The following is a 46,963-nucleotide window of genomic DNA, read 5'->3' as shown; positions in this document are numbered from 1 at the left end:
CGCCGCCGCCGAACCTGCGCTACAGCCAGAGGTCGCGCCGGGCGCCGGGATCACCGGGGCCGAGGTCGCATTCGCGGTGCTCGCGGAGGGGGCACGCTCGGTCGAAGACGTGCTCGCGCGGCGCAGCCGACTCGCGCTCGACCCAGCGCTCGCTGCCGCGGCCGAACCCGCGGTGCGAGCAGTACTCGATCGGGTACTGACGGGCTAGCGGCTCGCGTCGTCGGAGCGCTCAGCGGGGCGCCAGAGGAACGTCACCAGCAGCGCTGCCGCGAACACCGCGATGCCGGTGATTCCAAACGGGGTGCGGAACACCCCGGCGAGATAGCCGACCCACGGGATCGTCGCGACGATCTTACCCGCCGTGCGCACCGTGTATGGGAACGGATCATCTGCGGCGTTCGCGTCGCCGCGCATGGTGATCTCCCAGTTCGTGTGCTGTTGTTCCACCGATGTGACGCGGTGCGTCACGAGACCACCGTTGTTCGGCCGGTCAAGCGTAACAACGTCGCCGACCTCGATCTCGGCCGCCGACACCTCCTTCGCCATGAGCAGTGAGCCGGTCGAGATCGTCGGCTCCATTGAACCCGAGACGACAATCTGCGGCTTCAGCCCGAATACAAGCGAGACGCCGAAGACGACAATGCAGAACGCGCCAATGATCGCCGCGAGTGTGAGGATGAGTGAGCGGAGTCGAGCCACCGTGTGTTCCTTTCGACGCGTTACTTCGACTGCGCGTCGAACAGCACGCGGATCGCGGTCTGGCCGCCGTTGTAGTCCGCGGTTTCGGGCACATCCGCGTAGTGCATGAGGAGTTCGATGGTGCGCTCGGAGCCGTCGGCTCCAGGCGCATATTGGGCGCCCTCGTCGAGCGAGGCTTGGCCGCGCGCCGCGAGATCACCGACGAGTGCAGCGGCCTCCGCAAGCGGGACCCCGCCCGTCGGATCCTCTGGCGCGCCAAAGATGACCTCACCGGACGCCTGATCTTTCGCGCTGAACCGCATGAACTTCATGATGTTGGGTGAGTCACCGACCGAGCCGTCGCCGATCGCTTCGACGGTGAGGCTGAGCTCGCCGTCGTAGGCCAGCGAGTTGTTAAACACCGGGATCTCCGTGGTCAGCGTGCGGCCCGGAACGAAGCTTGCGGCGTGCGCGATCTCCCAGGTGAGCCCGGCGCTCGGGTCGGCCTGCTGCACGGTGCCGTCGGGGTCGACGATCGCGATATCGAACTTCGATGCCGAGCCGACGCCCTCCCCATTCGCCCCGAGGTTCAGCAGCGCGGCGTCGCTGAAGGTTGCCCAGGTCACGAGGGCACCCGCGCTGAGGAGCGCGCCGCTTGCGAGCGCGATGCGCCAGCCCCCGCTCCTGCGTGGACGGACTGCCAGGTGCGCGCCCTGCTTCTCGGCGCGACGATACGACTTCATGTTGTGTGTCCTTGCTAGTAAATCTCTGAGACGCGAATGCCGGGCAGCTCAAGCGGCGTAAAGCTCGCGCGACCGCCCGAGGCCCCCGCGATCGCGCCGCTATCGGTAGACCCCCACCCGATGAGCACAGAGTCGGCCCGTGTCGCGTAGCTGGTGTTTCGGGACCCACCGACCGCGACGATGTCGCGCAGCGGCAGCAGGAACGGCACGGTGGCATCTTTGGTGCCCTGGCCGGTGGAGCCGTCCTGTCGGATGTTGCCGGTCGCTTGCCAGTCAGCGTTATCGCCCCACCCCCAGACGCTTCCACTCGTGGTGAGCGCGGTGAAGTGGTAGTTCCCCGCGGAGACGCGGGCGACAGGCTCGCCGATGGTGATCGGGTGAATCTCGCGCTGCTGCGTCGTGTTCCCGGCGGGCCTACCAATCTGTCCCTGATCGGTGGTGCCAAACGTGTACACCGTGCCGTCCGCGGTAAGCATGGCCCCGGCCTGCCGGCTCGACGTGATCGCCTGAATATTGCAGGTGTCTGAGGGGTCGAATCGGGTCACCGCTGGGCCAGTGCATCCGTGCGTGTGGATCGCCATCGGACGCACCCGTTCCGGGTTCGGGTTGTTCACCACGGTTCCGACGCCGTTCTCGCCCTTATAGCTGCGCCCCCACCAGAACACGTCGTTGGTGCGCGTCACCACCCAGGTAATGCGCTGGCCAACATGCATCGTGTGCGCGTTCTCCATCACGAGATACGGAGAGTGGGGGCCCTTGTTTTCGGAGGTGCTCCCGTTGCCGGCCTGTCCGTATTGACCGGATCCCCACGTATAGACCTTGCCGCTCTCGGTCATTGCCGCCATGGTGGCGCGCATCGAGCCAAGCTCAATCACGCGCTCGTTGCCCGGGAACTGGACGCGCTGCGGGGTCGAACGGTAGTCCTTGTTGCCAGTCGTGGACCCGATGCCGAGGCGGCCGAGCTTGTTCGACCCCCAGGTAAAGACTTCGCCTGATTCGGTGAGGGCACCGAAGGTGCCGTATTTTTCGTCGAGGTCCGATGCCCCGACAACGTTGACGACCTTGTTCAGGCCGAAGACGGGTTTCGGGGAGCTGTCCCGGTCATTCTCGACCCCGTTGCCGCTCATGCCGTAGGCCTTGTAGCCCCAGATCCAGACGTAGCCGCCCGAGAGGGCAACCGAGGTTTCGCTGAACTGCGTTGAGACGGCCGTGTATGACGACGGAGCCGTGTAGGTGTCTGCGGCCGCGGTCGCGGTGTCTCGATAGGCTGCCGCAGTCGGGTCAGCGAGCACGAGGCCGCCGGCGGCGAGCGCGGTCACCGCGACCACGGCGATGCCACCGAGGGTACGCGCGAGCCTGCGCGTTCGGGGGTACTGGTGGGTCATGGGATGTCCTCCGTCCGTCTGGTCTGGGTTCGTCGTACCGCGAGGGCGAGACCCGCCACAATTGCTGCGGCGGCGCCGGTACCGAGCAGCCACCAGCTGCGGGCTCCGGTAGCAGCGATGCCGGTGTCCGTGCCTTCGTCGTGGTCGCCGCGCGTCGCGGCGAGCTCGAGGGTGAGCGTGCCGGAGGCTCCCTGGTATTCGTTGCCAGCGGCGCGTGGCAGCGTGAGGTGCCCGGCGATCTCGATGGGTGACCCGTGTGTGATCGAGGCAAACTTGATGTGGCTGTCGCTCACGACTTCGCGCCCCGGTCCCTGCAAGACGGGCTCGCCGCCCAGCTCGCTCACCGCAATCTCCGCCGGGTGCTCGCCGGCGAACAGCGGCCCCTCGGCTGCGCTCATTCGGACGTAGATGTCGTGCACGTCGTCTTCGGCACTGGCGACGGTGACCGACCAGTGTCGGGTCTCCCCTGGCGCCGGCGCATCCACCTGCACGACCCGGGTATCGATGATGTAGAGGTCGTCTGGGTGCGCCGCCGGGTGAGGCTCGGGGGCGGCCGCCGTGCCGAGCGTCAGCGTGAGGGCACCGAGCACTGCCCAAGTTCCGATGTTCGTCATGCTGATACTCCCTGCGCGATGAAGCCGATCCTGACGTCTTTCCCGAAGTAGTACGGGGTGCCGAGGTCGGCCTTGTAGGCGAACTGCAGCCTGACCGAGCGGTCCTCTCCGCCGACCCAGCTGTCGAGTTCGATCGTGAGCGATGCGGCATCCACGGTGTCTGCGACGAGGTTGCCGTCGGGATCCCACGCCGACACGAGGAGCACGTCGAAGGGATCGCGCACCACGCCGTCGTCGTCGGCCGGCTGCCCGGTGAGCAGCGACTGGAGCGTGAACGTGACGACGCCGGTATCGGTGTCGCCCACGTTGCGCAGCGTCAGGTCGATGGGTTCCGCCTGCCCCGTGCCGATCTCCGCGATCGGTGGGGCGTCGGTCATGTCGATCTCGTATGGGGTCGGGTTGCCCTGCTGGAGGGCACCCTCGGGGTCAACGTACGCGATGTCGTAGCTGCCCCCAACGGGGGCGAATTCGACGGCGGCCTGGTCAAGGTAGGCCGCTACGGTCACGGCCGCGCCCGCCCCGAGAAGGACACCGCCTGCGATGAGCACGCGCAGCCGGTCCCACCCCGTTGCGCGCGTGCCGGGCCCGCGTGTCCGGTCAGGGTGCCGCATGACTGTTCACCGCCTCGAATCCAAATTGAATCTGTGTGCTTGCCTGCTGCCACCGGTCGTCGGTCTCAGCAGGGAGGGTGATGGCGACGATGATCTCGCGCACCCGGTCTGGTTCGAGTGGCTCACGCCAGCTGAACTGCCGTTCGTCCGCCGGGGCCCCGCCTGAGACCGCAAGCAAGGGTTCGCCCTGCTCTGAGAGTTCGAACTCGAGCTTGTCGAAGAGTTCAAGAAACCTCCCGGTCTCCGGGTTGACGGCATCGCCCTGCGGGTCTGGGTCCGCAAGCCGGAGCGTGAGATCCGCACTCAGGTCCGGGCTCACGTTCTTCACCGCGATCTTGACGTGCTTCGTCGCTCCGGGAGGAAGCTCGGTCGATTCGCCGAGATCGATGATGAATGCTTCTTCGTCGGCCTGTACCCAGTCGTCCGCGGTCGGCTGCCAGTGCGGATCCGTGGCGCCGGCGACGACGATGTCGAAGGTGTTGCGCGTACCGTCGACCTGCGCCTCGAGATCGACAAAGTCAGTAAAAAACGCGGTCGTGGTGAGTGCCGCGATGCTCAGCAGCCCTCCGGCCGCCAGCGCCAGCCGGGATCGGCCGCGTCGACTGCAGTTCTGTGTCATGGTGTTCTCCCCGCGCTTGCCGCGCTGCGGGTTTGCCCGGGCGCGCGGCCCGGGCAAACGTCGCACTTAGCTCACTGAGTCTGCGGTGAACTGAGCCTGCACGTGGGCAGTCTTGCCCTGCAGCGCGTTGTTCGCCTCCGTGCTGCCCTGGTCGAGCAGCGTGATGGCTACACCGACTGTGCTGTCAGCGCCGGCCGCGAGCTCGACAAGGTCAAGGTTGGAGACGGCGGCCTGCTGGGCGTTTGAGACCACTGCGGTGCCATCGACGGTGATTGTGTAGCGCAGCTGTGCCGCGTAGTCGCTGTCGGAGACGCGGCCCGGGACCTCACCGAGGGTGAGGTTGACGTCTGCAGCGAGCTTCGGGCTGTCGTTGAGCACCGGGATGTCGACCGAGATCGTGTCGCCGGGGGTGATGGTGTCTGCGCCGAGCAGCGCGATGTCGACGCCCTCGACAACGTCTGCCTCCTGCCAGGTGCCTGGTACGGGGACGCCGTTTTCGTCGGTCCCGACGACCTGGATGTTGAAGGTGTTGTCTCCGCCGCCGATGCCGCCGTCGGTGCCGTTGCCAAGGTTGAGGTTGGCGAAGTCGGTGAATGCGGCAGCGACCGCGAGTGCACCGATGCCGAGGAGCGATCCTGCGGCGATGAGGACGCGCTTACGCCCGGTCTTCTGCGTGTTCTGGGTCATTGGTTCTCCCTGTTTTTTATCTGGGCGACGGCAATTCATCGCTCGGTGAGTCCGCAGACGAAACAGGGAAGCACAACAGCTACTGCTGCCAAAGCGCTCCAGAGAGCACATGGAAGTGGCCCAGGGCGCGCCCAGGCCAGACCAAGCATGTTCGCTTCCCCGCGTCCACTTCAATCGACCATAGGAGGCGCCCAGACAGCTCTGAGTGGTCCGCGCAGCGGCCTGAGTGGTCAGACCGCAACCTTGAGTAGTGCGCCCAGCAGGTCCTCCCAAATTCGCTCCAGGGGCTGAGGGTTGCACCCCTTGGCTCTGTACGCAGCTCCCGATAGCCTGACGGAGGGGACCCCATCGCGGCCCCGTCGTTCGCCACCGTTGCCGACTGATCTGGAGTGCAGTGTTCGAGACCATCATCCATCCGCGCGTCTCAGAGACCGATGCGGTCGGCCACATCAATAACACCGTCGTTCCGATCTGGTTCGAAGCCGCCAGGCGCGACCTGTTCGCAGTGTTTGGCCCGCCCGACGACTTCTCCCAGTGGCGCATGATCGTGGCGAGCTTCACCGTGAACTTCGAGCACGAGCTCACCTACCCCGCGCCCGTGACCGCGCGCGTGTGGGTCGAACGGATCGGCAACAGTTCGCTCACGCTGCACGAGGAGCTGCACCAGCACGGCAGGCGCTGCGCGGTGAGCAGCACGAACTATGTGAATGTCAGCCCGGACACGAAGCGACCCGAGCGCGTCTCAGATGAGATCCGGCACGCACTCGAACCACACATGCTCCCCGCGACCGAACACTCCGAAAGGACCTCCTAGCTCCATGCCAGCAGCATCCCCGAACCTCGTCACCCCCTGGTCAGTCACCCGCAGCGCGGCAGCTGCCGACGAACGCGTCGAGCGCTGGGACGGCCGAACATCGCCAACGCCGTGGCCCTCGACTTACGGCGGCGACCTGTGTGTCGGCGCACTGGGGGCGCTGCTCCGCACGACCGCAGCTGGCCAGGAGGTGCATTCGCTGCAGGTGTCGTTCCTCCGGCCGGGCGACAAGGATCGCGCCGTCAGCTACGAGGTGGATCGGGTGCGCGACGGCTTCCGGTACGCGCACCGGTCCGTGCGAATGTCACAGGGCGACACCGAGATCGCGGTTGCGACGGCCTCGCTGCGCGCCCCGCGCGACGGCGAGGAGCCCGTTTCGCCAGGCGGATCCTTCGCGCTGCCCACCGGCGCCGCGCTGCGGCCGCCGCACCCGGAGCTTCCCGATCCCGAACAGTTGCCCACCGCGGCCGAAGCCATCGAGCGGCGCGGCCCCCTCGACGGGCCGTCGGCCGAGCGCGATCCCTACGACGCGTACTGGGCGACGGGACGCGACCTCGACACGAGGCATATCGATCCCCCGCTGTACGGTGAGACCGTGCCGCAGCGCACCTGGAGCCGACTGTGGGTGCGGTTCGCGCCGTCCACCGCCGCGCAGCGCGAGCTCGTGGCGACGCCCGCCGGCCGCACCGCCCTCATCGCGTATATCGCCGACGACACGATCCTCGAGCCCGCCGGCGCTGCCCTCGGCTTCGGCTGGCTCGCGCCCGGCATGTTCAGTACGACCGTGCAGCAGACGATCTGGTTCCACGCCGACTTCGACGCCGCAGACTGGCTCCTGTTCTCCCAGCGGCTCGTGCACACCACCGGCGATCACGTCGTCTGCCAGGGCGAGCTCTTCACCCCCGCTGGCACGCTCGTCGCGACGGTAGTGCAGGAGGGCATCGTGCGGGTGCGGCCGCCCGAGACGGTGTAGCGGTGCCTCACCACTCCACGAGCGTCGGCGTGAACTCGAGCTGTAGGCCGTCAATCATCGCCTGAAACTCACTGAGTGGGTGCCGCGTAGAGGCGGTGGCGATGCACCTCAGCTGCCCTGACCCTGCCGTCGCGTGCGGTGCGAACGCTGCGACAACGCCATCGGCCGGGTCGAACAGCCGCAGATCGGGGGCCGCACTGCGCACGGCGTCGGCGAGCCATGGCAGGTGCGTGCTCGACAGTGTCACCGCTGTCACTCGCGGATACGCTGTTCGCAGGGCAGCCACATACGTGCGGATCGGCGACGCGATTGCAGCTGGCGTGAGAAACGCACCTGACTCGACCAGGCCAATGAGTTCATCGGCGCGCACCGGGTGCACGCGGCCAGCATCATCTCCGGCAGTGACGGCAATGTACCTGGCAAGCGCGGCGCTGTCCACCATGACCTGCGCGCCGGCGACAGCGATCTCGTCCTCAGGTCCAACGGCATCGAGCGCCGCCCGGATCGGGGGTGTGATTCCAAACACCGGCACTGCAGCAATCGGTCGGAGCGCGTCGAGCACCGTCACGCTCGGGGCGTTCGAAGCGAGAATCACGCTCGCTGCACCCAGGCGCGCGAGCCCCGCCGTCGCACGTGTCACAGACTCGAGCAGCTGCGCTTCCGTGAGCTCCCCGTATGGAAAGCTCGCCCGGTCGGCGAGGTAGATGATGTCCTGCAGCGGAAACGCGGCGCGGATCCGGCGCACCATGTCGAAGCTTCCGATTCCGCCGTCGAAGATGCCGACCGGTGCGTGCAGGTCCCTCGCAGTCGGTGCGTTGTCCATCCGCCTCCCCCTTCGCTGCTAGCCCATAGCCCAGTCTAGGAACTCCTCGGCCGAGAGCACCGGTTTCTCCCACAGCGCCGCCTTCTTCGCTTTGCCAGACTGCGAGCCCCGCTCGGCGACGACGAGCACATCGGTCTTCGTTTTCGTCATGTTCTCCGATATCGCGAGCCCGCGCGAAACCGCGAGGTCACGCATGTCGTCGCGCTCAAACGTCCCGTGCACCGGCGAGGAGACCTCGCCGGTGAAGCAGACGCGCGCCCCGGGCACGAGCACGGCGTCGAGCGCGGTCGGCGCCGCAAGTTCGAATCCCTCGGGCAACACCCGCACCCCGAAATGCCGTTCGGCGGCCCGCAAGCGCTCGAGCATCGGCGCGTCACGGTCGACGACGCGCTCCCACGCGGCAACCAGGTGCCCGGCGAGCAGGGCGGCCGGATCGTCTTCAGGCGAAAGGTGCCCACCGACGGTGAAGGCGTCCGCTCCGGCGTGGCCGTGCGGACCCGTCGTGCGCCCGAGGAGATACCCGTGCCCAGCACTGTGCGCGGGGAACGGCGTGCCCGCCACCTGTTGCAGCGTGCCCGAAGATGCTGCATCGATGCGCTCTGCGATCGCGTGGGCCGCGTGTGCCCGCTCGAGGGCGGTGCCGCTGGTGAGCTCACGTCGATCCCCCGCCGTGAGGTGTGCCGCGGGCAGTTCCGCGCCGAGCGGCATCTGGACGACGATGCCGTTGCGTTTAAGCTCGAAGTCGATGAGCCCGAGCGCCGCATCGATGCCGACCCCGGCGGGGACGCGGCCGGCGAGCAGCGGCGCCAGGGCAGCCCACGCCTCAGCGAGCAGCGGCGCGAGCGCGACGTCGCGAGTGGTGATCCCGAACTCCTGCGCCGCCGAGAACAGGTCGCTCGTCGGGTTCACCACGGTGGTCGCCTCGTCGCCGTCGTCGGTGACCACCGCAATCTCGATGGGGCGCGGGCGATAGCGGTCGCCCTCGTTGCCGACCTGCAGGATCGCGAGATGTGCCCGCCCGAGCGCGGCAGCGCACGGCTCGCCGCGCTCCAGGAAGCGGCGCACCAGCACGTCAGTCTTCAGGTCGCGCGGCAACACGTCGCGCTTGAGCACGAGCCCCTCGAGGCTCGTGCAACGGCTCAGCGCGACATACAGCTGCCCGTTCGCGAACGTTCCGCCGGTGAGGTCGACCACGACACGGTCCAGGGTCTGGCCCTGGCTCTTGTGGATCGTGATCGCCCACGCAAGCTTCATCGGGAGCTGCGCGAAGGTGCCGATGACGTCGTGTTCGAGGGACCCCGCGCGCACGACCGGCCGCGTGATCTCCCACGTGTGCTGCCGCACCTCGACGCGAGTGCCGTCGCGCAACCGCACGTCGACGACGGGGCCGTCCGCGTCGCTGCCGATGCGTTCCACCTTGCCGATGCTGCCGTTCACCCAGCGGTCCGCGAAGTCGTTGTTCAGCAGCATCACCTGCGCGCCGACGGCGAGCTGCAGCCGCTCCTCAGCTGGCAACTCGAAGCCGTCGGTGTCGCCGCTGATCTCCGCGGCGAACGTGAGCGGTTCGGTGGTGAGCCGCTCGAGCAGCTGCCGGTTGCGGGCGCCGACGATGCGGTTCGTCGTCGCGAGCGTGAGCCCGAACTCGTCGAGATCGGGATCAAAGTCGGGGTTCGTGCGCTGGTTGAGCTCGGCGCGTGCGTCTTCAAGCAGCGCACCCTCGCGCACCGCATTCAGCAGATCGACGAGCTTCGAGTCGCCGAGCTGCCGGAACACGGTTGTGAGCTCAGTGACCGGGAACCGCTCCCGACTGAAGGCGCGCGCCGAGAAGAAGTACGGGGTCTCATAGCGCTCCGCCATAAACGCGGCCTCGCGCTCGGTGACGACGGGTGGGAGCTGGTACAGGTCTCCCACGAGCACCAGCTGCACCCCACCGAGCGGCTCCCCCGGCTTCGGGCCGAACCGTTCGAGCGCTGCGGCGAGCGCGTCGAACAGGTCGGCCCGAACCATCGAGACCTCGTCAATGATGAGGATGTCGAGTTCTCGCAGTGCGTTCGCGAAGCGGCCGGGGTAGTACCGTTCGCTGCGCACCAGTTCCTCGCTCACTCCGGTGGGGAACGAGAACAGCCGGTGGATCGTGTAACCGTCAACGTTGAGTGCCGCGATGCCCGTGGGGGCGACCGTGATCGCGTTGCGGTCGGTGTCGGTGAGGAAACGGCGGATCAGCGTCGACTTACCCGTTCCTGCCTTGCCCGTCAGGAAGACGTGTGAGCCACTGTGCAGCAGATCCAGTCCACGCTGAAACTCGTCCGTGATGGTGAGACCGCGACTGTCCGCGGGAAGTTCGTGCGCCAATGGAGGTCCTGTTGCTCGCGGCCGATGTGTCGCACTAGCTTATCGACGGGTCGGCACCACCTGAACCTGCCCGGTGAGTGCACGCTCGCTCGCCTCCGCGCTGCGGGCAAAATCGGACGGCCGCAACATGAGGAGGCCGATGATCGAGATGAGGGCGGTGCCGACGAAGAACACCACCGGTGAGCTGATGTTGTCGGTGGCGGCGATGAGGGCCGTCGAGATCATCGGGGCGCTGCCGCCGAAGATCGCCACGGGCAGATTGTAGGAGACCGCGATCCCTGTCGAGCGGATGTGGGTGGGGAGGAGCTCCGTCATCACCGCGTATGGCGTTGACGAGTACAGCCCAAACGTCAGCGCGACCGCGAGGAGTGGCGCGAGAAACGACTCGGGGGTCGCGTTCTGGGCCGCAGCGAAGAACCAGAGCAGCGCGCCGGTGGCGAGGACCGCGAGCACGAGTAGGAACGGCTTTCGCCCGTACTTGTCCGTGAACATCCCTCCGAACGGCATCACAACCGCGCCCAGCGCGCTCGCCGCGAACACGTACACGAGAGTTGTGCCCGAGTCGAAGCCGAGCGTGCCTGACATGTAGGTCGACGCGAAGGTGAGCAGCAAGTAGAACATCGAGGCGAGAAGCGTGATGATCGCTGCGACCAGCGCGAGCGCGCGCTTCCATTTGAAGACCTCACGCAGCGGCGCCTTCGAGGTTGTCCCGTGGCTCACGAGCTGCCTGAACTCGGGGCTGTCCTCGAGCTTCATCCTGATGTATAGGGCGATGAGGCCGAGCGGGCCGGCGACGAGGAATGGGATACGCCAGCCGCCGTTTTGCATGGTGTCCGAGCCCAACAGAAAGATCATGCTGTTGGCGACGAGGCCGCCCAGGAGCAGCCCGAGAACCGCAGTGGTCATCAGCCAGCTCGTCGAGTAGCCGCGCCTGCCTGGCCCGGCGTACTCAGCGATGAAGCTCGTCACCGTTCCCACCTCCCCGCCCACGGAGAAGCCCTGCACACACCGCACGAGCACGAGCAGCACCGGTGCGACCCAGCCGACCTGGTCGCTCGTGGGGAGCAGCCCGATGGCGAACGTTGAGCCCGCCATGAGGATCAGCACGATCAGGAGGGTGCGCTTGCGACCGAGACGGTCAGCGAGCGGCCCGAAGAACAGTCCGCCGAGCGGCCGAACAAAGAAGCTCAGCGCAAAGACCGCGAAGCTGCTGATGAGGCTCACCACGGGGTTATCACTCGCAAAGAATGCCTGCCCGATGTAGATGGCGAGAAACCCGTACACGCCGTAGTCATACCATTCGAGCAGGTGGCCGACTATGGCACCGAAGAAGGCTCTGCGGCGGCCTGAGTTCGGTCTGTCCGCCGTCGCGGAGTGGGTTGCGTCGGTTGCGTGGTCGGGCATCGTTGCCATGGGCCTTCGCCTACTTTCTCTGATGATGCATGGTGGATCGGGACGCAGCGCAATGGATTCGTGGCAGCGCCCCTGGAACGGTCTGCGGAGTGCTCGACGCTGAGCTCCCCGACCGCGCGCACCCGCTGGCTGCGGGACACCACCCTCGCGGGGCGCGGCTGTTCAGACCGGGTCAGACGGTTCGCGGGGCACCGGATGGAATTCACCCCTGCGCACACGTCGACTTCTATTGAGTTGTTTCACTATAAGCAGATTTCAGTTACACAGCAATAACAACGATGAAACGCAACGAGTGTCTTGACGGTGGTACCCAACCATGCCAACATGCATGACTAGAAGTACTGGATTCTGGGCACACTTCACATGCGCCCACCTCCGAAAGGAACCTCAATGACGAGTCACGCCGACGTGCTGTACGAAGTCCGCGACCGCAAGGCGTATCTCACCCTGAACCGCCCCGAGCGACTCAATGCGATCACGCAGTCAATGGGCGAGCAGCTCGCAGCGTTGGTCGCACGAGCAAACGCCGATAGCGATGTGCGCGTCATCATCTTGCAAGGCGCCGGTCGCGCTTTCAGCTCCGGATACGACCTGAAGATCTACGCCGAGGAGGGTGTCGATAACCAGGGGCCGGAATGGGATCCGATCCAGGACTACGCGCAGATGAGCGCGAACACGAACCACTTCTTCAGCCTGTGGCGCTCGCTCAAACCGACCATCGCGAAAGTACGGGGTCACGCGGTCGCCGGAGGCAGTGACATCGCGCTGAGCTGCGACCTCGTCGTCATGGCCGAGGACGCGAAGATCGGCTACATGCCTGCGCGAGTGTGGGGCGGCCCAACCACCGCGATGTGGGTGTACCGGCTCGGCGCGGAGAAGGCGAAGCGGATGCTCCTCACCGGGGACACGATCACCGGAACGAAGGCCGCCGAATGGGGGCTCGTGCTCGAGGCTGTGCCCGAGGCCGAACTCGACGGCGCGGTCGAGGCGCTCGCGGACCGCATGTCAACCGTGCCAACGAATCAGCTCGCGATGCAGAAGCTCATGATCAACCAGGCATACGACAACATGGGGCTGCAGAGCACCCAGACCATCGCAACACTGTTCGATGGGATCACCCGGCACTCACCTGAAGGGCAGTGGTTTATGCGATTCGCGCAGACACACGGCTTCCACGCGGCAACACAGTGGCGCGACGAGGGCGGCCTGATCCCGAACGGCGGAGGCCCCCTGCCTAGCGACGAGGAGATCGCTAGGTTTTCACCGGACGAAGGAGTTCACCCATGACCCTGACCACCTCATATCACCCTGCCGACACGAGCCGACCGATCCTCGATTGCACGCTCGGCGACCTGCTCCACGACGCGGCCGCAGACAGCCCGAACGAGCAGGCCCTCATCGGCATCGCCCCGGTCAGCCCACCGCGCTCCTGGACGTACCGCGAGCTCCTCGAGGATGCCGAGCGCGGTGCCACCTGGCTCCTGCAGCGATTCCCGGTCGGCAGCCACATCGCGGTGTGGGCGGCGAACGAACCCGAGTGGCTCATCCTGCAGTGTGCGACCGCGCTCGCGGGCATGACCCTCGTCACCGCAAACCCCGCGCTCCGAGCGACCGAGCTCGCGCATATCCTCGATGCATCCGACGCGAGCGCAGTCGCATTCTCCGCCGAGGTGCGGGGCACTGCAATGATTGACATCCTCCTAGACGCGCTCGATCAGCTCCGCGTGCGGCGCGCGGGCACGGCGGGGCCGATCCCCTCACTCATCCCGTTCACCGGCTGGCTCGACGCGATCAGAGCGGTCGAGCCAGACCCGAGCCGTTTCCCCTCGGTGCTTCCCAGCGACGCGATCCAGCTGCAGTTCACCTCGGGCACCACCGGCCTGCCGAAGCCCGCCCAGCTCACGCACCGCGCAATGATCACGAACGCAGACTACGTGAACACTCGCGGCGGCTATCCGGAGGGCGGAGTCTCGGTCTCCCCGATCCCGCTATTCCACGCCTCGGGCTCTGGCACCGCGGCGTTCGGAGCGATGTTGCTACGCGGCACACTGGTGCTCTGCCGAGTGTTCGACCCGGCACTCGTGGTCGACGCCATCGACCGGTTCGGCGCGACCGATGTGCGCATGGTGCCCGCGATGTTCCGCGCCGCCTTCCCCGAGGTGCGCGCGCAGCGCCCCACATTCGCGACGCTCCGGCTCTGCGGCTCTGGCGGGGACACCATCCCGGTGGAGCTCAGCCGCGAGATCGAGGAGACGTTTGGCGCACCGCTCACGACCGTGTACGGGCAGACCGAGGTCAGCCCGGTGCTCGCACAGACCGCCCCAGAAGACTCAGAGCAGACACGCTGGGAGTCAGCCGGGGCGGTGCTTCCGCAGGCGGAGGTCAAGATCGTCGATACGGCTACGGGTGAGGTCACGCCGATCGGGGCACCCGGCGAGATCTGCGCGCGCGGCTACCAGCTCGTCGACGGCTACTACGAGATGCCAGGCGCCACCGAGCAACTCATCGATGCCGACGGCTGGCTCCACACGGGCGATCTCGGCACCCTGTCAGCGGACGGCATTCTCACCGTCACCGGCAGGCTCAAGGACCTCATCATTCGGGGCGGCGAAAACCTCTACCCCTCGGAGATCGAGGCAGCCCTACTCGAGCACCCGCGGGTCGCACTCGCCGCTGTTGTCGGGCTCCCCGATGAGCAGTGGGGCGAGGTCGTTGCTGCCGTCATCGAGCACGTCGACCCGCAGTCACCGGTATCTGCCGCGGAGCTCACCGCGTTCACCACCGAGCGACTCTCGCCGCAGAAGCGGCCAGCGACGTGGCTGCAAGGCGGCGCCCTCCCCGCGAACGCGATGGGCAAGCTGCAGAAGTTCCGGCTGCGCGAGCAGATCCTCGCCGGGGCGTTCCAGGAGCTGTAGCGGGGCACCCGCTGCCAGTATCACCGAGAAAGGATCCCGAGCATGGAACTCTCCCCAGCCCAGGCTCTCGCAGCTCGTGCTCGCTTTGCGCCCGGGGACGATGCCTTCATCGACGGCGACCTCCGTTTGAGCTTTGCCGAGGCCGACGCGCGGGCGACCGCCTTCGCCTCGCACCTTACGGGCCGCGGCGTGATGCGCGGCGACCGGGTGCTCGTGCTCATGAAGAACAGCGAGTTCCTGGCGACGTCGATATATGCGCTGTCGCGGCTCGGCGCGATCCCCGTCGTCGGTAACTGGCGTCTCACCGCGAGCGAGCTCGAGTACGTGCTGCACGATAGCGGCGCGGTCGGGATCCTCGCGGGGAGCGACTTCGGTGACACCGCCGCCGCGCTGAGTGAGGCGGTCCCGCGGGCGCGCTTTCTCGTGACCGACGGCCCCAGCGCGCGCTTCGCCGAAGCGGTGGGGTTCACCGACGCGCTCGACAGCGCGCCGGCCGGGCACCACGCCGAAGCGGGCCGTCCCGGCGACGACGCCATCATCATGTACACCTCAGGCACGACCGGCCGGCCGAAAGGCGCGGTGTTCACGAATGCGAACCTGTTCTGGTCAGCGCAGAGCATGAGCTCAACAATCGGTTGGGAGGCGCGGCAGCGCTTTTTGCTCGTCGCCCCGGTCTTCCACATCGGCGGGCTCTCACCCCTCATCTGTAACGTCCTCCGGGGCACGGCCACCATTTTCCAGGCCGAGTTCCATCCGGCTCGGGTGTGGGAGACGGTCGCCGCCGAGCAGATTACGAACATGATGACGGTGCCCGTCATGCTGCGCGCGCTGATCGCTGAGGCCCGGGGCCGGGCCGTTGATCCGAGCAGCCTCGTGAACGTGTCGTGTGGCGGGGCGATGGTCCCGCCCGACCTGATCGCGGAGTTCACTGAGCTCGCGGCGCCCGTGCAGGTCGTCTACGGGATCACCGAGTTTGCCGGCGCGGTGAGCTACTGGCTGCCGTCGATGGGCGCTGAACGGATGCAGACGCAGGGCCGCGCAGTGTTCGGGGCCAGCATGCGCGTCGTCACCGAGGACGGGCTGCCAGCGCAGCCCGGAGAGCTCGGTGAACTGCAGCTGTTCGGCCCCCAACAGTTCGACCGATACTGGGGCAAGCCTGCCGCGACGGCAACGTCGGTGACTCCAGATGGCTGGTACCGGTCTGGCGACGTCGCGTCGCTTGACGAGGACGGCTTCGTGACCGTGCTCGATCGGGTGAACGACATCATCATCAGCGGTGGCGAGAACATCTACCCCGCCGAGGTCGAGGCGATCGTGGCAACACACGAAGCCGTCGCGGACGTTGCCGTCGTTGGACAGGCCGACGAGCGGTGGGGCGAAACCCCTGTCGCCCACATCGTGCTGCGGGAGGACGCGACACTCACCCCCGCAGAGCTCATCGAACACTGCCGCCAGCGGCTCGCCAGCTATAAGCTACCGAGCCGCGTCGAGTTTGTTGCGGAGATCCCGAAGAACACGCTCGGGAAGGTACTCCGGCGTCAGCTGCGCAGCGTGGGCTCCGGCCAATAGCGTTCAACCCCGCCACAGAGTTCATGCGTCGTTCACGCAGGGTTTGGTGTGCGAACCCCCAGTCTCGTAATTCCCCGTCACTTTCGAGGGTTTGAATACAGGTGTTCTCGCAATTCGCCGAGAGCCACCCTACCTCGAAAGGTCACCATGCGTCGCAACGTTTTCACCGCGATTGGCGTGTTCGGTATCGCGGCAGTCGCGCTCACCGGTTGCCAGGCCGCAGCCCCCGCCGCAGATGCGGCGGACGCACCGATCACGATCGCCACCATTCCCATGTCCGACGATCCGACGGCGGAGAACCCCGTCGAGGTACTCGTCGAGCTCCTCGAAGCCGAAACGGGTCGCGAGGTCGAGGTCACCAACGTGCCCGACTACCTCTCGGTGGTCGAGGCGATCCGCTCAGATCACGTCGACATCGGTCTCATGAGCGGCTTCCCGTCGGCGCTCGCTGTGAACACGGGCGAGGTCGACGCGCTGCTCGCGTGGCCGGGCGACGACAAGCCGGTGTCCACCTGTGTGGTGCTCGACGACTCCCCCGTCCAGACCCCAGCGGATCTCAAGGGCAAGACGGTTGCGTTCGCGGATCAGGCGTCGAGCTCGGGCTACTTCATGCCCGTCTCCATGCTGCACGAGGCGGGCCTCACACAGGGCACCGATTACGAGGCCATCTTTGCTGGCGGCCACGAGGGCAGCTTCGCCGCGCTCGAGCAGGGCCAGGTCGATGCGGCCTGCACCGCGTTCATGCTCACCGAGATGGGTGCCCCGATGTTCCCGTTCGCCGATGGTGAGTGGCGCGCGGTGGGCGAGAGCGCGCCGATGGCGGTCGCAGGTTCGGTGCTCGCTCGGCAGTCGCTCGATGCTGAGACGCGCACACTCCTGGAGGAGGCGCTGCCGAAGGTGTTCTCGGCAGAGAACAAGGAGCGGCTCGCGGGCTACGGCGGCTTCGCCGGCCTCGAACCGGTGATCGCGCCGGATCCCGAGTTCTTCTCCTCCTTCGCCGAGATCGCGGCAGTCGCGGGCGTCGACCTCGAGGATCTCAAGTGAGCCGTCTCACGCGGGCAGCCCGGCAGCGGGATGCTGCGGCGGCGGTCGATCCGTCGCTGCTCAGCACCGCCGAGCTCAGGCAGGCGCTCCCCCTCGTCACGGTGCGCGACCTCACCGTCGCCTACGAGGACGGCCCGAACGTGCTCGACGGCGTCGACCTCGATCTGTTTCCCGGCGAGATGGTCGCCCTGCTCGGTTCTTCGGGCTCGGGGAAGTCGACGCTCATGCGCTCGCTCACCGGTTTCGCCCCGGTCACCGGCGGGCAGGTGCGGGTCGCCGGGCACGACGTCACGAATCTGCGGCGCGGCGAGCTGCGCACGCTGCGTTCGGAGGTCGGGCAGGTCTTCCAGCAGTTCAACCTCATCCCCCGGATGAGCGTGCTCACGAACGTGCTCACCGGCGCGCTGCACAGCGCCGGCCCCATCAACCTCGTCGGCGGCTTCACCTCAGCGCACCGCAAGCGCGCGCTCGACCTGCTTGACCGCGTCGGCATCGCGCACAAGGCGAAGGATCCCGCTCGCTCCCTCAGCGGCGGCCAGCAGCAGCGGGTCGCGATCGCGCGCGCCCTCATGCAACAGCCGAAGCTCATCCTCGCGGACGAGCCTGTCGCGTCGCTCGACCCGAAGCTCGCGGACTCCGTGCTCGAACTGCTGCGCGAGATCGCCGTCGAGGACGGGATCCCCGTGCTCGTGAGCCTCCACGTGCTCCCGCTTGCGCTCGCGCACACCGACAGGATCGTGGGTCTCAGGCACGGCGAGATGATCGTCAGTGGCCGCACGGCAGACCTCGACGCCGCCCGGCTTGCGCCGCTGTACGACGAGACTCCCGCGCTGGAGGTGACGCCCAGTGGCTACGCAAGCGCCTGAGCGCCAGCGGGGCACCCAGCCCGGACTGCCGGCTGCGGATCGCGCACGCCTCGAGCGCGCGGTGCCGCTGCCGCGGGCCCGGTTCATCATGGGGCTTCCCGTCGCAGCGATCGTGCTGCTGTGGTCGTTCAACGGCGCCGAATTCAACTTCGCGAAGCTCGGAGACGGCGCCGTGAACATGGGCGAGTTTCTGTCGCGGCTGTTCCCGCCAGACTTCTCGAAGATCGGCACGATCGTCGAGCTGCTCATCGAGACGTTTCAGATGGCCGTTGTCGGCACGGTGCTCGGCGCGGTGCTGTCGATGTTCGTCGCGTTCGCGGCGGCATCGAACATCGCTCCGAAGTGGCTGTACTACCCGGCCCGGTGGACGATGAACGTGATTCGTTCGGTGCCCGACCTCGTGTTCGCGCTCATGTTCGTGTCCGCGGTGGGGCTCGGCCCGTTCGCCGGCATCCTCGCGATGACGCTCGGCTCGCTCGGCTCCATCGGCAAGGTCTTCGCCGAGGCCATGGAGTCGGTCGATCGCGGCCCCATCGTCGCCATGCAGGCCGTCGGGGCGTCGAAGCGCCAGGTGATCCAGTACGGCGTGCTGCCGCAGGCCGCCCCACTGCTCGTCTCCTACACCCTGCTGCTGTTCGAGGGGAATGTGCGCGGGGCCACGATCCTCGGGCTCGTCGGCGCCGGCGGCATCGGCCTCGAGCTCACCACCGCCATGCGCATGTACGACTACGGCCACCTCAGCGCCATCATCATCTGCATCATCGTGCTCGTCACGGCCATCGACCAGGGCAGCGCCCTCATCAGAAAGAAGATCACATGACCTCCACCCTCGAGCTTCCGCTCAGCACGCCCGTGAACCTCCGCGACCTCGGCGGGATCCCCATCGCCGGGGGCGTGCTCCGCGAGGGCCTCGCGATCCGCACCGACCACCTCGCGACAGTCACCCCCGAGTACGCTGCCCAGCTCGTGGCCGGCGGCCTCACGGCCATCATCGATCTGCGCTCACCCGACGAGGTGCGGGTCACCGGCCGCGGCCCGCTTGGCGACCATGCGGTCGCGTACCATCACCTGCCGTTCATGGGCTCGATCCAGGCGCCGACCGGCGACACCCCGGCCCTCACGCACGAGGTCATGGGCGAGATGTACGGCGGCATGCTCGAGCAGGCCGCCCCGCTCATCGTCACCGCGCTCACCGTCATCGCGCACTCGCCGGGCGCAACCGCGTTCCACTGCGCGGCCGGCCGCGACCGCACCGGCGTGCTCGCCGCCTCGCTGCTGCTCGTGCTCGGAGCCGACGACGACGCGATCGTCGCCGACTACGCACAGACCGGCCCGAACATGCCGGCGATCATGGCCCGCACGCGCACCGCCATGAGCGCGGTCTTCGCAAAGCTCGGCCTCGACCCTGACGTGTTCGACGGCAAGGGCCTCGAGGACGACGGCATGGAGGTCTCGATGCGGATGCTCCTCGCCCGCCTTCGCGAGCAGCACGGTGACCCGCTCGCGCCGCTGCGCGCGGCGGGCCTCGACGACGACACCGTCGCGAGGCTCCGGGCCAGGGCCCTCGTTCGATGACACTCGCAGCAGCACCTGCCGGGGTCGCGATTCGCCGCGGCCCCGGCAGGCCGCGTGACACAGACCTCGATCCGCAGATCATCCAGGCCGTGCTCGACCTCATCGATGACGAGCAGGAGGTCACCGTGTCCCGCGTCGTCGAACGCGCGGGCGTGAGCCGCGCGGCCCTCTACCGGCGGTGGCCGTCACTCACGACCCTCATCGCCGCGGCGCTCGACGTCGGGCGCACCGTGCCACCCGAGATCCGCGTCGACGGTGACCTCCGCGAGACCCTCTTCTCGTCGCTCATCGGGTCGCCCGCCTCGCTCGAGGCGACCGGCTACTCGGAGGCGAGGTTTCGGCAGCGGATCCGCCTCGTCATGGCCGACCGCGACCTGCAGCGCGCCTACTGGGAGTCGCACGTCAGCCGTCGCCGCGAACCCGTCGAGCGCGCGCTGCGAGCGGGGATCGCGCAGGGCCTGCTGCGCGCAGACCTCGACGTCGCGGCCGCATTCGACGTGATAGCCGGGGCGGCGTACTACCAGTCGATCGTGCGCGGCGAGACGCCAACAAACCCGGCCACGATCGCGCGCATGACCGCGACGTTCGATATCGCCTGGCGCGGGATGGTTCGGTAGCAAACTCTCAGGGGATCCTGCGATTCCTGCATTATTATTGAATGCAGGAATTGGAGGACCACATGGTTACCGTTCACACACAGCGACACACCCCGACCAGGCCCGATATCAACTCAATGCGCGAGGTTCTGGAGCAGGAAACCGGACGACAGTTCACCGAGCACGAAGCCAACGTTGCGCTGCGCGCCGCGCTCGGAGCCGCGCTCACCGAGCAATCTCGCGCGCAACTCGCCGCCGACCTCACCCGCATCCCACACCCCATTCCGCCCGCCATAGCCCGAGCGACCCAGGCCACCGAAAACGCGTGGAAGTCGATCGAGGCGGAGTCCGGGCTCTTGCCCGGAAGCGAAGTTGCCGCGATACTCGGCTCCCGTCCAACCCCCGGCGCGGTGCGATCACTCGCAAACGACATGCGCAAGCGCGGAGCACTGCTCGCCGTGCAGCGCCTCAACCGCTTCCTGTATCCGGGGTGTCAATTCGACGCCGTCACAGGACAGGTCAAGCCTTGGGTAGCGCCATGCGCGGAGCTCGCTACCGAACACGGTTGGAGCCACGAAAGCGCCTTATTGTGGCTGCATCGTCCAACGACCTACCTTCCAGAAGGCCGCCGCCCAATAGATGTCATCGACGGCAACCCGCAGCTCGTGCTCGACGTTGCACGCGAGGCCTGGGAAGTGGCGTGGTAGCTCCGGCTCCGCCGCGGCCCTTCCGCCCGCATGCGGAGCATTTCGCTCCCGGCAGCGAACTGTACCGAGTGCACTCCGCTAGCCGGGCTGCGAGCGAGTTCAACCCCGGCAACGGGTCGCGAACACGGTTCGCGTTCTTCGGCACGCCGGTCGTCCCCATCATGTACGCGGCCCAGACCGAGCAGGCTGCAGTTGCAGAAACGCTCCTCCACGATATTCCTTTCACGGGCGGCCAACTGCTGCCCGAAGACTACGAGGGCAGACGGGCAAGCCGGCTGCACACGTCGAGAGAGCTACGTCTTGCGTCGTTCCTGGGGCTGGGGCTGCGTGCTCTCGGCGTACGCGCCGAGCAGCTCACCGCCACCGCAGCGTCTGCGTACGGCGAGACTGTTCGCTGGGCGGCAGCGGCCTACGAAGCGGGCTTCGATGGAATCGTCTATATGAGCCGACAGTGCAACAGTGACCGCTCGTACGTGTTCTTTGGAGATCGCTGTGCCGCTGCGTTCGAGGTAGACCCTGGATATCGCTGGGATTTCGGCGACCGTTCGAGCGGGCAGAACACACTCATTACGCTGTGCGCCCCACTCGGTGTCGAGGTATTCCTGCCCCCCGGCAGCCTGAGGCGGGCGGTAACGGCAGCGGATCGCGCCCGCCGCCATCACCCCCTTGGCTTACCCGAGCCCAAGCGAACGAGCGATGAGCATGAGCTGTACCTCGTTCGTGCCCTCGCCGATCTCGAGGATCTTCGAGTCGCGGTAGTGACGGGCAACCGAGAACTCGTTCATGAAGCCGTTACCGCCGAAGATCTGGGTCGCGTCGCGCGCGTTGTCCATCGCCGCGTCGGAGCCGGTGAGCTTCGCGATTGCCGCCTCGGTCTTGAACGGCTTGCCCGCGGCGCACAGGCGCGCGGCGTGATGCCACGCGAGACGCGCGTTGTGGACGCGCAGTCGCATGCGTGCGAGCGTGAACTGGATGTGTTGGCGGGTCGCGAGCTGCTCACCGAAGACGATGCGCTGCTTCGAGTACTCGACGGCGTCATTCAGGCAGCCCTCGGCAGCGCCGGTCGCGAGCGCGCCGACGGCGATTCGACCCTCGTCGAGGGTGCGCAGGAAGTTCGCGAAGCCGCGGCCGCGCTCGCCGAGCAGGTTTGCCTCGGGCACGCGCACGTCGTTGAAGCTCAGCGGGTGCGTGTCCGACGCGTTCCAGCCGACCTTGTCGTAGGCGGGCTCGACGGTGAAGCCGGGGGTGCCGTTCGGCACGATGATTGTCGACAGCTCCTTGCGGCCGTCTTTCTCCCCCGTGACGGCGATGACGGTCACGAACTTCGTGATGTCGGTGCCCGAGTTCGTGATGAACTGCTTCGAGCCGTTGATGACCCACTCACCGTTCTCAAGGCGGGCGGTGGTGCGGGTGGCCCCCGCGTCTGAACCCGCCTCGGGCTCGGTGAGGCCGAAGCCGGCGAGCGTGCGACCCGCGAGCAGGTCGGGCAGCAGCTCGGCCTTCTGCTCGTCGGTGCCGAAGTTGAAGAGCGGCATCGCGCCGAGGCCGACGCCGGCTTCGAGGGTGATCGCGACCGACTGATCCACGCGGGCGAGCGCCTCAATCGCGAGGCACAGCGCGAAGTAGTCGCCGCCCTGGCCGCCGACCTCTTCGGGGAACGGCAGGCCGAACAGCCCCATGTCACCCATCTGCCTGACGATGTCGAGTGGCAGCGTGTGGGTGCGATCCGCCTCGTAGGAGATCGGCGCGACAACCTCGTCGGCGAACTCCTTCACCATCGTGGCGAGCTGCAGCTCTTCCTCGTTCAGGTTGTAGTTTTCCATGAACCGCTCCTTAGCGTTCTTCGTTGGGTGTGGGTGTGGTGTTCGTTATCTCCCGAACAATCGTTCGTTCGGAAAAGGTCATGAGAAAAGGGAGGTCGGCCGCCCGGCTCGTCAGCCGGTCACGGCAGCTGGCCGTAACGGCGGGCGAGCGCGACGGATTCGACGCGGTTGTGGGCCCCGAGCTTGCGCATAGCGGCCCGCAGGTAGCTCTTCACGGTCTCGAGCTCGAGGTGCAGCCGCTCCCCGATCTCGCGGTTGCTCAGCCCGAGTGCGACGAGCGCGAGCACATCGATTTCCCGGGCCGACAGCGCGGGCCCCGCCTCGGTCGCGCCGGGGGCGAGCTTGGTGAGGATGCCGTGCAGTTCGGCCTGCGCGGTGGGGTCTTCGACGCCGCGCGCGAACTCACGCAGCTCCGCGAACGCGGCGCGCACCTGCTCCCACTCCCGATCCGACGGCGCGGATCGCACCGAGCGCAGATACTCTGCGGTCTCGACGGCCGTCGTCTGCTTCGTGACGGCGTCGTCGACCGCGAGCCGGAACGCGATGGTTCCTGCGGCCTCAGCGACGCTCTTCACTTCCGCCGCTGTGAACGGGCCTGCGTGACGCCGCGCGCCGTAGACGATCCCGCGGGAGACTCCCTCGATAACGATCGGCAGCGCGGCGACCGAGCGCAGGTCTTCCGCCGACACCGCGCGGTCGTAGTCCCGCGAGATGGTCTCGTCATGGAGATAGTCCGCCGCGACTGCGGGCGCGGCGTGCGCGAACGCGAGGCCGCCCAGACCAGCACCCTTGCGGATCACCAGGCCGTTCAACGCCGCGGTGCGCACACCGACGGAGTGCGTGATCGTGAAGCGATCCACCTCGGGGGTCGTGTAGCCGCCGAAGAGCACGTCAAGGTGAGTGGTCTGCCGTGCGCCGCTGAGCGCGCCGGCGATGCCTGACCCCTTCATGGGGTGCTCCCAGGCAGCGATGCCACGCGGAAACACGCTGTGCGTTGTTCCTCAAACATGGGACCTCCTTGTAGCGGGCGGCTACACCGAGGGTTCAACCCGGCGCCGTCGCCGTGCGAGCCAGCCTATGGGTATCGCGCAGTCAAGTCCAACGTAACGTCGGCGAGCTGCGCGGACACTCACCTGGCGTCCAACATTGACAGTGAAAGTTCGCGCATCTCGACCTTGCGGACCTTCCCGGTGACAGTCATCGGGAACTCGTCGACGACGTGCACGTACTTCGGGATCTTGAAGTGGGCGAGGCGCCCGTTCGCGAACTCTCGCAGGGCCTCGGCCGTCACCGAATCCGCCCCGGGGCGCAGCACGACCCACGCCATGAGTTCCTCGCCGAAACGCTGGTCGGGTACCCCGATGACCTGCACGTCTGCGATGTCGGGGTGGCGGTAGTAGAACTCTTCGATCTCTCGGGGGTAGATGTTCTCGCCGCCGCGGATCACCACGTCTTTGAGTCGGCCCACGACCGAGAGACGGCCGTCTGCGTCCATCGTCGCGATGTCGCCGGTGTGGATCCACTTGCCCGGGTCGATTGCCTCTGCGGTCTGCTCCGCGTTGCCCCAGTAGCCGAGCATCACCGAGTAGCCGCGCGTGCACAGCTCACCGGGTTCGCCGACGGGCACGACCTGGCCCTGCTCGTCGATGATCTTCACCTCGAGGTGCGGCATGACCTTGCCGATGGTCTGCGTGCGCGCCACCAGGTCGTCGGTGATCGACGTCATCGTCGACACGGGCGCGGTCTCGGTCATGCCGTAGCAAATCGCGACCTCGCGCATATTCATCTCGGCCATGACCTCTTCCATCACCTCCGCGGGGCACGAGGACCCCGCCATGATGCCTGTGCGCAGCGACTGCAGGTTGAAGTTCGTGAAGCCCTCAAGCCCGAGCTCGGCGATGAACATCGTGGGGACGCCGTACAGCGAGGTGCAGCGCTCCTGTTCGACCGCGCCGAGCGTCTTCTCGGCGTCGAACACCGGTGCCGGGAGCACGATGCAGGATCCGTGGCTGTGCGCGCCGAGGATGCCCATCACCATGCCGAAGCAGTGGTACAGCGGCACCGGCAGGCACACCCGGTCCGCCGAGGTATAGCCGATCCCCTCGCCCACAAAGAAGCCGTTGTTCAGGATGTTGTGGTGGGTAAGCGTCGCGCCCTTCGGGAAGCCCGTGGTGCCCGACGTGTACTGGATGTTGAGGGCCTCATCGAAGGCGAGCGACGGCCGCTCCTCCTCCGGCGGGTTCGCGGCCGCGTCTGCCATCGTCTCGTCCCACTCTTTCGTGCCGATGAACAGCACGTCGGTGAACCCGATCTCGGCGAGCATGCCCGCGTAGTCGCTCGTGCGATACTCGACCGCGCTCACCATGAGCGAGATGCCCGACTGCTCGACGACGTACTGCAGCTCGTGGGTGCGGTACGCGGGATTCACGTTCACGAGGATCGCCCCGATCAGTGCGGTCGCGTACTGCGTGAACACCCACTCGGCACAGTTCGGCGACCAAATACCGACCCGGTCGCCCTTCTTGATGCCGCGCTTCGTGAGTGCGTCAGCGAGGGTCTCGCTCTCGCTCAGTAGCTCGCTGAACGTCCAGCGTCTGCCAGTGAACGACTCGACCAGCGCTTCGTTGTCAGGAAACTGCTCGGTGATTCTGCCAAGCATTCCACCAAGGGTTTCACCCAGTAGCGGCGTCATGCTCGGACCCGATGCGTAAGAAATCTGTGCTCCATTGCCCATGACTTCATGATCCCTGGGGCCGCGTTTGGCGGATACCCCCTTTCGCGGGTGAGTTGGGCGCCCCAGGCAAGCGCAAGAGGGCCAGAACCTCCACATAGGCTCTGACCCTCTCCCGATTGCTTTGAAAATACCTACAACCGGTCGGCGCGTTCGCTCCCTGGGTGGAGGTTACGCGACGTAGTCGCCGATAAGCGCCCTGTCGTGGGTGTACGGGGCGTCAAGCGCGTGAGCATCGATGCCCAGGCCCTCGGCAGCGGCGCGTATCTCTGCACCGTGCTCCTCAGCAATTCGAACGGCTTCTATGTTTTCAAGCAGTCGCTCCGGTCGAGTAGCACCGAACAGCAACGAGGCGACCTGCGGGTTCGTGAGGCACCATGCGAGCGAGAACTGCGCCGGAGTAATGTCGAGGCTCTTCGCGGCCTCGATGACCTTTGGAACCGTGTTCTTGATCTGCTCGCGGATCTCTCCCACGTCAATTCCAATATGACGTTCAGGGTTGAGCACGCCTGCGAGGATTCCGCCTTCCATGGTGTCGGACGCGTGGATACTCATCCCCGTTTCCTCAACGACTTGACGGTACTGCTCCTCGACGACGTTGCGTCGTACGATCGAATACTTGAGCTGCGCAAGCGCAGGCCCTTGAACCCCATTCGCCTTGGCGTGCGCGTGAGCCTTCATCAGATCCTCGGGTACCCAGTTGAGCGCTCCCCAACTCTTGGCGCGTCCGTCAGCGACCACCTCAGTGATTTCGTCGACGAGCTTCTCCACGCTCATGCCAGGGCGCGGGTGCTCAATGATGAGTGTGTCCACCCAGTCCTCATCAACGCGGCGAAGCATCCGGTCCGTCTGCACGCTCAGCGATTCCTCCGGGTAGCTGAAGTACCAGAGCTTTTCAGCAATCTGGTAGTCCTCCCGCTTCGCACCCGCTTCACGGATCAGCCGGCTGAAGATGAGTTCGGTGTGCGGCGAGTTCCGGTAGTAGGCGACGTCGAAGAACGTCACCCCGTTATCAAGAGCCGTGCGCACAAGCTCGACGCCGGCCTCAAAGCTTAGCCGCGAATACGTGTACCAGGATCCGAGCGAAAGGCGTGAGACCTCGACGTCTGTCGTTCCAAGTCGTGCGGTGTTCATAGATTCTCCTTGTCTGTTTTCTGTTGAGCTGCGATAAGTTTTGCGACGAACCGACGCGTACGTTCGGAGCGCGGGGCGCGGAACACCTGACCAGGTGGGCCCGTCTCCACAACCTGACCGCGGTCCATAACGACCACGGTGTCTGATATTTCTTGAGCGAGACTCATTTCGTGGGTTACGATCGCCATCGTCATTCCCTCAGCTGCGAGGCTGCGAATGACGTCCAATACCTCGTCAACTAGCTCAGGATCGAGCGCACTGGTCGGCTCGTCAAAGAGCATGATCTCGGGTCGCATCGCCAGCGCCCGCGCGATCGCGACTCTTTGCTGCTGCCCGCCAGACAACTCCGCCGGGTAATGGTTCGCGTGCCCAGCAAGCCCCACGCGTGCGAGTTCTTCAGCAGCGAGCGCCGAGGCTTTCGTTTTTGAAACTTTGCGGACCTGTGTGGGCCCCTCCATCACATTCTCAATGGCAGTCATGTGCGGGAAGAGGTTGAAGTGCTGGAACACCATTCCAAAGGCTCGTCGCTGACGGACAATATCCTTTTCGCGCGACCGCATGAGCTTGCCTCGGACAGTCTCGATCCCGAGGAGTTCACCATTGTGGCGGATCTCCCCGCCGTCAATCTCCTCCAGTTGGTTCAAACACCTCAGCAGTGTGGACTTGCCAGAGCCGGAAGGGCCGATGATGCTCAGGACCTCGCCCCGGTGGAGCGTGAGATCGACGCCTTGCAACACCGCCACATCGTGGAACTTCTTGATGAGCCCGTCGACGACAACAACAACTTCACTCATGCGGGAACCTCCACAGTCCTGAGTTTGCTCCGCCGAACAAACCCACGAGAGTAGTGCTTCTCGAGTGCACCCTGCGCGAGCATGGCGATACTCGTGAGGAGCAAGTACCAAAGGCACGCGACGAGAAGCATTGGAATGGTCTGATAGGTGCGGCCATAAACGAGCTGCACTGAGGTGAGCAGCTCGGTGAACCCAATCACGGACACGAGCGATGTGCTCTTGAAGAGCGTGATGAGCTCGTTGCTCAGGGGCGGGATGATGACCCGAATTGCCTGCGGCATAATAATCCGCCGCATTGCCTGTGCGCGGGTCATTCCGATGGCCCCTGCAGCCTCGTACTGCCCCTTCGACACCGAGAGGATACCGGCACGGTAAATTTCCCCGACATAGGCGGCTTGGATAAGCGTCAGCCCAATGAGTGCAGCCGTGAACTTGTTGATGACGTCATTCGTTCTTACGGAGAATAGCGTGATGTCGGTAAACGGAATGCCGACAGTGAGTTCCGGCACGAGTGCCCCGAAAAAGAAGATAAACAGGAGCACGACGAGGGCTGGTATCGCGCGCATCAGCCAGATGAATGCAGTTCCCGCGATGCGAAGCGCCGGGTTCTGCGACATCCGCAAGATTGCAACGAGGCCACCGGCCACGAGACCTGTCAACGCAGATAGGACTGTAAGCCAAATTGTATTCATCACGCCGCGGAGTATCTCCGGCTTGAAGAGGTACTCCGCCACCACGTTCCACTGCCACCCGGGGGTCACGATCATGAATCGAGTGACACCTATCAGCACGAAAGCTCCGACAGCACCCCAAACCCACCAGGACAAACGCCTGCGCCCAATCCGGGGCGTAGTCAGGTCTATGTCGATCGGCCCCGTGAGGGCCGCCTTTTCAGGAGAGGACATTAGAATTCGGACCCGTTGATCTCGATCTCATCGAGCGCAAGACTCTCGCTGCCCCACCGCTCAAGAATCTCTTGATAGGTGCCGTCGTCGTGCATGCTTTGGAGTGCAGCTTGCACGGCTTCAGTCATTCCTGTGCGCTCAACAGCGATTGCAACGCCGTACGGGGCATACCACATGAGGTCCCCTACAAGCTCGAATTGCCCGGGGGTCTCTGCGAGCACGACGTTGATCGGCGAGATGTCCGACCAGGCCACCTCTGCCTGCTGCGACTGTACTGCGAGGATCGCGGCTTGCACGGTATCGTAAGGCTGCACATCGATTGGTTCTTCACCTGCGTCGATGCAGGTCGCGTTTTCTTCCTCGGCGCGAGTCTGCTGAATGGAGCTAATCGTAACGGCCAACGAATGTCCGCACAGATCGTCAACCCCAGTAATGTCTGCAGGAGCCTGGGTGTTCCCCAGGAGGGCTGTCCCGCCCTTCAGAATATCGACGAACGACGCCGTGCCGCGCCGCTCAATGAAGTCACCGGAGGCGAGAGCCGCGTCATAGCGTCCAGATTCCACCCCGGGCATCACACCGCCACCGGACACCTGCTCAATCTGCAGTTCGAGCCCCAGGCGGTGTGCGTACTCCGCGGTGAGGTCGGCAACCAGCCCAATAATTTCGCTGCTCCCCTCGGGGACATATTGGAGCGGCGCGACCTGACCGGATCCGGCTGCGATCCAGATGCCGTCCTCATCATCAGGCACGAGATTCTTGAGCGCACCAAACTCGCCGGTAGGCTCGCGAAGATCGCTGGGAAGCGTGAAGCCAGCCTCATCTTTTGGTTCATCCCCTGCTCCCTGCGAGCCGGACTCTGCAGCAGTGCAGCCAGCAAGCATTAGTGCGGCGGCAGCCGCGAGCGACGAGATCTTCAGTGATCGTGAAATAGTCATGGGTTCCTCCTTTGCAGCCCAAGTCAGGCACTTCAAAGTATTCAATCTTTTGACTAATTAGTCAAGACTTTGTTTGATATATTTATCCGGTGGGCACCTCGCGGCACAACCGCAACGGGCCCCACCTCTTATACGATCGGTGAAACCCAGAAAGGTGACGCGATGTGGATTGACGATGCGGGCACTGAACGCGCTGATGCAGTACTTCCCGACTGGTGGTTTACGCACTTCGCGTACGCACACCTCCCCGAGCACTTCCCCGGAGTCGACGCTGACGCCTCCCGCCTCGTCATGCGCATGCGGCGCGCCACGGGAACGATGGGCGAGTTCGCCCGCGCCGAGCACGGCTCTCGCAGCACCGAACTATCAACCGCTGGTCAGCGCATCATGCTCACGTTAACCCTCTGTGGCCCCCTCACACAGTCGGAGATCGCAGACCTCACCGGGATGAGTCGTGCCGCGGTTTCATCGGCGGTGCGTACGCTCCTCGCTGACGGGATGGTGAACAGAGAGACTTCACCGCACGACGGACGGGCAGTCGTCCACACGGCAACAGAGGAGGGAAAGACGACCTATCAGCGAGTATTCCTTGAGCGCAACCGCCGCGAATCGAAGCTCCTCCAAGCACTCACCACCGAAGACCAAACGCATCTCATGGACATCCTCGAGAAACTCATGCGGATCGCCGCAGAGGAAACCGGTCGCGGCATCACGCGAGCTCCAACAGAGCCGGCGCGTTAGCTTGCATGCGGAAGCCCCAAGCCGCCACCGCAACCCACCAAGCCTCCGCTGATACCTTAGAGCCATGCACCAAGAGAGCATCCAAGACACACTTCGGAAGTTTGCCGCAGAACGCGAGTGGGAACAATTCCACAGCCCTGCGAACCTTGCAAAGAGCGTCAGCATTGAAGCCGCTGAGCTGCTTGAATGCTTCCAATGGTCCGATGATGGAGACGTCGAGCACGTGAAGGAAGAACTCGCTGACGTGCTCACGTATGCATTCTTCCTAGCAGACAAGCTCGGCGCCGAGCCCGAATCTCTCATCAGGGAGAAGCTCAGAAAGACTGCTGCGAAGTATCCGGTCGAGCTCGCCCGCGGGAGAAGCACCAAGTATGACCAGCTCTGAACCGAGCCGCTTTCAAGACCTCGCGTTTGATCGGGATGACGTCGAGACATGGCGGGACCCTCGCGGTCGCCACCAGAACTGGCCGGTAGTGTATTTGCTTCACGACAAGGCACGGATCTACGTCGGGGAAACCACACGTGCCCGGGCTCGCTTTCGGCAGCACCTGGAGGACCCTGAGAAAACAGGTCTGACAGAAATCCGCGTGGTCATCAACGAGGAGTTCAATAAGTCGGCTTGCCTGGATCTCGAAGCAAGACTGATCTCGTGGTTTCACGCCGACGGCATCCGACGACCGATAAATCGCAATGATGGGCAGCAGCGCTCAAACTACTTCGAACAGAGTAGTCGGTATCAGGCGATATTCGATCAAGTCTTCAACCAGCTCCACACGGCCGGATATTTCACCCGGACTGTGGCCGAAATCGAGAGCCTAAATCTCTACAGACTCTCTCCGTTCAAAACCCTCAACGATGAGCAGCTCGTGGCCGTGAGCTTGATAGTCGAGGGCCTTTTCGCAGACCTGGCCACAGGCGCACCCTCGACGAGCGTTGTACAAGGAGGCCCAGGCACCGGGAAGACGATAGTCGCGATCTACCTCCTCAAGCTACTCCGCGACATTCAACTCGCTACCCATGATCCCGGACCTGAGGACGATGGCCGTTTCAACGAGTACTTCGCGTCTGGCTATCGCGAGATCCTCGCCGGCGCCCAAATTGGATTCGTAGTTCCGCAGCAGTCGCTCCGCACAACCATTCAGAGGGTTTTCCGGCAGACTCCCGGACTGACGGGTATCAAGGTACTCAGCCCTTATACCGTCGCGGCATCCGACGAACACTGGGATCTTCTCGTCGTCGATGAAGCGCACCGGCTCACCCATCGAGGATCCGGCTCCACTCGAGGAATGTTCAACAAGCGCCACGAGAAGCTGTTTGGTGACGATTCGATAGGCAAAACGACCATCGACTGGATCCTGGCCAAGAGCAACCATCAGGTGTTCCTCTTCGATGGGGAACAGACCGTCAGGCCAGCCGACGTTCCGATCGAAGCCACCCAAAAGCTGGTCTCTACCGCGAAGGATTCACACCGGCTCTATTCACTCGAGTCACAAATGCGCGTAACCGCAGGAGAAGCGTACCTCGAGTTCGCCCAGCGCCTACTTTCAGACCACCCCACAAACGCTTCTCTTTCGAATTCTTATGACCTCAGATTCTTTGACAACCTCTCAGAAATGAAGGATGCGATCACCGAAAAGGAAGCCGAACACGGGCTCTCTCGCCTCGTCGCTGGCTACGCCTGGAAATGGGCAAGTTCCGGAGACCTGACGAATGAAGCCCCCTACGACATCAAGATCGACGGCATCAACCTGCGCTGGAACAGGACCGCTACGGATTGGATCGCGTCTCCAACGTCTCACGTAGAAGTTGGACGCGTGCACACTGTGCAAGGCTACGATCTCAACTACGCAGGCGTTATCATCGGCCCGGACATAGTGTGGGACGCCGAACAGCGACGAATTCGGGCAGTGGGAAGTAGTCATTTCGACAGCGAGGTCCGCGCGGTCCGCGACGAGGCAGCGCTTCTCGGCTACATTAGCAATGCATATTACGTGTTGATGACGCGAGGCATGCGCGGAACTTTTGTCTACGTGTGTGACGCTCCGTTGCGCGAACGGCTTAGGGACTACTTTGAAACGCGCCAAGCTGGGTAGCAGCCAGCGATAGAAGCTCGGTGCTAGTGCCAGCCGACTCGAGAAGCAGAAGTTCCCGCCCGCTCCCCCACACTCAAGTCAGAGGAATTCCTTACGATGACCGGATACGCAGTTATCGATTTTGAAACCACGGGGCTAGCCCCAGAGCTCAACGACCGTGTCCTTGAAGTGGGAGTCGTCCTTGTAGACGCGCGCGGAAACCGCGAGAGCTCATGGACAACGTTGGTGAACCCAGAAAGGGATGTAGGAGCAAGCCACATCCACGGGATCACTGCAGGTGAGCTACTCGATGCTCCAAACTTCAAACAGGTCAGCAATCATTTGCTGGGAATCATCTCTGGGCGAACGCTGGTTGCCCATAATGCAAGCTTTGACATGCGGTTCCTCCACTGTGAACTGGAACGGGCTGGGCTTGGGGTACCAGAACGTCCCGTCGCGCTCTGCTCGATGAAATGGTCAGGCCGGTTGCTCGGGTCGGCAAAGCTTACTCACTGTTGCGAGGCATTGGGTATCGAACTTACCGAGGCTCACACTGCGCTGGGCGATGCCGAGGCAACCGCCCAACTACTCACGTTCCTTATGCAAAGAGGCAGCTCGCTAGCGGAATGGCATGAAGACGCTGCACAGTCAGCAGCTTTCCCCTGGCCCCGAACAACGCAGCAGGCCCCGCCAAGCCAGGCGCTGCGGCACCGACTCGATGAGCTACGTCCTTCCTCATGGATGGAAGATGTACTCGCAAACACCTGGATACCAGGAGCCATGCACGACGAGGCCACCTACCTCGTTGCGTTGGATCGCGCATTGCTCGACGCGAATATCTCCAGAACAGAGGGCAGAGAGCTCATTGGCATAGCTGCCGACGCTGGAATCTCTGCAGACCGCATGATTGAGATTCACCGGGAATACCTCGCGAGTCTCGCAGCAGAAGCTTGGTCTGACGGAGAGCTCACCGATGCCGAGTTGGCCGATCTCACCAGTGCGACAGCCTCGATGGGGTTGACGCTCGAGGACCTCACTTCAGCCTTGCACAGTGCCAAAACATCACACACCCAACCTCGCGAAAGCCTTCTTCAGCTCGGAGACCGAGTCGTTTTCACCGGCACACTCAACAAGCCCCGGGACGAATGGATATCTGAAATCGTTGCCAAAGGCCTGGCTTCAGGTGGAATTTCCAAGTCAACTAAGGTGGTAGTTGCCGCCGATCCCGACTCGCTGAGCGGTAAGGCCGCAAAAGCCCGATCCTACGGCATACCCGTCATCTCTGAAGCGGCTTTCGAAAAGCATCTGGCTAGCTACAGTGCTACACACTCGGCTCGTTTACTCTGAGCATCGGACATTTTGGGCGGGCTTCGCAACGACAGCCGCCAGATGCACAGCCGAAGCAACCTCGACGGACATGGTTGTTAAAAGAATAATCGGTGCAACGCCGATACCGAGCGCCAGCCGGCTTCGCATGCCCCGCAACAACTGCAGGGGCTCCTCATCGAATTACTTCACTCCGAGATCCCTTGGTAGCGCTTCGTTAGCGTAGTAAACGCGCTCAGTAGCAGGTTCAAGAAACAAGTCTTCGCCGGCGCCGAAAGCACAGTCAACCTCAATCACTTCTTACTGCGAGCGACTCGGCGCGGTCGAGCTCTGGCGCCAGGTCGACAACGAACTCAGCTGCCTCAATCCCTTAGGGGCACCGTGCCACGGAGATCGTCGTACCGATACCGCTCTCCCGCAACTGCCGTTGAAAAATGTCCGCATCTACTGCACCTATTATGAGGCCGTCAACCCCGTTCAGGGCTTCGCCCAGGCGTATGAGGTCACGGTGAGCACCGAGCGCGGCTACGCCAACGACAGGAACAGCTTCTCGAGTTCCTCGGGCTTCGTGGCGTTCTCATTGTCTGGGTCGGCGATGCACTCCTGCAGCGCGGTCGAGATGACCAGGAAGCCTGCGCGGTCCAGCGCCTTCGTCACTGCAGAGAGCTGCTGCACCACGTCGCGGCAGTGGGCCTCCCCCTCGACCGCATCGATCACGGCGGCGAGCTGCCCGTGCGCGCGGCGCAGGCGGTTCACGATCTTGCGTTTTGCCTCGGGGGTTGCGCCAAGCTGTGGCTCGGTGACGGTGCTCTGATCAGACATTGCAGGCCTTCCTTCGCGTTGGGGCTTGACCACCAGGATACCCCATGGGGTATAGTTATGCGCAGACCACAAGATACCCCCGGGGGTATTGAGCTATCGAGGCCTAGCGGCGCGCGAAGGAGAACCAGATGTGCCGACCGACCAAGTGCCGCACGTGCAGCAAGACCACCTGGGCTGGCTGCGGCCAGCACGTCGAGATGGTGAAGATGAGCGTCCCCTCATCTGAATGGTGCAACGGCAAGCACTCCGCGGCGCAGGTCGAGGCCGCCAAGGCTGCACGCGGCCCCGGCTTCTTCGCGAAGCTATTCGGCCGCGCGTAAGCGCCGCTCCCCCGCAGACGAACAGAAAGGCCACACCATGGCAACCAAAGACCTCACCGTAGACACCTTCGTTCCGACGGTCGACGCCGAAGGCATCGTGCTCGTCGACTTCTGGGCAGAGTGGTGCGGACCGTGCCGCTCATTCGCCCCGGTCTTCGAGAAGGCGTCGGAGGCCCACCCCGACATTACGTTCGGCAAGGTCGACACCGAGGCCGAGCAGGCGCTCGCCACGGAGTTCCAGATCACGTCGATTCCGACGCTCATGGTCTTCCGCGACGGCATCCTCGTCTTCTCGCAGGCGGGCGCCCTCCCGGCGCAGCAGCTCGAGCACCTGGTGCAGGGCGCGCGCGACCTCGACATGGAGGACGTGCGCAAGCAGCTCGCAGCGCAGGCCGCGAACGCTCCCGCCGCGGACTAACCAACGCCGAGCCATCGCCGCAGAGCAACACCGCTCACAGCACCACCGAACACCAGAACACCAGAACACCAGAACACCAGAACACACGTAAGGATCCCCCATGTGCGCACGAATCACCTGTAGCAACTGCAACAAGCCGACCTGGGCAGGCTGCGGCGAACACATCGAAGAGGCACTCGAGGGCGTCGCGGCCGCAGACCGCTGCAGCTGCGCCTAAGGCGCAAGCGCGAGCCAAGCCCGCGCGATCCACCGCCCACCCCACAAACACCACCGGCCGCCACGCCCATCCCAGAAGGAGCCACCCATGCTGCTCGAACGCATCTATGACGAAGACCTCGCCCAGGCGAGCTACTTTATTGGCTGCCAGGCGAAGGGCGAGGCGATTGTCGTCGATCCGCGCCGCGACCTCGACGTCTACCTCGACATCGCCGAGAAGAACGGCATGACGATCATCGGCGTCACCGAGACCCACATTCACGCCGACTACCTCTCGGGCACGCGCGAGCTCGCGGCCCACACCGGCGCAGAGATGTACGTCTCCGACGAGGGCGGACCCGACTGGACGTACGGCGACGGCTTCGACGACGCCGTACGCATGCAGCACGGCCACCAGATCACGCTCGGCAACATCACGGTCGAGGCACAGCACACGCCGGGGCACACCCCCGAGCACCTGTCGTTCCTCATCACGGACGGCGCGCAGTCCTCGGAGCCGGGCTTCGTGCTCACGGGTGATTTCGTGTTTGTGGGGGATCTCGGCCGCCCCGACCTCCTCGATGAGGCAGCCGGCGGCGTCGACACCCGCTTCGAGGGCGCGAAGCAGCTCTTCGCGAGCCTGCGCGACCGCTTCCTCACCCTCCCCGACTATGTGCAGGTGCTTCCCGCGCACGGTGCCGGGTCGGCATGCGGCAAGGCGCTCGGCTCGGTTCCGTCTTCGACGGTCGGCTACGAGCGCAATTTCTCGTGGTGGAGCCGCTACCTGAAGAACAACGACGAGCAGGGCTTCATCGCTGAGCTGCTCGAGGGTCAGCCGGATGCACACGCCTACTTCGGCCGCATGAAGATCGAGAACCGCGAGGGGCCGGCCGTGATCGGCGAGGCCCCGGAGCTCACCGAGTACACGGCGGAGGATCTCACCGCCGCGCTCGCCGACGACAGCGTCATCTTCGTCGACACCCGCCACAATACCGAGGTACACACGGGCACCGTGCCCCGCTCGCTGAACATCCCGGGCGTCGAGAAGGCCGCGAGCTACGGCGCGTGGGTTTACAACCCCGAGACGGAGTCACGCCCGCTCGTGTTGCTCGCGGACTCGCGGGAGGAGGCCGAGGAGCTGCGGGATCACCTCGTGCGCGTCGGCATCGACTCGGTGCGGGGCTTCGTGACGTCGCTCGACGGGCTCGAGCTCGTGGAGCCGCAGATCGTGCTGCCGAAGGATCTCGACAGCGTCGACCGCGCCCTCCTCCTCGACGTGCGCAACAAGACCGAGTACGCAGACGGCCACCTGCCCGGGGCCGCGCAGCTCTCGGGCGGCCGCGTACTTTGGAACCTCGGCGAGCTCCCAGCGAAGGACGCCGGCACGATCATCACCTACTGCCAGAGTGGCGTGCGCAACTCGGTTGCGGCGAGCGCCCTGCGCCGCGAGGGCTACGACGTGGCCGAACTCAAGGGAAGCTACCTCGCGTGGATCGCGGAGCCGGGCAACGAGCCCGTTGTTTCGGAGCCGGTCTCGGCCCCGGCCGCCGTCTAACGGCCCCGTTCTGCCACACTGAGTTCATTCCGCTTTTCGAAAGGTCACCCCTGATGCGTCGCTCCCGTCTTCCCCTCCGTTCCGCCTTCACCTCGCTGTCGGCTGCCGCCGTGCTGTTCGGCCTCACCGCCTGCGCTGGCGGGCCGAGCTCTGCCGGCTCGGCTGGCACCGCACCGGAGGGGAATTCGGGTTCGACCGTTGAGGTGAGCGAGGACACGATCCTGCTCGATGTGCGTACCCCGGAGGAGTTCGCGGCGGGCCACCTCGACGGCGCGCAGCTCATCGACTTCAACGGCGGCGAGATTCCGGGCGCGATCCCGACCCTCGACCCTGAGGCCGAGTACCTCGTGTACTGCCGGTCGGGCAACCGCTCCGGCCAGGCGATCGAACTCATGGCCGCGGCTGGGTTCACGAACCTCACAAACCTCGGCTCGCTCGAGCAGGCTGCTGGGGCGACGGGGATCCGGGTCGTTCAGTAGCTCTCAGCGGGCCTCTTGCCGGGCACACCTTTCTGATGACGCCCATAAGCAAAGCTTGACAGGGCCTCGCGCATGAATGCGACGGCTTTGTCACGTTGCTGCGGCTCCCAAACCTCGGCCCGCTCAATCATCAATAGCACGACCCCGCTGGCCCACACCCGGACAAAATCGATCGCATTTTCCATGTTACGAGTTGGGACTATTCCTCTGAGCCCTGCAGCGACGACAGCACGCATCTTCGGGTCTAAGCGTCGGAAGAAACTGTGCACTTCCGGATCGGACGCCGAGTACGTACTAATACCCACCCGGGCACGTTCAACGGACATTCGCTCGGGAGTCTCCGGTACGAAATAGGTGATCATAGTCGCGAGTCGAGATTCGGCGTCATCCAGCTTGTTGATTTTCTCGACGGCCGCAACGCTCTCTTGGAGGATGTGTTCCATCATCGCTCCAAAGAGCTCAGTCCGGCTGGAAAAATAATGGGTGACGAGGGTCACGGATCCGCCGAGTCGAGCACCGACATTCTTCAGCGAGAACTTCGAGAAGCCCACCTCGCCAAGCTCGTCGATCGCAGCCCGAATCACTTGGTCGCGCCGTTCCTCACGATCAACCCACACTGGCACTGAAGCTACTCCAGACATCTCACTGAATCTTTCGCTCAGTTCGGATGCCTGCACGCGTGTCCACAACTCCGGAATGCATAGCGGGCTCCGCCTTGAGCGTTGCCTTTGCTACCTTACCGCTTTCCGTTCGAGGGAGCTCAGAACGGAACTCGAAAAAGCGAGGGACTTTAAATGGCGCTAAGCCTGTTTTGGCCCAGTCCACCAGGTCCGCCACCTCGATACTCAGGGCAGAGCGCACGACAATAGCTTTCGCCTCTTCGCCTCGTTCTTCATCCTGCACGGGAATGACGGCTACCTCGTTCACCCCATCCATACCGAGCAAATGCATCTCGACCTCAACTGCTGAAATGTTCTCACCGCTACGGCGGATCATGTCTTTGGCCCGGCCCACAAAGTAATGCAACCCATCCTCAGTTTTCGTGACGATGTCGCCCGTTCTAAACCAGCCGCCTGGTAAAAACAGGTCAGCATTCGCCTCAGGTCGGTTGTGATAGCCCAGCATCATGCCGCGACCCCGGATGCACAGTTCCCCTGGCGTATTCGGCGGCACCTCCCGCAAGTCTGCCCCGACTACTTTTGATTGACGATTCGGCAGACAAGCCCCCATGGTGCCGGTTCCCGCGAGTTCGAGGCGCTCTCGCGGCACACCAATAGCCGAGCCGACTTCGGTGCTCGCATACGATTCTCTGGCCTCAATCCCAAAACGTTCTCTCAGTTTCCCGTACGCGCTCGCGGGCATTCCCGCAACGGGCGCGTACCGCAGAGCGAGCCGCGAGTCAGCTTCAGAAATCTCGAACTGCAGCATCTCTTCACTGACCCACGCGAAATCAATCTCACAGTCAAGCAGCCACCCCATCATCTTCCGCCGGCTCAGTCCCGGAGCGATATAGAGAGCTCCGCCTGAAGCCAATGCCATTGCGAAATAGGCCTGGTTTTGCATGTAGTAGAACGGAAAGTCCGCTAGATAGCGTTGCGGATCCCCGTAAGCTGCCGCAGAGTGAACTCCAAGCTCAATCCAGTACTCGTGAGTGAGTAAACAACCTTTCGGTAGCCCAGTCGTGCCCGAGGTGAACTGAATGTTTACTACGTCAAGAGGGCTTCCTATATGCAGGGCTTTGGTGAGTGGCGCTTCGGAGATATCCGCAAAGGCCCATCCAGGAGAAAATTGCTCCGACGATTCTGTCGCCCGGGGAGTGCCGACCGCGATGACCTGCGCGAGGTCGACGCCCCCGACCGATTGGGTTGCAAAATGGGGCAAGAGAAGGTCTGTCGCACCGATGAGCCATGCCGCATCAGCATCACGCAGTAACGCTTCGACCTCCCGAGTGGTGTACTTCGGGTTGAGCGGCACTATGGCTGCGCCCGCGCTCATGACTGCGAGCCAAACGACAGGGAACTCAATCTGGTTCCTCAGGAGCACTCCGACTCTCTCCCCAGCCCGAAGCCCAGCCCGTTCCAAGCCGGAGCGCACCCGTTCAACAAGTTCGTGTAGCTCGCCCCACGTCAGCGATCGCTGGAGCCCTTCGATCTCTTGGAGCGCGAGTGAATCTCTTCGGTGCTTCGCTAATCGCAGTAAAGCGTCAGGCATGGTCCGTGAACGCAAGACTTCGTGATGAGGTGCTAATTGCACGAGTGGGGGTATCTGCGTAGCGCTATTCATTGGTCGACTCCCCTCGAGCTCCTTGCTGCGGCGCGGTTCGTTCGCCCTGACGAGAGTTGTCCGTCCAAAGCGAATGGAAGGTGGCGGTGAATCCAGGGCGTTCCCGGTTATCAACCTCTGCCGAGGTCTCAAAGCTCACGAGAGTGCCGCTTGGCCTAATTTGGACACCGGACAGCATCACGCGGAGACGGAATACATCGGAGAGCCGCAGCACAGAGACAAAGCGAACGTGATCGAGACCGTAGTTCCAGGGAGTGACGTTCAACCCATCGTCGACTTCAATGATGCTCGTGAGCAGAAAATCGATCATGCCGAGAAGATGGAATCCTTCGAGTAGCCCTTCTCCATAGCCAAGCCCTTCTGGCTCCCCATATGCAGCATGCTTGACGTCGAGATAGGTCGCCCGCTCAAAGTACTGGACTCGTTCAGCCTCCATCTGAAACGCCGGCGTAGTGAATTCCTGCCCGATCGATGCTGCTAAGCCTTCCAATGACCGGACTGTCAGTTTCTTTCGTTCTGAGGAATCTGCGACTTGGACAAACATTTTCCTTCTCCTTTAGTTCGGTGTTTCTGTGACGCTGAAAGCCGAGCATTACTCGGCACGGCGACGAGGCTTCCAGCCGGGGCGCGGTACTGCGGCAATGAGTGCTCGCGTATATTCGTGCTGCGGATGTGCGAGCATCTCCCCCGTCGGCCCCTGCTCCACGATTTCGCCCCGGAGCAGCACGAGGCAAGTGTCAGTGATTTGGCGGATGACTCCGAGATCGTGAGACACCACAAGAAAGCTAATGTCTTGTCTTGCCCGGATCTCTTGGAGCACTCGCAGAATCTGCGCCTGAACTATCACGTCGAGCGCGGAGACTGCTTCGTCGAGAACGAGCACTGCCGGTTCCAGCGCCAAGGCACGCGCGATCGCTACCCGTTGCCGTTGGCCTCCCGACAGTTCACGTGGGTACGCACCCATTGTTCGTCGGTCTAATCCCACGGTCTCGAGGAGTTCCAGAGCCCGGACCGTGCGATCACGGCGCTGCACTCTCCCACGTATCCCGAGCACTTCCACGAGTCCGATTCCGATTCGCTGCCGGGGGCTCAGCGAGCCGTATGGATCTTGAAAAACCATTTGCACAAGCCCGTGACCGGGCCCTTTAAGCTGGTGCTTGCTGCCTCGTCTCGGGGCGCCACCCAGGGTGATGTCGCCTCCGCTTGCCCGTTCGAGGCCGGCAACAATTCGAACGACCGTTGATTTTCCGGAGCCCGACTCGCCGACGATCCCTAAAGAACTTCCCGTAGGCAGGTCAAAGGAGACATGACTCAGAACAGTGATGGTGTCACCGTGGTTGCCCTCGTAACGCTTATCTAGCTTCCTCACCGAGAGCGCAGCCGATTCAACCGGCCTCGTCGCTGCGGCCGATTGCCCGTTCATCAGTTAGTCCCCTTCGTGGCATCACTGTTGCTGGCTGGCTCGGAGTTCCCTGGCAAGGCTGTTCCGTGCCGCGCTTCAAGCAACCGCCGAGTGTAACCATGCTGTGGGTGCGACGTGATGACTCCCGCCGGACCTGACTCGACGATCTGGCCGGCATGCATGACAGCAATCTGGTCGCACGAAGCAGTCGCAAGGTCCAGGTCGTGGGTGATGAGGAGTAGCGCCATTCCTCGGTCGCGAACTTGCTCAAGGAGTATTGCCATCACGTCAGACTGAGCGATCACGTCAAGCGCTGAGGTGGGCTCGTCCGCATAAATCAATTTCGGATTGTGCAGCAGCGCCGCGACAATCATCATGCGCTGCAATGTTCCCCCAGACAGTTCGTTGGGGAACTGCCTCATTCGGGCCTCCGGGTTACTGATTCCTACGTCTCGGAGCAGCGCACACGCTGAGTGGAACGCCTCGTCGAATGAAAGCATGCGGGAATGCAGCACGCTTTCGAGGATGAAATCCCCAACGGTTCGTCGGGGGTTCATGCTCGAACGTGCGTCCTGGTGGACGAGGCCAAAGTCGCGAGCCCGATAGTCAGCCATGTGCTTGCCACCCAGAGTTTGGAGCTCGGTTCCGCGGAACTTGACGCTCCCTTCGGCTCGAAGCTCCTCAGGAAGGAGATTCATGCACGCACGAACGGTGAGAGACTTTCCACTACCCGAACCGCCAACCAGCCCAAGCACCTCAGAGTTTCCAACTTCGAAGCTTATTCCAGACAACAGGCCTTGACCTTCGCCTGGCTCTTTCCGGGAGACGCGCAACTCCTCCACTACTAAAACTGCACTGTCCTGTTCGCTCATGATTTCACTCCTCCCGCCACTCGAGTCCCGAGAAAGTTGAATCCAACGACCGATGCGACGACCAGGGTTCCTGCGACAAGGCTTTGCATCATCGCCCCGTTCAAGAGTTCAGAACGTCCGTCCGCGAGCATGACTCCCCATTCAGCCCTGGGCGGTTGAACGCCCACCCCAATGAATGAGATTGCAGCGAAATCGGCCAAAGCTGCTCCGAAGCCAAACGTGATCTGGGCCAAGATGATCGGGAAGAGGTTCGGGAGGATGTGTCGGATATTGATCCGCAGCACAGAAGCGCCAGCGAGCTGGAGACCTTCCACGTAGCCACGTCGTCGTTCGACAATCGCAACGCTCCGAACCACGCGAGCAACGTAAGGAATGTAGACGAGGCTCAAGGCAATCACGGGGGCCCAAAAACCGGTCCCAAACGTAGCGGCAGCGATGATCGCCACCAAGATTCCTGGGATCGAGAACATGACGTTAAGCAATCTCACGAGTACTTGGTCGAGTGCACCTCCGTGCCATGCTGAAAACATGGCTAGCCCGGTGCCAATCACCCCACTCAGCAGCACGATCATTGCTGGAGCAGAGATGCTCAGTCGCGCACCTGCCAATGCTCTCGAAAGAATGTCCCGTCCCAGCGAGTCCGTACCTAGCCAGTGAACGGCGTTGGGGCCCTGCGATGCAAGCAGCACGTTGGCCTCGACAGGGTCGAATGGCGCTATCCACGGCCCGAGCACCGCAGCGACCAGAATAAGTGCGACCGCGGAGGCCGCAACTGAGGTTGTGGCGCGCCCACCGATTCCTGTCTTTCGACGGGCACTACGGGCGGACATGAACAGAGTTGCGGACATCACATCACAGCCTTCAGCCGGGGGTCCAGCACAACCTGCACGGCGTCCACAGCCGCCATAATCACCAAGAAGATGATGACAATGAGCATGCTGATAGCCATCACTACGGCGTAGTCTTTCGAGAGGACGCTGGACACAAGCAGCGCCCCAACCCCATCGACCGAAAACACCTGTTCCACGATTACGGTCCCTGACACCAAACCTGCAACCGCCAGACCCGATGCAGTGAGCACGGGAAACGCGGCATTTCTCAAGATGTGTTTCCGCACAATAACGCCCTCGGCTACTCCCCGCCCTCGGCTCGTGAGCACGTACTCTTTCTCCCGCTCCTCAGTCATCGCCGCGGCGGTCATTTGCGCGACGTAAGCCGCGTAACTCAGTGAGAGTGCGATCGCCGGGAGCGTGAGGTGCCATAGCGTGGACAGGACGCCGTCGCCTGTTCCGAACGTCGGGAACCATCTGAGTTGAACAGCGAAGACTCCGATCAGCACACTCGCTGAGACAAAACTGGGTACCGCCACCCCCAACCCGACGAGTGCCGCCACGACTGACCCGCCACGTTTGGACACGCCACCAATGATCCCGAACGCAACGCCACCTACGATGACGAAGAGTGCCGCGAGTACGACGAGCACGGCGGTCGTTTCAAGTCGGTGGCCAACGAGCTCCGACACGCTTCCGCGGTAGGTCATGGACGTCCCGAGGTCACCCTGGAATGCCGCGGTGAGCCAGCTCCAATAGCGAACGAGCAGCGGTTCGTCGAGGCCCAGCTCCTCCCGTTTCGCGAGGCGAGCTTCTTCGCTCGATTGCCCACCCAATAGTTGTGTGACGGGATCTCCCGGCGCCAGGGAGAGACTCGCGAAGATGACAAACGAGGTCACGCCCAACGTGGCAATGGCGCCTCCGATTCCGCGGAGTGTTCGCACCGCCAAAGCAGGAAGGTGAAACCCGCTCCCCGCTGATTGCTCCTGGCCTGTGTCTGATGCAGTCTCCGCCCGCATCGCGCTACCCTGCCGACCCGATGTACGCCATCTGTGGCATCCCCCAGTAAGCGAACGATGTCACGGCGCCGGTCAGTGCATTGTTCAAGAAAGTGCGCGTTCGCAGTTCGACGACGGGGATCGTCGGGTTCTCTGACTCGTAGATGTCTTGCGCCTGCACGAGCAACTCTGCCTGTTTTCGCGGATCGAATTCGGCCCGGGCTTCGTACAGCAGTCGGGTCACTTCATCGTTGTCGAACTCGGAGGTGTTGTACGCCTGCCCAGGCAGCATTGCGAAGAAGAGCGGTTCGATGGGAGATTGGGAGGAATTAAACGACGACCGGAGCAGTAGGTCCAGTCCTTCGCGCGCAGTCGGGTCGAAGGCGGCTTGAGCTGCGACAAGCGGTTGCAGGGGCTCGATCGTCAGTTCGACACCGACTGCCTTCATCTGTTGCTGGACAAGCTGTGCCACCCTGCTCTCAGCATCATTTCCCGCGGCAATGCCCAGAGTTACGGTAGCGCCATCATACGTTGAGGCGTCCACAAGCTCTGCTGCTGCTTCGATGTCGTACGCGCGTTCCTCGACCCATTTTTCATAGCCGTCCGCATAGATGTCAGAAGACTCGTTTGGCCAACTCGTGGTCGACAGAAACGCATAACTCGCTTCAGCCGCGCCGTCGAAAATAATTGACGCGATGGAGTCTCGGTCCAGAGATTTTTGCAAGGCTAGTCTGAGCCGCTGGTCGGCGAACGGTCCACCCGCATGAGCAAAGTTCAGAGCAAACGTTTGCGTTGAGGGGCCGAGAATCAACTGTCCTTGCGCTGATTCCCGTAAAGCAGGAAGCACTGTCGCCGGAATCTCGTAGGAGCCGTCCATGTCACCGGCGTCGAGTGCCTGCGCAACCGCGTTGGTATCGGTGACGAAGGAAAAATCGACACGATCCGCAAACGGTACGAGATCAGCGTTCCAGTAGTCGTCATTCTTTTCAAGAGTCATCGATGAACCGCTCTGCCACGACTCCAGTTTGTAGGGCCCGCTACACATGAGGCCAGTGGCGTTGCTTCCGATTTCCCCTTCTGCCTGCTCTGCCCATTCTTGTTGAATGATGGCTCCAGCGATTGTGGCCATGCCGTGGACAAAAGAAGCGTCGGGCTCGCTGAATGTGACGACTACGGAGTTCTCCGGTCCCGGCTGGATGGACTGCACAGCCCCAAACACAAACGCGACAATCGAGTTCCCGGGGTCGGCAGCGCGCTCAAGACTATAGATGACGTCAGCTGCCGTCACCGGAGAACCATCCCAGAAGCGGGCGTCGTCACGTAACCGGATGACAGCTTCGGTGGGAGACGTCTGCTCGATCTCGGCGAGATTTGGGTAAGTATCGAATTCCGAGTCTCGACGCAGGAGAAAGTCGCAAAGGTTCGCGACGACTTGCCCGGAACTGTATGTCACGGCGTTTCGGGGATCGAGCGTCGTGGGTTCACCTGTCGTCAAATTCCAGGAGATTTGGTCTACGGGCCCGTCAGGTTCAGGCAGTTGCGCTACAAGCTCCGCAGTGTCTTCGGGCTTCGGACCTTGCTCCGGAGCGGCTCGTGCGCACGACACCAATGTGCTCGCGAGCAGGACCAGGGCGATGGCTACAGTGGACCGGTGTTTCCGTGAGCCGACGAGCAGATTGCGAGACATCTTTGTCCTTCCAATTCAGCGCGGTTTCGCGACACTTTATTTATAATTGGAATTATATAACCACAGTTATAAATGAAGTTCAAGAGCCATGCCCCCATTTTTTACACACACGTCAAGTACTTCGCTTATGGCGCTATGACGCCCGTCCCTGCATTCACTTCCACTGCGCGGCACAAGCATGTTCCTCGGAGCAAAATTGCGGCCTTCTCAGCATTACCTTCGCCCGCTGCCGACGACTAATCGGTCACAATGTTCAGGAGAACACCGCCCCTGGTAGACGACCAGCGACAAGACAGTGAAGTCACCTTGGAGGGTCATTCAGGGGCGACTTCGCCACGCGGGAGGCAAGCCTTCATCCCATGTCTGCAGCTCGCGGCTACTGCTGGCGGGAGCTCAAGTGCTGCAACCTCCGCTCGAGGCGCAGCAACACGGGCGATGGATCTCTCAGCGCTTGCAGAGACCCGAACCGCTACCCGCCAGCTCCCTGCGACATCCGCCAGAGCTTCGCGAACGCGCCGTCCGGCCGTTCGAGGAGTTCGTCTGGGGCGCCGTGCTCCACGATCCGCCCGTCTTCGAGCACGACGACGGTGTCCGCGCCGCGCACCTGGTCGAGATGGTGGGCGATCACCACCGCCGTGCGCCCCTCGCTGACGCGACGCATTGCGGCGGCGAGGGCGGGATCGGCCCCGGCCTGCGAGCCGGCTTCGTCGAGCACGACGACGGCGGGGTCGGCGAGCAGCACGCGCGCGAGCGCGAGCTGCTGGGCTTCGCGGTGACTGATGGACGGCGGTAGGGACCCGTCAATGCCGTCGGGAATCTCTGTGAGGTCGAAGCCGACGGCGTCGAGCGCCGCCGCGATCTCCGCGTCGCTGGCGTGGGCGGACGCGATACACGCGTTGTCGGCGATCGATCCCGAGAACAGGTGCACCTCTTGCGCGACGAGCAGCGCAGCCGGCTTGCCAGCGGAGCGCGCGAACTCCGCGGGGACGCCGCCGATGCGCACCTCGCCTGCGAGCGGTTCGTCGAAGCCCGCGATGAGACGCGCGAGGGTACTTTTGCCCGATCCCGAGCTGCCGATGAGCGCGACCGTCGCTCCCTCTGGGATGACGAGATCCACGCCGCGGAGCGCGTCACGCGGGGCTTCGGCGCCGTACCGGTAGCTGGCGCCAAGGATGTCGATGGCGCCGTCGGCGATCTCCGTCGACGCGTCGTCGGGGGCCGCGGCCGCTGGTGCGGCGAGCACGACACCTGCGAGGCGTTGCAGCCCGGAGAGAGCGCGTTGCAGGTCGTCCATGCTGCCGAGCAGTTCACCGATCGGGTTGAAGAGCCTGTGGAAGTACAGGGCACCGGCGGTGACGGCACCAACCGAGAGCCCGACGGCTGTGACGCGCACGAAGCCGACGGCGAGCACGGCCGCGAGCCCAACGAACTCGGCGCCGTTCAGCCCGGCGATGAAGACGTTGCGCGCTTTCCCCGCCTCACGCTGCGTGCGCACGGCGGTGTCGCTCGCCTGCGCGATCGCGTCGAGGTGTGCGTCGGCTGCGCCGTAGGCGCGCACCGTCTCGGCGCCCGCGACCGCCTCGACGAGCTCACGGCCGCGTTCGGCTTCCTCACGTCGCAGCCGCGCGTAGAGCGGGCGCGAGCGCCTGAGGAACAC

Annotated in this window: 47 protein-coding genes and 1 pseudogene; 21 read left to right on the top strand and 27 right to left on the bottom strand. The window is 64.0% G+C overall.

Translation table 11 applies throughout. The features are described from left to right. The coding region (locus AUL38_RS16255; RefSeq protein ID WP_304438388.1) for a glycerol-3-phosphate dehydrogenase C-terminal domain-containing protein at nt 1–208 on the top strand (208 nt) is incomplete at its 5' end. Here the strand turns inward: AUL38_RS16255 and AUL38_RS16250 are convergent. From AUL38_RS16250 to AUL38_RS16220, 7 genes are all read right to left on the bottom strand, one after another. Beyond that, nucleotides 205–699, bottom strand: a complete 495-nt coding sequence (locus AUL38_RS16250) for a signal peptidase I (RefSeq protein ID WP_059063820.1) — start codon at nt 697–699, stop codon at nt 205–207. The two genes, AUL38_RS16255 and AUL38_RS16250, sit on opposite strands and share 4 nt — an antisense overlap. Before the next feature lie 20 nt (nt 700–719). After that, nucleotides 720–1,421, bottom strand: a complete 702-nt coding sequence (locus AUL38_RS17485) for a hypothetical protein (RefSeq protein WP_059063818.1) — start codon at nt 1,419–1,421, stop codon at nt 720–722. 14 nt (nt 1,422–1,435) lie between these two features. Then, entirely contained in the window at nt 1,436–2,806 is a 1,371-nt protein-coding gene (locus tag AUL38_RS17480; RefSeq protein ID WP_059063816.1) for a hypothetical protein, read from the bottom strand. After that, on the bottom strand, nt 2,803–3,420 hold the full coding sequence (locus tag AUL38_RS17475; RefSeq protein WP_059063814.1) for a hypothetical protein: 618 nt from the start codon (nt 3,418–3,420) through the stop codon (nt 2,803–2,805). Before AUL38_RS17475 ends, AUL38_RS17480 begins: the two co-directional genes overlap by 4 nt. Next, a complete protein-coding gene (locus AUL38_RS17470) occupies nt 3,417–4,031 on the bottom strand; it encodes a hypothetical protein (RefSeq protein WP_059063812.1) in 615 nt (204 codons plus the stop codon). Before AUL38_RS17470 ends, AUL38_RS17475 begins: the two co-directional genes overlap by 4 nt. Further along, on the bottom strand, nt 4,018–4,650 hold the full coding sequence (locus tag AUL38_RS16225; RefSeq protein ID WP_059063810.1) for a hypothetical protein: 633 nt from the start codon (nt 4,648–4,650) through the stop codon (nt 4,018–4,020). The genes AUL38_RS17470 and AUL38_RS16225 overlap by 14 nt, the downstream gene beginning before the upstream one ends. A gap of 66 nt (nt 4,651–4,716) precedes the next feature. Then, nucleotides 4,717–5,337 carry a hypothetical protein gene (locus tag AUL38_RS16220; RefSeq protein ID WP_059063808.1) on the bottom strand — a complete coding sequence of 207 codons (621 nt, stop codon included), beginning with the start codon at nt 5,335–5,337 and terminating at the stop codon, nt 4,717–4,719. A 394-nt stretch (nt 5,338–5,731) separates the two neighbouring features. Between AUL38_RS16220 and AUL38_RS16215 the strand changes: the two genes are divergently transcribed. Together AUL38_RS16215 and AUL38_RS16210 are read left to right on the top strand one after the other, a co-directional pair. Beyond that, nucleotides 5,732–6,151 carry a thioesterase family protein gene (locus AUL38_RS16215; protein ID WP_059063806.1) on the top strand — a complete coding sequence of 140 codons (420 nt, stop codon included), beginning with the start codon at nt 5,732–5,734 and terminating at the stop codon, nt 6,149–6,151. Between the two features lie 4 nt (nt 6,152–6,155). Next, complete coding sequence (locus AUL38_RS16210) at nt 6,156–7,124, top strand: acyl-CoA thioesterase II (RefSeq protein ID WP_059063803.1); 969 nt, start codon at nt 6,156–6,158, stop codon at nt 7,122–7,124. 7 nt (nt 7,125–7,131) lie between these two features. Here AUL38_RS16210 and AUL38_RS16205 read toward each other — a convergent pair whose 3' ends face one another. Genes AUL38_RS16205 through AUL38_RS16195 form a run of 3 tightly spaced genes read right to left on the bottom strand, consistent with a single transcriptional unit; the run spans nt 7,132 to nt 11,712 of the window. Further along, entirely contained in the window at nt 7,132–7,947 is an 816-nt protein-coding gene (locus AUL38_RS16205) for a glutamate racemase (RefSeq protein ID WP_059063801.1), read from the bottom strand. Nucleotides 7,948–7,965: 18 nt separating this feature from the next. After that, the gene (locus tag AUL38_RS16200) at nt 7,966–10,299 is read right to left on the bottom strand and encodes an AAA family ATPase (protein ID WP_059063799.1); all 2,334 of its coding nucleotides are present in this window, start codon (nt 10,297–10,299) and stop codon (nt 7,966–7,968) included. Between the two features lie 39 nt (nt 10,300–10,338). Further along, nucleotides 10,339–11,712 (bottom strand): MFS transporter, encoded by a 1,374-nt coding sequence (locus AUL38_RS16195; RefSeq protein ID WP_201023780.1) that lies wholly within the window; start codon nt 11,710–11,712, stop codon nt 10,339–10,341. Between the two features lie 390 nt (nt 11,713–12,102). On the opposite strand from AUL38_RS16195, the gene AUL38_RS16190 reads away from it, so the two are divergent. The 10 genes and pseudogenes from AUL38_RS16190 to AUL38_RS16990 form a co-directional block, all read left to right on the top strand. Next, complete coding sequence (locus AUL38_RS16190; RefSeq protein WP_059063797.1) at nt 12,103–12,999, top strand: crotonase/enoyl-CoA hydratase family protein; 897 nt, start codon at nt 12,103–12,105, stop codon at nt 12,997–12,999. After that, the gene (locus AUL38_RS16185) at nt 12,996–14,627 is read left to right on the top strand and encodes a class I adenylate-forming enzyme family protein (RefSeq protein WP_059063795.1); all 1,632 of its coding nucleotides are present in this window, start codon (nt 12,996–12,998) and stop codon (nt 14,625–14,627) included. The genes AUL38_RS16190 and AUL38_RS16185 overlap by 4 nt, the downstream gene beginning before the upstream one ends. A 42-nt stretch (nt 14,628–14,669) precedes the next feature. Continuing rightward, nucleotides 14,670–16,196 (top strand): class I adenylate-forming enzyme family protein, encoded by a 1,527-nt coding sequence (locus AUL38_RS16180; RefSeq protein ID WP_059063793.1) that lies wholly within the window; start codon nt 14,670–14,672, stop codon nt 16,194–16,196. Nucleotides 16,197–16,343: 147 nt separating this feature from the next. Beyond that, nucleotides 16,344–17,240 carry a phosphate/phosphite/phosphonate ABC transporter substrate-binding protein gene (phnD, locus tag AUL38_RS16175; protein ID WP_059063790.1) on the top strand — a complete coding sequence of 299 codons (897 nt, stop codon included), beginning with the start codon at nt 16,344–16,346 and terminating at the stop codon, nt 17,238–17,240. After that, on the top strand, nt 17,237–18,106 hold the full coding sequence (gene phnC / locus AUL38_RS16170; protein WP_059063787.1) for a phosphonate ABC transporter ATP-binding protein: 870 nt from the start codon (nt 17,237–17,239) through the stop codon (nt 18,104–18,106). Before phnD ends, phnC begins: the two co-directional genes overlap by 4 nt. Beyond that, nucleotides 18,087–18,926: a phosphonate ABC transporter, permease protein PhnE gene (phnE, locus tag AUL38_RS16165; protein WP_059063785.1), complete on the top strand. Its 840-nt coding sequence runs from the start codon at nt 18,087–18,089 to the stop codon at nt 18,924–18,926. The genes phnC and phnE overlap by 20 nt, the downstream gene beginning before the upstream one ends. Continuing rightward, nucleotides 18,923–19,681, top strand: coding sequence for a tyrosine-protein phosphatase (locus tag AUL38_RS16160; protein WP_059063783.1), 759 nt, complete (start codon nt 18,923–18,925; stop codon nt 19,679–19,681). The genes phnE and AUL38_RS16160 overlap by 4 nt, the downstream gene beginning before the upstream one ends. Further along, nucleotides 19,678–20,298: a TetR/AcrR family transcriptional regulator gene (locus tag AUL38_RS16155; protein ID WP_059063781.1), complete on the top strand. Its 621-nt coding sequence runs from the start codon at nt 19,678–19,680 to the stop codon at nt 20,296–20,298. The genes AUL38_RS16160 and AUL38_RS16155 overlap by 4 nt, the downstream gene beginning before the upstream one ends. A gap of 62 nt (nt 20,299–20,360) precedes the next feature. Further along, the gene (locus AUL38_RS17830; protein ID WP_059063779.1) at nt 20,361–20,984 is read left to right on the top strand and encodes a hypothetical protein; all 624 of its coding nucleotides are present in this window, start codon (nt 20,361–20,363) and stop codon (nt 20,982–20,984) included. Then, nucleotides 20,867–21,499: pseudogene (locus tag AUL38_RS16990) on the top strand (RES family NAD+ phosphorylase); the annotation flags it as partial. The gene AUL38_RS17830 and the pseudogene AUL38_RS16990, both read left to right, overlap by 118 nt. Nucleotides 21,500–21,655: 156 nt before the next feature. Here AUL38_RS16990 and AUL38_RS16145 read toward each other — a convergent pair. The 7 genes from AUL38_RS16145 to AUL38_RS16115 form a co-directional block, all read right to left on the bottom strand. After that, entirely contained in the window at nt 21,656–22,807 is a 1,152-nt protein-coding gene (locus tag AUL38_RS16145; RefSeq protein ID WP_059063778.1) for an acyl-CoA dehydrogenase family protein, read from the bottom strand. A 119-nt stretch (nt 22,808–22,926) separates the two neighbouring features. Beyond that, on the bottom strand, nt 22,927–23,757 hold the full coding sequence (locus tag AUL38_RS16140) for a LuxR C-terminal-related transcriptional regulator (protein WP_153006645.1): 831 nt from the start codon (nt 23,755–23,757) through the stop codon (nt 22,927–22,929). 179 nt (nt 23,758–23,936) lie between these two features. Further along, nucleotides 23,937–25,466: an AMP-binding protein gene (locus AUL38_RS16135; RefSeq protein WP_304438387.1), complete on the bottom strand. Its 1,530-nt coding sequence runs from the start codon at nt 25,464–25,466 to the stop codon at nt 23,937–23,939. A 243-nt stretch (nt 25,467–25,709) separates the two neighbouring features. Further along, complete coding sequence (locus AUL38_RS16130) at nt 25,710–26,672, bottom strand: aldo/keto reductase (protein WP_059063771.1); 963 nt, start codon at nt 26,670–26,672, stop codon at nt 25,710–25,712. After that, entirely contained in the window at nt 26,669–27,466 is a 798-nt protein-coding gene (locus AUL38_RS16125; protein WP_059063769.1) for an amino acid ABC transporter ATP-binding protein, read from the bottom strand. Before AUL38_RS16125 ends, AUL38_RS16130 begins: the two co-directional genes overlap by 4 nt. Beyond that, the gene (locus AUL38_RS16120; protein ID WP_059063767.1) at nt 27,463–28,233 is read right to left on the bottom strand and encodes an amino acid ABC transporter permease; all 771 of its coding nucleotides are present in this window, start codon (nt 28,231–28,233) and stop codon (nt 27,463–27,465) included. Before AUL38_RS16120 ends, AUL38_RS16125 begins: the two co-directional genes overlap by 4 nt. 137 nt (nt 28,234–28,370) lie before the next feature. Beyond that, the gene (locus AUL38_RS16115; RefSeq protein WP_059063765.1) at nt 28,371–29,306 is read right to left on the bottom strand and encodes a transporter substrate-binding domain-containing protein; all 936 of its coding nucleotides are present in this window, start codon (nt 29,304–29,306) and stop codon (nt 28,371–28,373) included. A gap of 162 nt (nt 29,307–29,468) precedes the next feature. Here AUL38_RS16115 and AUL38_RS16110 point away from each other — a divergent pair, with 162 nt between their 5' ends. The 4 genes from AUL38_RS16110 to AUL38_RS16985 all read left to right on the top strand — a co-directional run bounded on the left by AUL38_RS16110 (nt 29,469) and on the right by AUL38_RS16985 (nt 33,466). Further along, nucleotides 29,469–30,047 (top strand): MarR family winged helix-turn-helix transcriptional regulator, encoded by a 579-nt coding sequence (locus AUL38_RS16110; protein WP_059063763.1) that lies wholly within the window; start codon nt 29,469–29,471, stop codon nt 30,045–30,047. Nucleotides 30,048–30,111: 64 nt separating this feature from the next. Next, nucleotides 30,112–30,432, top strand: a complete 321-nt coding sequence (locus AUL38_RS16105; RefSeq protein WP_059063761.1) for a nucleotide pyrophosphohydrolase — start codon at nt 30,112–30,114, stop codon at nt 30,430–30,432. Beyond that, nucleotides 30,419–32,140, top strand: coding sequence for a DUF2075 domain-containing protein (locus tag AUL38_RS16100; protein WP_059063759.1), 1,722 nt, complete (start codon nt 30,419–30,421; stop codon nt 32,138–32,140). The genes AUL38_RS16105 and AUL38_RS16100 overlap by 14 nt, the downstream gene beginning before the upstream one ends. 96 nt (nt 32,141–32,236) lie before the next feature. Next, entirely contained in the window at nt 32,237–33,466 is a 1,230-nt protein-coding gene (locus tag AUL38_RS16985) for an exonuclease domain-containing protein (protein ID WP_083506972.1), read from the top strand. Between the two features lie 504 nt (nt 33,467–33,970). On the opposite strand, the gene AUL38_RS16090 is transcribed toward AUL38_RS16985, so the two are convergent. Next, on the bottom strand, nt 33,971–34,267 hold the full coding sequence (locus AUL38_RS16090) for a metal-sensitive transcriptional regulator (protein WP_059063755.1): 297 nt from the start codon (nt 34,265–34,267) through the stop codon (nt 33,971–33,973). 128 nt (nt 34,268–34,395) lie between these two features. On the opposite strand from AUL38_RS16090, the gene AUL38_RS16085 reads away from it, so the two are divergent. The 4 genes from AUL38_RS16085 (at nt 34,396) to AUL38_RS16070 (ending at nt 37,234) form a co-directional block, all read left to right on the top strand. Beyond that, nucleotides 34,396–34,587: a hypothetical protein gene (locus tag AUL38_RS16085; RefSeq protein WP_059063754.1), complete on the top strand. Its 192-nt coding sequence runs from the start codon at nt 34,396–34,398 to the stop codon at nt 34,585–34,587. Nucleotides 34,588–34,624: 37 nt separating this feature from the next. Then, nucleotides 34,625–35,005, top strand: a complete 381-nt coding sequence (gene trxA, locus AUL38_RS16080) for a thioredoxin (protein ID WP_059063752.1) — start codon at nt 34,625–34,627, stop codon at nt 35,003–35,005. Nucleotides 35,006–35,309: 304 nt separating this feature from the next. After that, the gene (locus AUL38_RS16075) at nt 35,310–36,755 is read left to right on the top strand and encodes a rhodanese-like domain-containing protein (protein ID WP_059063750.1); all 1,446 of its coding nucleotides are present in this window, start codon (nt 35,310–35,312) and stop codon (nt 36,753–36,755) included. 53 nt (nt 36,756–36,808) lie between these two features. After that, nucleotides 36,809–37,234 carry a rhodanese-like domain-containing protein gene (locus tag AUL38_RS16070; protein ID WP_059063748.1) on the top strand — a complete coding sequence of 142 codons (426 nt, stop codon included), beginning with the start codon at nt 36,809–36,811 and terminating at the stop codon, nt 37,232–37,234. On the opposite strand, the gene AUL38_RS16065 is transcribed toward AUL38_RS16070, so the two are convergent. The 9 genes from AUL38_RS16065 to AUL38_RS16020 form a co-directional block, all read right to left on the bottom strand. Then, the gene (locus tag AUL38_RS16065) at nt 37,228–37,851 is read right to left on the bottom strand and encodes a TetR/AcrR family transcriptional regulator (protein WP_059063746.1); all 624 of its coding nucleotides are present in this window, start codon (nt 37,849–37,851) and stop codon (nt 37,228–37,230) included. The two genes, AUL38_RS16070 and AUL38_RS16065, sit on opposite strands and share 7 nt — an antisense overlap. 25 nt (nt 37,852–37,876) lie before the next feature. After that, entirely contained in the window at nt 37,877–39,445 is a 1,569-nt protein-coding gene (locus AUL38_RS16060) for a class I adenylate-forming enzyme family protein (protein ID WP_201023779.1), read from the bottom strand. A 64-nt stretch (nt 39,446–39,509) separates the two neighbouring features. Beyond that, nucleotides 39,510–40,061, bottom strand: coding sequence for a hypothetical protein (locus tag AUL38_RS16055; RefSeq protein WP_153006644.1), 552 nt, complete (start codon nt 40,059–40,061; stop codon nt 39,510–39,512). 48 nt (nt 40,062–40,109) lie between these two features. Then, nucleotides 40,110–40,940, bottom strand: a complete 831-nt coding sequence (locus AUL38_RS16050) for an ABC transporter ATP-binding protein (RefSeq protein WP_083506970.1) — start codon at nt 40,938–40,940, stop codon at nt 40,110–40,112. Beyond that, complete coding sequence (locus tag AUL38_RS16980; RefSeq protein WP_083506969.1) at nt 40,940–41,791, bottom strand: ABC transporter ATP-binding protein; 852 nt, start codon at nt 41,789–41,791, stop codon at nt 40,940–40,942. The genes AUL38_RS16050 and AUL38_RS16980 overlap by 1 nt, the downstream gene beginning before the upstream one ends. Next, a complete protein-coding gene (locus tag AUL38_RS16035) occupies nt 41,788–42,621 on the bottom strand; it encodes an ABC transporter permease (RefSeq protein WP_201023778.1) in 834 nt (277 codons plus the stop codon). The genes AUL38_RS16980 and AUL38_RS16035 overlap by 4 nt, the downstream gene beginning before the upstream one ends. A gap of 17 nt (nt 42,622–42,638) precedes the next feature. Beyond that, entirely contained in the window at nt 42,639–43,640 is a 1,002-nt protein-coding gene (locus AUL38_RS16030; protein WP_059063733.1) for an ABC transporter permease, read from the bottom strand. Nucleotides 43,641–43,644: 4 nt separating this feature from the next. After that, on the bottom strand, nt 43,645–45,306 hold the full coding sequence (locus tag AUL38_RS16025; protein ID WP_059063730.1) for an ABC transporter substrate-binding protein: 1,662 nt from the start codon (nt 45,304–45,306) through the stop codon (nt 43,645–43,647). Between the two features lie 469 nt (nt 45,307–45,775). Beyond that, nucleotides 45,776–46,963, bottom strand: a 1,188-nt coding sequence (locus tag AUL38_RS16020; protein WP_153006643.1) for an ABC transporter ATP-binding protein, incomplete at its 5' end; no start/stop codon positions are given.

The sequence above is a fragment of the Leucobacter sp. G161 genome, assembly GCF_001482305.1.
GTDB lineage: Bacteria > Actinomycetota > Actinomycetes > Actinomycetales > Microbacteriaceae > Leucobacter.
The sequence above is the reverse complement of the archived record's forward strand: the minus strand, read 5'-3'. Positions and strand labels throughout refer to the sequence as shown.

Excerpts from the sequence above, each read along its gene's own strand:
- AUL38_RS17485 (WP_059063818.1), bottom strand. The coding sequence starts at position 1,421 with ATGAAGTCGTATCGTCGCGCCGAGAAGCAGGGCGCGCACCTGGCAGTC.
- AUL38_RS17480 (WP_059063816.1), bottom strand. The coding sequence starts at position 2,806 with ATGACCCACCAGTACCCCCGAACGCGCAGGCTCGCGCGTACCCTCGGT.
- AUL38_RS17475 (WP_059063814.1), bottom strand. The coding sequence starts at position 3,420 with ATGACGAACATCGGAACTTGGGCAGTGCTCGGTGCCCTCACGCTGACG.
- AUL38_RS17470 (WP_059063812.1), bottom strand. The coding sequence starts at position 4,031 with ATGCGGCACCCTGACCGGACACGCGGGCCCGGCACGCGCGCAACGGGG.
- AUL38_RS16225 (WP_059063810.1), bottom strand. The coding sequence starts at position 4,650 with ATGACACAGAACTGCAGTCGACGCGGCCGATCCCGGCTGGCGCTGGCG.
- AUL38_RS16220 (WP_059063808.1), bottom strand. The coding sequence starts at position 5,337 with ATGACCCAGAACACGCAGAAGACCGGGCGTAAGCGCGTCCTCATCGCC.
- AUL38_RS16210 (WP_059063803.1), top strand. The coding sequence starts at position 6,156 with ATGCCAGCAGCATCCCCGAACCTCGTCACCCCCTGGTCAGTCACCCGC.
- AUL38_RS16205 (WP_059063801.1), bottom strand. The coding sequence starts at position 7,947 with ATGGACAACGCACCGACTGCGAGGGACCTGCACGCACCGGTCGGCATC.
- AUL38_RS16195 (WP_201023780.1), bottom strand. The coding sequence starts at position 11,712 with ATGGCAACGATGCCCGACCACGCAACCGACGCAACCCACTCCGCGACG.
- AUL38_RS16190 (WP_059063797.1), top strand. The coding sequence starts at position 12,103 with ATGACGAGTCACGCCGACGTGCTGTACGAAGTCCGCGACCGCAAGGCG.
- AUL38_RS16185 (WP_059063795.1), top strand. The coding sequence starts at position 12,996 with ATGACCCTGACCACCTCATATCACCCTGCCGACACGAGCCGACCGATC.
- AUL38_RS16180 (WP_059063793.1), top strand. The coding sequence starts at position 14,670 with ATGGAACTCTCCCCAGCCCAGGCTCTCGCAGCTCGTGCTCGCTTTGCG.
- phnD (WP_059063790.1), top strand. The coding sequence starts at position 16,344 with ATGCGTCGCAACGTTTTCACCGCGATTGGCGTGTTCGGTATCGCGGCA.
- AUL38_RS16160 (WP_059063783.1), top strand. The coding sequence starts at position 18,923 with ATGACCTCCACCCTCGAGCTTCCGCTCAGCACGCCCGTGAACCTCCGC.
- AUL38_RS16155 (WP_059063781.1), top strand. The coding sequence starts at position 19,678 with ATGACACTCGCAGCAGCACCTGCCGGGGTCGCGATTCGCCGCGGCCCC.
- AUL38_RS17830 (WP_059063779.1), top strand. The coding sequence starts at position 20,361 with ATGGTTACCGTTCACACACAGCGACACACCCCGACCAGGCCCGATATC.
- AUL38_RS16145 (WP_059063778.1), bottom strand. The coding sequence starts at position 22,807 with ATGGAAAACTACAACCTGAACGAGGAAGAGCTGCAGCTCGCCACGATG.
- AUL38_RS16140 (WP_153006645.1), bottom strand. The coding sequence starts at position 23,757 with ATGAAGGGGTCAGGCATCGCCGGCGCGCTCAGCGGCGCACGGCAGACC.
- AUL38_RS16135 (WP_304438387.1), bottom strand. The coding sequence starts at position 25,466 with ATGCTTGGCAGAATCACCGAGCAGTTTCCTGACAACGAAGCGCTGGTC.
- AUL38_RS16130 (WP_059063771.1), bottom strand. The coding sequence starts at position 26,672 with ATGAACACCGCACGACTTGGAACGACAGACGTCGAGGTCTCACGCCTT.
- AUL38_RS16125 (WP_059063769.1), bottom strand. The coding sequence starts at position 27,466 with ATGAGTGAAGTTGTTGTTGTCGTCGACGGGCTCATCAAGAAGTTCCAC.
- AUL38_RS16120 (WP_059063767.1), bottom strand. The coding sequence starts at position 28,233 with ATGATCGTGACCCCCGGGTGGCAGTGGAACGTGGTGGCGGAGTACCTC.
- AUL38_RS16115 (WP_059063765.1), bottom strand. The coding sequence starts at position 29,306 with ATGACTATTTCACGATCACTGAAGATCTCGTCGCTCGCGGCTGCCGCC.
- AUL38_RS16110 (WP_059063763.1), top strand. The coding sequence starts at position 29,469 with ATGTGGATTGACGATGCGGGCACTGAACGCGCTGATGCAGTACTTCCC.
- AUL38_RS16105 (WP_059063761.1), top strand. The coding sequence starts at position 30,112 with ATGCACCAAGAGAGCATCCAAGACACACTTCGGAAGTTTGCCGCAGAA.
- AUL38_RS16100 (WP_059063759.1), top strand. The coding sequence starts at position 30,419 with ATGACCAGCTCTGAACCGAGCCGCTTTCAAGACCTCGCGTTTGATCGG.
- AUL38_RS16985 (WP_083506972.1), top strand. The coding sequence starts at position 32,237 with ATGACCGGATACGCAGTTATCGATTTTGAAACCACGGGGCTAGCCCCA.
- AUL38_RS16090 (WP_059063755.1), bottom strand. The coding sequence starts at position 34,267 with ATGTCTGATCAGAGCACCGTCACCGAGCCACAGCTTGGCGCAACCCCC.
- AUL38_RS16085 (WP_059063754.1), top strand. The coding sequence starts at position 34,396 with ATGTGCCGACCGACCAAGTGCCGCACGTGCAGCAAGACCACCTGGGCT.
- trxA (WP_059063752.1), top strand. The coding sequence starts at position 34,625 with ATGGCAACCAAAGACCTCACCGTAGACACCTTCGTTCCGACGGTCGAC.
- AUL38_RS16075 (WP_059063750.1), top strand. The coding sequence starts at position 35,310 with ATGCTGCTCGAACGCATCTATGACGAAGACCTCGCCCAGGCGAGCTAC.
- AUL38_RS16070 (WP_059063748.1), top strand. The coding sequence starts at position 36,809 with ATGCGTCGCTCCCGTCTTCCCCTCCGTTCCGCCTTCACCTCGCTGTCG.
- AUL38_RS16060 (WP_201023779.1), bottom strand. The coding sequence starts at position 39,445 with ATGCCTGACGCTTTACTGCGATTAGCGAAGCACCGAAGAGATTCACTC.
- AUL38_RS16055 (WP_153006644.1), bottom strand. The coding sequence starts at position 40,061 with ATGTTTGTCCAAGTCGCAGATTCCTCAGAACGAAAGAAACTGACAGTC.
- AUL38_RS16050 (WP_083506970.1), bottom strand. The coding sequence starts at position 40,940 with ATGAACGGGCAATCGGCCGCAGCGACGAGGCCGGTTGAATCGGCTGCG.
- AUL38_RS16980 (WP_083506969.1), bottom strand. The coding sequence starts at position 41,791 with ATGAGCGAACAGGACAGTGCAGTTTTAGTAGTGGAGGAGTTGCGCGTC.
- AUL38_RS16035 (WP_201023778.1), bottom strand. The coding sequence starts at position 42,621 with ATGTCCGCCCGTAGTGCCCGTCGAAAGACAGGAATCGGTGGGCGCGCC.
- AUL38_RS16030 (WP_059063733.1), bottom strand. The coding sequence starts at position 43,640 with ATGCGGGCGGAGACTGCATCAGACACAGGCCAGGAGCAATCAGCGGGG.
- AUL38_RS16025 (WP_059063730.1), bottom strand. The coding sequence starts at position 45,306 with ATGTCTCGCAATCTGCTCGTCGGCTCACGGAAACACCGGTCCACTGTA.